Here is a 57,671-nt window from a genome sequence, read left to right on the forward strand (position 1 = left end):
ATCAAAAAGCAATTAATAAAAAACATAATAAATAAGAGAATTAATTATCTGTTGTGATTTAGTTCATTTATAAATAAAATATACCTGCACCTTTTGTGGGGATTTGATATATCCCGTTTTGTGTCGTCTGGCGTGATCAAGGCCACAAATGCCTACCTCTGTCCCTGATTTATGAGTTAAGATTCTTGCAAATTATATCTGTCGGGGTTACCCGACAGTGACCACACCTGACAGGAGTATGTAATGTCCAAGCAACAGATCGGCGTTGTCGGTATGGCTGTGATGGGGCGCAACCTGGCGCTCAACATCGAAAGCCGTGGTTATACCGTCTCCGTTTTCAACCGCTCCCGTGATAAGACTGAAGAAGTGATTGCCGAAAACCCAGGCAAGAAACTCGTTCCTTTCTATACGGTAAAAGAATTTGTTGAGTCTCTGGAAACGCCCCGTCGTATCCTGTTAATGGTCAAAGCAGGCGCGGGTACCGATGCTGCAATTGACTCCCTAAAGCCTTACCTTGAAAAAGGCGATATCATCATTGATGGCGGTAACACCTTCTTCCAGGACACCATTCGTCGTAACCGTGAGCTGTCCGCTGAAGGCTTCAACTTCATCGGTACCGGCGTTTCCGGCGGTGAAGAGGGCGCGCTGAAAGGCCCATCTATCATGCCTGGTGGCCAGAAAGAAGCGTACGAACTGGTTGCGCCTATTCTGACTAAAATCGCTGCTGTTGCGGAAGATGGCGAGCCGTGTGTGACTTATATCGGTCCGGACGGTGCGGGTCACTATGTAAAAATGGTGCACAACGGCATCGAATACGGCGATATGCAGCTGATCGCAGAAGCATACTCCCTGCTGAAAGGCGGCCTGAATCTCTCTAATGAAGAGCTGGCTGAAACCTTTACCGAGTGGAACAAAGGCGAGCTGAACAGCTACCTGATCGACATCACCAAAGATATCTTCACGAAGAAAGATGAAGAAGGTAAATACCTGGTTGATGTGATTCTGGATGAAGCAGCGAACAAAGGTACCGGTAAATGGACCAGCCAGAGCTCTCTGGATCTGGGCGAGCCGCTGTCTCTGATCACCGAATCCGTCTTTGCGCGTTATATCTCTTCTCTGAAAGAGCAGCGCGTTGCGGCTTCTAAAGTGCTGTCAGGCCCACAGGCTAAACCAGCAGGTGACAAAGCTGAATTCGTCGAGAAAGTTCGTCGCGCCCTGTACTTGGGTAAAATCGTCTCCTACGCGCAGGGCTTCTCACAGCTGCGTGCGGCGTCTGACGAGAATAACTGGGACCTGAACTACGGCGAGATCGCGAAGATCTTCCGCGCGGGTTGCATCATTCGTGCGCAGTTCCTGCAGAAAATCACCGATGCCTATGCTGAAAATGCAGGTATCGCTAACCTTCTGCTGGCACCGTACTTTAAGAAGATTGCAGACGAGTACCAGCAGGCGCTGCGTGACGTGGTTGCCTACGCTGTACAGAACGGTATCCCGGTTCCAACCTTCTCTGCTGCGGTGGCATACTACGACAGCTATCGTGCTGCTGTTCTGCCTGCCAACCTGATCCAGGCACAGCGTGACTATTTCGGCGCGCATACTTACAAGCGCACGGATAAAGAAGGTGTGTTCCATACCGAATGGATGGAGTGAGTTAAAACCTTCGCAATAACACCAACCCGGAGCATGTCTCCGGGTTTTTTTTATGCAAAAAATGCCGCGCATTATTCGAAGTAGTCTGAATCTCATCCCCCTCGTAATGATTACTCCTGGTTTGCCTTGACAGTGCTGTTTGCCAGGAGGTACAAAGCCCAACAGTTATGTTTATCGCGATGGTCTGCCGGCCATCAATACAGTTAACTAAAAGAAGTCATTAGCGAATGAAAATAACAATTTCCGGAACAGGGTATGTCGGTCTTTCTAACGGCATTCTGATTGCTCAGAACCATGAAGTGGTTGCGCTGGATATCGTGCAGGCCAAAGTGGATATGCTCAATCAGAAGAAATCGCCGATTGTCGACAAAGAAATCCAGGACTATCTCAGCAACAAACCGCTGAATTTCCGCGCCACGACAGATAAAGAAGATGCATACCGCGATGCGGATTACGTCATCATTGCGACGCCTACTGACTACGATCCAAAAACCAATTACTTCAACACCTCAACCGTAGAAGCGGTTATCAAAGATGTTATTGCGATTAATCCTGATGCGGTGATGGTTATTAAATCGACCATTCCTGTCGGCTTTACCAAATCCATCAAAGAAAAGTTTGGTATTGATAATATCTTCTTCTCGCCAGAGTTCCTGCGTGAGGGGAGAGCGCTTTACGATAACCTGCATCCTTCCCGTATCGTTATTGGCGAACGTTCTGAGCGCGCTGAACGCTTTGCCGCACTGCTGCAGGAAGGCGCAGTGAAGAAAGATATTCCGGTGCTGTTTACGGACTCCACCGAAGCGGAGGCGATTAAGCTTTTCGCAAACACCTATCTGGCAATGCGAGTCGCGTACTTCAATGAGCTCGACAGCTACGCAGAAAGTCTTGGGCTGAACACCCGCCAGATTATTGAAGGGGTTTGCCTCGACCCGCGTATTGGCAACCACTATAACAACCCGTCATTTGGCTACGGTGGCTATTGCCTGCCAAAAGATACCAAGCAGCTGCTGGCAAACTACCAGGCTGTGCCGAATAACCTGATATCGGCGATTGTTGACGCTAACCGGACGCGTAAAGATTTCATCTCCGATTCTATTCTTGCGCGCCAGCCGAAAGTGGTCGGCGTGTACCGTCTGATCATGAAGAGCGGTTCCGATAACTTCCGCGCTTCTTCCATTCAGGGGATCATGAAGCGTATTAAGGCGAAGGGCGTGCAGGTCATTATTTATGAACCGGCCATGCAGGAAGACGAGTTCTTCCATTCGCGTGTGATCCGCGATCTGGATGCATTCAAAAAAGAAGCGGACGTAATTATCTCCAACCGTATGGCGGAAGAGCTGGCGGACGTTAAAGATAAAGTCTATACCCGCGATTTGTTCGGCAGCGACTGATTAATATCGTGATATAAAAAAACCCGGCGCTCTGCCGGGTTTTTTGTTTTTAAACGTTATAGAAGTTGCGGTACCAGTCGACGAAGTTTTTCACGCCTTCTTTGACTGAGGTTTGTGGTTTAAACCCAATAACGTCATACAGCGCTTTGGTGTCCGCACTGGTCTCCAGCACGTCACCCGGCTGGATCGGCATCATATTTTTTACCGCTTCCTTGCCCAGCGCCTCTTCAAGCGCGTTGATGTAATCCATCAGTTCGACAGGTGAACTGTTGCCGATGTTATACACGCGATACGGGGCAGAGCTGGTTGCTGGCGAACCGGTTTCGACTGTCCAGTCGGCATCGGCCTGAGGAATAACGTCCTGTAGGCGAATAATCGCCTCCGCAATATCATCGATATAGGTGAAGTCGCGCTTCATCTTGCCGTAGTTGTATACGTCGATGCTGTTGCCTTCAATCATGGCTTTGGTGAATTTAAACAGCGCCATGTCCGGGCGTCCCCACGGGCCATAGACGGTAAAGAAGCGCAGGCCAGTGGTCGGTAGGTTATACAGATGCGAATAGGTATGCGACATCAACTCATTGGCTTTTTTGGTTGCCGCATACAGGGATACCGGATGGTCTACGGTGTCGTCAGTTGAAAACGGCATCTTACGGTTGAGGCCGTAAACAGAACTGGATGACGCATACAGAAGATGCTGAACCTTATTGTGGCGACAGCCTTCCAGCACGTTCAGGTGACCTACCAAGTTAGCATCTGCATAGGCATGCGGGTTTTCCAGCGAGTAACGCACGCCCGCTTGTGCGGCAAGATGGATCACGCGGTCAAATTTTTCATTGGCGAAGAGCGCAGTCATGCCCTCGCGGTCCGCTAAGTCCAGCTTGTGGAAGGTAAAACTCTCGGATTTGAGCAGTTCGAGGCGAGCGAGCTTGAGGTTAGGGTCATAGTAATCATTCAGATTATCAATCCCAACAACTTCATGCCCTGCATCAAGCAGGCGCTTGCTGACATGAGAACCGATAAAGCCCGCCGCGCCCGTTACCAGAAATTTCATAGCTTCCCTCATTCACAGTGTTCTTGTTGATGTCCCAGGACATCAGATTCCGACTATGATAGCGCGTTGCTCTTCACATACATAACCCATCTTTCCGATATAACTCATCGTATTCTTATAGAATTTTCTACAACAAGAGATACACTATGGAAACAAGATTATTTTTGCCCTTTTTCATCTGTTAGGGATTGTATGACGCAGAACAACGATAGCCTGGTCAATCGCAGCAATGACCCGGAGCAAATTGATTTACTGGATTTAGTAGTACAACTATGGCGCGGTAAGTGGGTAATTGGAGCGTTTATTGCTGCTTTTATTGTTCTCGCTGTTGCATACATTACCGTTGCTAAAGAAAAATGGACTTCATCCGCCATCATTTCCCAGCCTGATGCGGCGCAAATTGCCACCTATGCAAACGCGTTGAACATCCTTTATGGCGGTGCCGCACCTTCTATGCTGGACATTCAGAATCGCGCCATTGGCCGTTTCAACTCTTCCTTCTCCGCATTAGCGCAGGCGCTTGATAATCAGGAAGATCCGGAGAAACTTACTATCGAACCGACCGTGAAAGGCCAGGCATTACCCTTAACCGTTAGCTATCAGGGTGAATCGGCTGAGGCAGCACAGAAGCAGCTGGCGCAGTATATTCAGCAGATCGATGAGCAAACGGCTAAAGAACTGGCGCTTGACCTCAGAGACAACCTCAAGCATCAGATTATTACATTGAACGATTCCCTCAAAAATGAGGAGAAAGTCGTACAGGAGCAAAAAGATCTGCGTATCAAGCAGATTTCAGAGGCGCTTAAAAACGCAGAAGCCGCAAAAATTAGCACACCGCAGCTTCAGCAAACTCAGGATGTGACCCAGGAAACGATGTTTCTGTTAGGTACTGTTGCCCTCAAATCAATGGTTGATAACGAAGCATCTCGCCCGCTGGTGTTCTCGGGCTCTTACTATCAGACCAAAAAGAATTTACTGGATATTCAGAACCTCAACGTTAATCCTGATACCATTCATGTCTATCGTTACGTTATGAAACCGGACCTTCCTTTCCGCCGTGATAGTCCTAAAAAGGCCGTAACCCTCATCCTCGCGATACTGCTTGGTGGTGTTATCGGTTCTGCTGTCGTCCTTGGCCGCAACGCGCTGAGAAACTACAAACCAAGAGCCTGATTTACAAAAAAAAGACCGGGTCGTCCCTAATACCGATCATTTAAGGATCGGTTGACCGATCCAGTGGCTGGTGTAAAAAGGGTTCATGTCTCTTCATGGACCCTTTTTAAATGGAACTTTCTCAGGCTCCCGGCATTATTCATCTCAGCGCACCGGAACATGCCTGTTCCCTTTCCGAACTCATCCACGCAGAACTTATCCGGTAAGCCTTCAGGCTGACCGATACCGTGACGCTCCGTAAACGTAAACCACCCTTGAATCAATGACATGGCTTATTGTCGGCATATCTGTTTTCTGTGACAGGCCGATGACCAATATTGTTAATCTCATGGATATCACTGACCGTTCGGGCGCGCCATTCACCGCACGAAGCGCCATTATCCAGCGCGGCAAAAAGCTCGGCGAGGGGGCTGTCCGGGAGCTTTTTGATATCACAGCAATACTGGAAGCAGCAGGCGTCACACCCGCAATGGCACGGACTGAACCTGTTTGCGGTGGATGGTGTGGTCTGGAGAACGCCTGATATGCGGGAGAACAGCGAAGCGTTCAGCAAACACGGCAACCAGCACAGCGAAGGCAACTATCCGCAGGTGCGCATGGTCTGTCTGATGGAGCTCAGCAGCCATCTGATTAACGCCAGCGCTTTCGACAGTGAGAGCGTCAGCGAAATGCGTCTGGCGGCACAGTTAACGGACCGGGTACCGGACAACAGTATCCCCCTGTTCGACAAGGGATATTACTCCCCGGGGCTGCTGCATCACTGGCAGCACGCCGAATAGAACCGGCACTGGCTGCTGCCCCTGATAAAGAATACGGAGTATAAGGTCGTGTGCCGTCTGGGGCGGGGTGACGAGCGGGTGAAGCTAAAAACGAGCCCGCAGGCCCGGAAACAATGGCCTGGACTGCCGGAAGAGGTCGCTGCCAGACTTCTGAGCCGGAAAGTGGACGGAAAGGAGAGGAAAGTCCTCACGTCTCTGGAAGACCCCTGTCGTTATCCGGCGGGTGCGGTGAGCGAGCTGTACCGTCACCGTACGAACAGGCGAGATGGCTGGTATTACCGGGAAGACGGGAGCGAAGTTACCCGAGAGAGCTCAGGGTGAAGGGCAAGAAATACCCGGATAAAAAAACTGCTGGTCATCTTAAGTGACCAGCATTAGGGTCTCCCCGGTCTTTTTTTATTTATGCCGTTTCCGCAAATTCTCAATCACCGTCGTTAAATCCAGCTCCTGATCCTGAAGCAGCACCAGCAGGTGATACATCAAATCCGACGCTTCGTTCGTCAGCTCCTCACGGTCATGCACGGTGGCCGCCAGCGCCGTTTCAACGCCTTCCTCACCCACTTTCTGCGCAATACGCTTGGTGCCGCTGGCATACAGTTTCGCCGTGTACGAGCTCTTGGGATCCGCTGATTTACGCTCTGCCAGCAGCTGTTCCAGCTGATAGAGGAACAGCCACTGGTGGCTCGCCTCGCCGAAGCAGCTGCTGGTGCCTTTGTGACAGGTCGGCCCAATCGGGTTGACCAGCACCAGCAGGGTGTCGTTGTCGCAGTCTGGCGTAATGCTGACCACATTCAGGAAGTGACCCGAGGTTTCCCCTTTCGTCCACAGGCGCTGTTTGGTGCGCGAGAAAAACGTCACCTTGCCGCTGTCGAGAGTTTTTGCCAGTGCCTCTTGGTTCATGTATCCCAGCATCAGCACTTCGCCTGAAACGGCATGCTGTACAACCACCGGCAGTAATCCGTCAGTTTTTTCCCAGTCCAGCTGCGCCTGTTGTTGCTCTGTTAACATACCCTGATCTCCACGCCCTGGTCGGCCAGGTACGTTTTTAACTCACCAATATTGATAATCTGTTTGTGGAACACGGAAGCGGCCAGCGCGCCGTCTACGTTCGCATCGCGGAAGGCTTCAAGGAAGTGTTCCATGGTGCCTGCGCCGCCGGAGGCAATCAGCGGAACCTGGCACACCGCGCGCACTTTTTTCAGCTGCTCGAGGTCGTAACCGTTGCGTACGCCGTCCTGGTTCATCATGTTCAGCACGATTTCACCTGCACCGCGTTTTTGTACTTCCTGCACCCAGTCCAGCGTCTCCCATTGGGTGACGCGCGTGCGGCTTTCATCGCCGGTGTACTGGTTAACGTGATATTTGCCCGTCGCGGTATCAAACCAGGTGTCGATCCCCACCACAATGCACTGCACGCCAAAGCGGTCCGCCAGACGCGTAATCAGCTCCGGATCTGCGAGTGCAGGGGAGTTAATCGAAATTTTGTCCGCACCGAAAGAGAGAATTTTCGCCGCATCGTCAGCAGATTTAATCCCGCCCGCCACGCAGAAGGGAATATCAATCACCTCTGCCACGCGCGCCACCCAGCTTTTGTCCACCACGCGGCCATCGCTGGAGGCGGTGATATCGTAAAATACCAGTTCGTCTGCGCCTTCTTCGGCATAGCGTTTAGCCAGGGGAACGATGTCGCCAATGATCTCGTGGTTGCGGAACTGCACGCCTTTTACAACCTGACCATCACGCACGTCCAGGCAGGGAATTATCCGTTTTGCCAGCATTGAATCGCCTCCTTCACCGTAAATTTGCCTTCAAGCAGCGCGCGACCCACGATCACGCCGCGTACACCGGTTCCGCGCAGAGCGGCGATATCCGCCAGGTCGCCGATACCGCCAGAGGACTGAAACGCCACCTGCGGATAACGCGCGCAAACCTCTTCATACAGCGAGACGTTAGAGCCTGCGAGCGTACCATCGCGTGAAATATCCGTGCACAGCACATGCTTCAGCCCTACGGGGAGATACATCCCGACCAGCTCTTCCAGCGTTACGCCGGAGTTTTCCTGCCAGCCGCTGACCGCGACCTGCTTGTTACCTTGCGCGTCAATGCGCACATCCAGCGCCAGCACCAGCGCATCCGCACCGAAGCGGCGGAACCAGCCCTTGACACTCTCAGGATCTTTCACAGCGGTCGAACCGACTACCACGCGCGCCACGCCCGCGTCCAGTAAGGCGGCAACATCGGCTTCCGTACGCACGCCGCCGCCCACCTGCACCGGGACGTCCACGCCAGCCACCAGTGTTTTAAGCAGCGGGATCTGGCGTTTGGCCGGATCTTTCGCGCCGGTCAGATCGACCAGATGCAACACCTCAGCGCCCTCGGCGGCGTAAGCCTGTAACCGCGGCAGCGGGTCGTTGCCGTAGTCGCGCTGCTGTCCGTAATCGCCCTGGTGGAGACGAACAACCGTGCCGTCAATTAAATCTAAAGCGGGAATTATCATCACATCTCCAGGAAATTTTTCAGCAGTTGCGCACCGGCGGCGCCGGAGCGTTCCGGGTGAAACTGCACGCCGTAAAAGTTATCTTTCTGCACGGCGGCGGTGAACGCCTCGCCGTAATTGCACTGGGCGATGGTGTAGGCATTCACGGGCATGGCGTAGCTGTGGACGAAATAGAAGTACGCGCCGTCTTCAATACCCTGGAACAGCCTGTTGCCCGCCTTCGGATAAACGCGGTTCCAGCCCATGTGCGGCAGCGGCAGGCCGTGGTCGGTCATTTTCGGCACGTCTTCTTCAATAATGCCCAGCAGATCAACGCCGTTGCTCTCTTCGCTGCGGCGGCCAAGCAGCTGCATGCCGAGGCAAATGCCCAGCACCGGCTGAGTACAGGCTTTGATGAGATCTACCAGCTCGCGCTCATGGATCTGATCCATCGCCGCCTGGGCGGTGCCAACGCCCGGCAGAAAGAGTTTATCCGCACGCAGCACCACGTCCGGGTCGCGGCTCACTACCGGCTCGTAGCCGTGGCGCATAATCGCCGACTGTACGGAGTTCAGGTTGGCGCATCCGGTGTCCAGAATCACCACGTTCATTACAGCACTCCTTTCGACGAGGGCAGGGCGTCACCTTCCACGCGGATCGCCTGGCGCAGGGTACGGCCAAAGGCTTTGAACAGGCTCTCGACGCGGTGGTGATCGTTTTTGCCTTTGGTTTTCAGGTGCAGCGTCAGGCCCATGGTGTAAGAAAGCGAGCGGAAGAAGTGTTCCACCATCTCGGTGCTGAGATCGCCCACGCGCTGGTAGGTAAAGTCGGCTTTGTATTCCAGGTGCGGACGCCCGGAGATATCCATCGCGCAGCGCGCCAGGCACTCGTCCATAGGCAGAACAAAGCCGAAGCGGTTGATGCCGCGCTTGTCGCCGAGCGCCAGCTTCAGGGCTTCGCCCAGCGCCAGGCCGGTATCTTCCACGGTGTGGTGATCGTCGATATACAGGTCGCCCTTAACGGTGATCTCCATGCGGAAGCCGCCGTGCGTGGCGATTTGATCCAGCATGTGGTCAAAGAAACCGACACCGGTGTGGATCTTGCTGCCGCCTTCGCGGTCGAGCCAGACCTTCACGTCGATCTGCGTCTCTTTGGTGTTGCGTTCAACGTGGGAATAGCGGTCGCGTCGGGTGAGCTGCTCGCCAATCATCTCCCAGTTTAGCGTGTCGCGGTTATAGCGCAGGCCCGCAATGCCCATGTTGTCCGCCAACGTGATATCCGTGACGCGATCGCCGATCACATAGCTGTTGGCTTTATCCAGCGCCTCTTCCGCCAGATAACGTTCAACAAGCTTCACTTTTGGCTTGCGGCAGTCGCACTCGTCGGCAGGCATATGCGGGCAGATCAGCACTTCGTCGAAGGCGATGCCCTGCGAGGTCAGCACCTGCATCATCAGGTTGTGCGGGCCGTCAAAGTCTACCTGCGGGAAGCTGTCGGTGCCCAGACCGTCCTGGTTGGTGATCATCACCAGCTTATAGCCTGCTTTCTGAAGCTTCAGCAGCACCGGGACCACGTCGGGTTCAAACGCCAGCTTGTCGAAACGATCGACCTGAAAATCGCTGGGTGGCTCCGAGATGATGGTGCCGTCACGATCGATAAAGAGATACTTCTGACTCATACTTTCTCCGCTTTCAGGGCGTCAATCACGCGCTGGCTCTCTGCACGGGTGCCGACGGTAATACGCAGGCAGCCGCTCAGGGTAGGTTGTTTATTCTGGTCTCGTAAGATAATGCCCTGATCCCACAACGATTTAAATATCGCGCTTGAGGCGGTGAAGCGCACCAGGATGTAGTTGGTTTCCGAGTCGAACACCTGCTCCACGCACGGAATCGTTTTAAGGGCATCAACAAGATACTGACGCTCTTCCAGGATCTGCGCCACACGCTCGCGCATCGCGCTGATGCCCTGCGGGGCCAGCGCCTGTGCCGCAATATCGGCAACCGGCGTTGAGAGCGGATACGGGGCAATCACTTTCAGCAGCAGGTCGATAACCGCTTTATTCGCCAGCGTAAATCCACAGCGAAGGCCAGCGAGGGCGAAGGCTTTGGAAAGGGTACGCAGCACAACGAGATGCGGATACTCCTCAAGCCAGCCTGTCAGCGTCGCCTGCGGGCAGAACTCAATGTAGGCTTCATCAGCGACGACCAGCGCCTTGCCGCGCGTCATCTCCAGCAGGGTGCGGATATCCTGCGGATGAATAATCTGCCCGGTGGGGTTATTCGGGCTACAGACAAACACCACCTTCACGCCGTCTAGGTTATCGGCGATGCCCTGCAAATCCAGCTGCCAGTTGTCGAGCGCCTGCACGTTGCGGCAGGCCACGCCAAAGGTTTCGGCGCTCACGCTGTACATCCCGTAGGTGGGCTGGCAGTACATCACCGCGTCTTTACCCGGTTCGCAGAACGCGCGGATCAGCAGCTCAATCCCTTCATCCGCCCCACGGCTGACCAGCACCTGCTCAGGCTTCACGCCTGCATACTGGGCATAGTTCTCGATCACCGCTTTCGGCTGACACTCCGGGTAGCGGTTCAGCGTCTGCTGCAAAAGCTCAAAGGCCACCGCCGTGGGATATTCGTTGGCATTCAGCCAGACGTCGCCGTTCCCGCCCAGACGACGCGCAGACTGATAGGGCGTCAGGCGACGGACATTTTCGCGGGCTAATTCTTCGATGTTCATGCTTGCTCCTTCAGGGCGGCAACGCGCAGCGTCACGGCATTTTTGTGGGCAGTCAGGCGCTCGGCGGCGGCAAGGGTTTCAATGGTCGACGCCAGCGAGGCAAATCCCTCGCGGGAGAGTTCCTGCACGGTCATGCGCTTCTGGAAATCCGCCAGCCCCAGGCTGGAGCAGGTTGAGGTATAGCCATACGTCGGCAGCACGTGGTTGGTGCCGGAGGCGTAATCCCCGGCGGATTCCGGTGACCAGTCGCCGAGGAACACCGAACCTGCGTTGGTTATGCTGTCGACCAGATCGCGCGCATTGCGGGTCTGAATAATCAGGTGCTCAGGACCGTACTGGTTGGAGATGGCGATGCACTGGTCAAGATCGCGGGCCACAATCAGGCGGCTGGCGGATAGCGCCTGACGCGCCGTTTCCGCACGCGGCAGGTCAGCCAGCTGACGCTCAACGGCGTCGCCCACGCGTTTTGCCATGTCGGCATCTGGCGTCAGTAAAATCACCTGCGAATCAGGGCCGTGTTCGGCCTGCGATAGCAGGTCAGAGGCCACGAAATCCGGGGTAGCGCCGCTGTCGGCAATCACCAGCACTTCAGACGGACCGGCAGGCATATCAATCGCCGCGCCGTCCAGACGCTGGCTGACCTGGCGTTTCGCCTCGGTCACGTAGGCATTGCCCGGGCCAAAGATTTTGTCGACCTTCGGAATGGATCCCGTCCCGAACGCCAGGGCAGAAATCGCCTGCGCACCGCCCACTTTATAGATCGCCTGCACGCCGCACAGCTTCGCCGCATACAGGATCTCGTCGGCGATCGGTGGCGGAGAGCAGAGCACCACCTTCTGACAACCGGCAATACGCGCCGGGGTGGCCAGCATCAGGACGGTCGAAAACAGCGGGGCAGAGCCGCCAGGAATATAGAGGCCGACGGACGCCACCGGGCGCGTCACCTGCTGGCAGCGTACGCCGGGCAGGGTTTCCACATCCACCGCCTGCAATTTCTGCGCGGTGTGGAAGGTATCAATATTCTTCACCGCGACGGCCATCGCCTGTTTGATGTCATCACCCAGACGATTGCTGGCATCAATAATTTCCTGCCCGGTAACCTGTAAAGCGCCGACTTCCGTCTTGTCAAACTTCGCGCTGTACTCGCGCAGCGCGTCGTCCCCGCGGGCTTTGACGTTATCGAGGATCTCCGCCACGGTGCGGGTGATGCTCTCCGAGGCGGAAATTGCCGGGCGCATCAGCAGCTCACGCTGTTGCGCGTCGCTACAGGTATTCCAGTCGATGATTGTGTTAAAGCTCATGGTCGTTACTCCATCATCTTCTCAATTGGCAGCACCAGAATGGAGCTTGCGCCCAGCGCCTTCAGTTTTTCCATCGTTTCCCAGAACAGGGTTTCGCTGCTGACCATGTGCATCGCCACGCGCTGCTGGTCGCCCGCCAGCGGCAGAATGGTTGGGCGCTCAGCGCCCGGCAGCAGGGCAATCACTTCGTCCAGACGCTCGGTTGGCGCATGCATCATGATGTATTTGGATTCACGCGCCTGAATCACGCCCTGAATGCGGGTCAGCAGTTTGTCTATGAGCTGCTGTTTGGCGTCGGCCATCTCGCCGTCGCGCTGGATAAGGCACGCTTTGGAGCGGTAGATCACCTCCACTTCGCGCAGGCCGTTCGCTTCCAGCGTGGCGCCGGTGGAGACGAGGTCACAGATGGCATCGGCCAGGCCCGCACGCGGCGCCACTTCAACAGAGCCATTCAGCAGACAGGATTTAAACTGCACGCCTTTTTGATCGAGGTAACGCTTCAGCAGGTGAGGGTAAGAGGTGGCGATACGTTTGCCGTTCAGCGCGGCCGGGCCGTCCCAGGCTTCATCGACCGGCGTGGCCAGCGACAGGCGGCAGCCGCCGAAGTCCAGACGACGCAGGGTAAAGTAGCGCGGATCTTCGCCCTGCGCGCGGCGGGTTAACAACTCTTCTTCCAGTACGTTTTCGCCGATGATGCCAAGGTCAACGACGCCATCCATCACCAGGCCCGGGATATCGTCATCACGTACGCGCAGAATGTCGATCGGCATATTTTCAGCCAGGGCGATCAGGCGTTGGGTGTGCAGGTTGATTTTAATCCCGCAGCGGGCCAGCAGTTCGCGTGAATCGTCGCTTAAACGCCCTGATTTTTGAATAGCTATGCGTAAACGTGAGTTATCTAACATTCTGTGTTCCTCGTTAACCTGTTTTAACCTGTCTGAATGCGGTCCAAAAAAAAGCCCCCGGAAGAAGATCTTCCGGGGGCTTTTTCATGCGTTCATGCACCACTGGAAGATCCAAACGTCTTCCAGCACACATCGCCTGAAAGACTAGTCAGGATGATGGTGATGATGGTGGTTTTTAAAAGGAACGCGGGTCATATAAATTCTCGTTGAATGCTTATGCATTTGATGTCTTTTAACCTAAACCAGTTGTACGCCATAAAGCAAGGGCTTTTTTTGATCATTAATTCATTTCATATTGATGGTATGAATTGTGCGTTCCACCAGGCTGGCGTAGCCTTATAACAAGCGTCGTTAAGCGGAGAATGTCATGAAAAAGGTCGCGATTGTCGGGTTAGGGTGGTTAGGAATGCCACTGGCGATGTCATTAGCCGCGAAAGGCTGGCAGGTGACAGGGAGTAAGACCACCCGGGATGGGGTTGAAGCGGCACGCATGTGCGGCATTGATGGTGTCGAGCTGCGTCTCGAACCCGAGCTTATCTGCGATACCGACGAGCTGGATGAACTGATGAATGTGGACGCGCTGGTCATTACCTTACCGGCGCGGCGCAGCGGCCCGGGTGAGTCTTTTTACTTGCAGGCGGTGCAGGAGATCGTCGACAGCGCCCTGGCGCACCATATCCCGCGTATCATTTTCACCAGCTCCACCTCCGTCTATGGCGATATCGACGGTACGGCGAAAGAAAACACCGAGCGCCGTCCGGTGACCGCCAGCGGCCGGGTGCTGAAAGAGCTGGAAGACTGGCTGCACAATCTGCCTGGTACGCAGGTGGATATCTTACGTCTGGCCGGGCTGGTGGGGCCGGGCCGTCATCCGGGGCGCTTCTTTGCCGGTAAATCCGCGCCGGATGGCCAGCACGGGGTTAATCTTGTGCATCTTGAGGATGTTATCGGCGCCATAGAACTGCTTTTGCAGGCTCCGAAAGGGGGGCACATCTATAATATATGTGCGCCTTCGCATCCGCCGCGCAGTACCTTTTATCCGCTGATGGCGCGCCAGCTGGGTCTGGCGCCGCCGGTATTCAGTGAGGCGCAGGGGGAACGCAAAGGCAAAATTATTGATGGCAATCGTATTTGCCATGAACTGGGATTTGAATATCAGTATCCCGATCCGCTGGTTATGCCCATGGAATAATTGCGCCGGCGGAGACAATCGCACACCGCAAGGGGGCGAAGATGAAACCGCTGCTGGATGTTCTTGTTATTCTGGATGCGCTGGAAAAAGAGGGGAGCTTTGCCGCCGCCTCGGCGAAGCTCTATAAAACCCCTTCGGCTCTGAGCTACACCGTGCAAAAGCTCGAGAGCGATCTTAATATCCAAATCCTTGACCGCACCGGGCATCGCGCGCGTTTCACCCGCACAGGGCAGATGCTGCTGGAAAAAGGGCGTGACGTGCTGCATACGGTTCGCGAGCTGGAAAAACAGGCCGTCAAACTTCACCAGGGCTGGGAAAATGAGCTGGTGATTGGGGTTGATGATACTTTCCCTTTCTCCCTGCTTACTCCGCTTATTGAGGCGTTCTATCAGCGCCATAGCGTCACGCGGCTGGTTTTTATTAATGGCGTGCTGGGCGGTTCCTGGGAGGCCCTGACGCAGGGCAGGGCGGATATCATCGTTGGGGCGCTGCATGAGCCTCCCCAGTTAAGTGAATTTGGTTTTGCGCGGCTGGGCGTTCTGGAGCAGGTTTTTGCCGTTGCGCCTCATCACCCGCTGGCGAATGAACCGGAGCCTGTTACCCGACGCGTCATTAAAAACTATCGTGCCATTGTGGTTGGAGACAGTTCTCGCCCCGAATGCGGCATTTCATCGCAGCTGCTGGATGAGCAGGAGGCCATCACCGTTTTTGATTTTAAAACCAAGCTGGAGCTGCAAATAAGCGGCCTGGGGTGCGGTTACCTTCCCCGTTATTTAGCGCAGCGGTTTATTGACAGCGGAGCGCTGGTGGAAAAACAGGTTTTAGCGCAGAGCAGTAACGAATCGGTATGGGTGGGCTGGAATGAACAGACCGCCGGGCTTGCCAGCGCCTGGTGGCGAGACGAAATTTTAGCAAATAGTGCTATCGCTACAGTTTACACTCAGGCAGGTGATGGGAAATCAATCAGTTAGTAAAATTAATTTATGGGCAGGTTTCTCAATGTATTGCCTTTTGTATCTGGAATAGGGCAAAATGCCGCCGCTGCAAACAAATGAATAATCGACGATATAAAAGGCGTCGGTTATTTTTTTTTGCATGTACGAAACGAAACTAAAAACCAAGAGGCCGGGCTTCGTACCGGATAGATATTTACTAAAATCCGACAGTTGTTGTCGCTGAGGAAGAAAGAAATGGGGCAATTTTTCGCTTACGTGGCGGTTATTACCGTAAAGGAGAATAACTATGTCGCATAACGCAACTCCAAACACCTCTCGCGTGGAATTACGTAAAACGCTTACGTTGATTCCGGTTGTTATGATGGGCCTTGCCTATATGCAACCGATGACGCTGTTCGATACATTCGGTATCGTATCAGGCCTTACTGACGGTCACGTTGCAACGGCGTACGCCTTTGCGCTGGTCGCCATCCTCTTTACAGCGCTGAGCTACGGTAAACTGGTTCGCCGTTTCCCGTCCGCAGGCTCTGCGTATACCTATGCTCAGAAATCCATTAGCCCGGCGGTTGGCTTTATGGTGGGCTGGTCATCACTGCTGGACTACCTGTTCATGCCGATGATCAACATTCTGCTGGCAAAAATTTACTTCGAAGCGCTGGTACCTTCCGTGCCGTCGTGGATCTTCGTTGTGGCGCTGGTGGCCTTTATGACCATCTCTAACCTGCGCAGCATCAAGACCGTGGCTAACTTCAACACCCTGATTGTGATCCTTCAGATGGGGATTGTTGCGGTTATCGTTGGCCTGATCATCTACGGCGTTTCCCACGGTGAAGGCGCAGGTACGCTGACCAGCACCCGTCCGTTCTGGTCTGAAGGCGCGCACGTAGTGCCGATGATCACCGGTGCGACTATCCTTTGCTTCTCGTTCCTGGGCTTCGACGGTATCTCTTCTCTGTCTGAAGAGACCAAAGACGCTGAGCGCGTGATCCCGAAAGCGATTTTCCTGACCGCGCTGATTGGCGGCCTGATCTTCATCGGTGCGTCTTACTTCTTACAGCTGTACTTCCCGGATATCTCTCGCTTTAAAGATCCGGATGCATCACAGCCTGAAATTATGCTGTACGTGGCGGGTAAAACCTTCCAGTGGGGCGTGCTGATCTTCTCCAGCGTCACCGTACTGGCTTCCGGTATGGCAGCGCACGCGGGCGTTTCTCGTCTGATGTACGTGATGGGCCGTGACGGTGTGTTCCCAACCCGCTTCTTCGGTTACGTGCATCCTAAATGGCGTACCCCGGCGTGGAACGTGCTGCTGGTGGGTGCTATTGCCCTGCTGGCGATTAAATTCGACCTGGTAACGGCCACTGCGCTGATTAACTTTGGTGCGCTGGTGGCGTTCACCTTCGTTAACCTCTCCGTGATTTCGCAGTTCTGGATCCGTGAGAAGCGCAACAAGACGCTGAAGGACCACATCAACTATCTGGTGCTGCCAGTGTGTGGTGCCCTGACGGTGGGCGCCCTGTGGATCAACCTGGAAGAGAGCTCAATGGTTCTGGGTCTGATCTGGGGTGCAATCGGCCTGATTTACCTGGCTTGCGTGACCAGAAGCTTCCGCAACCCGGTTCCTCAGTACGAAGACGTCGCGTAAGACTGTGTCGGGTGGCGGCTATGCTCAACCCGACCAACAGTTTCGTAGGCCGGGTAAGCGTTAGCGCCACCCGGCAAAAAAAGCCGGAGACATCGCCTCCGGCTTTTTTGTACCCGCTATTCAGACAATCTCTTGCGCATACTGGAACAGCGCTTTCAGCAGCGCCTGCTTCTCAGCATTCCCTTCATACTGACCGTAAAGCATCTCCAGCTCCTGGGCGTAGCTATTAAGAAACTCCGGCGTAAACACGTTGCGCCGATGCTGTAACCAGCGTTCCTGCTCTGCTTCATCCAGCGTGCCGGGATAGTTGCGCGCGCGATAATTAAACATCAACTTCTCAATGCGCTTATCTGCGAAGGTGATATCCAGCGCGGGCAGGTTACGCGGGTCGGTTTGCAGCACGATGTTCATCGCCGCGCGATCGGCGTCGCTGAAGAAGCCGTTATAAAGCTGCGCATCCACATTCTCAGACGGCACGAACGGCTCTGCTTCGGCAAAAATGGCGACGACTTTCTCGCGCACCTGCGGGTTGTCGCGCAGCACTTTCAGGTTGTCGAGGCAGTGCTGACGGTTTATCCCCAGCCGGTCGGCGTCTTCCGGGCGCAGCGTGTTGGCCTGCGCCAGCACCGGGCACTTATTGATATGCACCAGTTTTACCGGTACGGCTGGCAGGTCACCCAGCGCCTCTTTCGGGGTATAGAGCCGTTCACGTAAGGTGTCGCTGTCAAGCTCAAGCAGCGGCGAGATATCCCCGGCGAGATCCACCATGATGACGGCGTTACGGTTGTCCGGATGCCAGGCAAGCGGCGCCACCCAGCTTGTGTTCCCGCGCCACGCGCCGAACATCCCTGAAATATGCACCAGCGGTTTCATCTGCGGCACGTCAATCAGCGTCATCAGCTTTTGCTTGCTGCGATGGCTCAACAGATACTCAAACAGGCGCGGCTGCGCGGTTTTTACAAGTTTCGCCATTGCGATGGTTGCGTAAACGTCTGCCATCGCGTCGTGGGCGTTGCTGTGCTCGATGCCGTTGGCCCGCGTCAGGTGCTCGAGCCTGAAGCTCGGCATGCCGTCGTCGTTCTCCGGCCAGTTAATCCCCTCCGGGCGCAGCGCATAGCAGGCGCGCATGATATCCAGCAAATCCCAGCGTGAATTACGGTTCTGCCAGCTCCATGCATACGGATCGTAGAAGTTGCGGTAGAAGATATTGCGCGTCACTTCATCGTCAAAACGGATGTTGTTGTAACCCACCACGCAGGTATTGGGCACCGTGAACAGGTCGTGGATGCGACGGGCAAATTCTGCCTCGCTAACGCCTTTATCCCGCGCTTCCTGAGGCGTGATGCCCGTCACCATTACCGCGCCCGGCTGCGGCAGATAGTCATCGGCGGGTTTACAGTAAAACACCTCGGGTTCACCGATGACGTTAAATTCGTCATCGGTTCGGATAGCCGCAAACTGCGCCGGTCGGTCCAGCGCCGGATGGGTGCCAAAGGTTTCGTAATCGTGGAACAAAAAAGTCGGGCGCGCGGCAGAGTCAGACACCAGTAATCTCATCCTGTTAAAAATTGACGTCTCTATGGTAAACGATTGGGGTGAGCAGTCCGAATAAAAAGCACCGTCAGGCAAGAAATTTGCGAGATTTGTTCCGAAAAAATCTGCGCGTTGTCACATTTTTTTGCAATTAAGGCAGGTAACGACATCAGAACTCCCGTAAAAAGGTCATCGATTTTTACTGACCTGAGGATATACCGTTGAAACGCCGTCTGTTTATTGCTGTTTCTTTACTCGCTTCGAGTATTTCATCCGCGCTGGCTGCCGAGCCGCTGGATTTTTCACCTCAGCCGCCTGCCATCCAGGCTGGCTCCTGGGTATTGATGGATTACACCACGGGTCAAATCTTAACGGCGGGCAACGAACATCAGCAGCGCAATCCGGCGAGCCTGACCAAACTGATGACGGGGTACGTTGTCGATCGCGCCATTGATAGCCACCGCATCAGCCCCGATGACATTGTGACGGTCGGACGTGACGCCTGGGCAAAAGGCAATCCGGTCTTTGACGGTTCGTCGCTGATGTTTCTGAAGGAGGGCGATCGGGTTTCCGTGCGCGATCTCAGCCGCGGCCTGATTGTTGATTCCGGCAATGACGCCTGCGTGGCGCTGGCGGATCACGTGGCGGGCGGTCAGCCGCAGTTCGTCAGGATGATGAATGACTACGTTGAAAAGCTGAACCTGCGCGATACCCACTTCGAAACCGTACACGGGCTGGATGCACCGGGTCAGCACAGCTCCGCTTACGATCTCGCCGTACTTTCCCGAGCCATCATTCACGGCGAGCCTGAGTTCTACCACATGTACAGCGAAAAGAGCCTGACCTGGAACGGCATCACCCAGCAGAACCGCAACGGCCTGCTGTGGGATAAGACCATGAACGTGGATGGCCTGAAAACGGGACACACCTCGGGCGCGGGCTTTAACCTGATTGCCTCTGCGGTGGACGGTCAGCGTCGACTGATTGCGGTGGTGATGGGGGCAGACAGCCCGAAAGGACGTGAAGATCAGGCGCGCAAGCTGCTGCACTGGGGACAGCAAAATTTTGATACGGTGCAGATCCTGCATAACGGTAAAAAAGTGGGAACCGAGCGCATCTGGTACGGCGATAAAGAGCAGATCGCGCTGGGCACGGATCAGGACTTCTGGCTGGCATTACCCAAATCGGAAGTGCCGAACATCAAGGCGAAATACGTGATGGATAAAAAAGAGCTGGAAGCGCCGATCGCCGCGCATCAGCGGGTAGGGGAGATCCAGCTGTACGATCGTGACAAGGTGGTCGCGCACTGGCCATTGGTTACGCTGGAAAGCGTTGAAAAGGGCGGCCTTTTCTCCCGCCTCGGCGATTATCTGCATCATAAGCTCTGACCTTTTTGGGCAGACTGGCAGTGTTGCGAGTCTGCTCACATAATAAACACTCCTGGTTTGCCGATAATCTCGATTCTGCTTTATAGTGTATATATATACAGTAATGAACGGAGGCAGCATGGACTACAGCATCAGGCAGCAACAGAAACGTACGATCGCTGGCTTTCATCTCGTGGGGCCGTGGGAAAAGACGGTCAAGCAGGGATTCGAACAGCTGGTCATGTGGGTAGACGGGCGTCATATTCAGCCGCAGGAGTGGGTGGCCGTTTATTATGACAATCCGGATGACGTTCCGGCAGAAAAGCTCCGCTGCGTTACCGCCGTAACGGTAGCGGACGATTTCACTATCCCTGAGAACAGTGAAGGGGTGATGATAACCGAAATTGCTGCCGGAGAGTACGCTATTGCCGCCGCGCGCGTTGAAAATCATGATTTCGCCACTCCGTGGTATCAGTTCTTCAACTCCCTGCTGGAAGACAGCAAATTCCAGATCGCGGCAAAACCCTGCTTCGAACGCTATCTGAACGATGGCAATGCTGACGGCTACTGGGATATTGAGATGTTTGTACCGGTAGAGCACAAAGTGAGATAATCCTGCGGAATGCAGGGTTTTTCAGCCGGGCGCGATCCACCCGGCTGAAAACACAGTACAATTGTGGTTTGCCGTAGAGCTGGAGACGGGTGTGCGCCCCGACAAGTCATTAACCCCTTTTGAAATTCGGTTATACAAACATTATCGCGTGGTGCACGGTTGCCGCATTGCGCTGGCGTTTGTGTTGACCTTCGTACTGGTTCGTCTGCTGGATATCCCGGAAGGGACGTGGCCGCTGATCACGCTGGTGGTGGTGATGGGGCCGATCTCATTCTGGGGGAACGTGGTCCCGCGCGCTTTCGAACGCATAGGCGGCACCGTTTTAGGCTCAGCGCTTGGGCTTATCGCCCTGAAGCTGGAGCTGATCTCGTTTCCGGTCATGTTGCTGTGGTGCGCGGTGGCGATGTTTCTTTGCGGGTGGCTGGCCCTCGGCAAGAAACCGTATCAGGCGCTGCTGATTGGCATTACGCTCGCGGTTGTGGTCGGCGCACCGGCGGGCGATATGACCACCGCATTGTGGCGAAGCGGGGACGTGATCCTCGGCTCGTTGCTCGCCATGCTGTTTACCGGCATCTGGCCGCAGCGTGCCTTCCTGCACTGGCGCATTCAGATGGCAAACTACGTCACGGCATTTAATCGGGTCTACCAGGCCGGGTTTTCGCCGAATCTGATTGAGCGCCCGCGGCTGGAAAAGCACCTGCAAAAAATCCTCAATGATGTGGTCAAAATGCGTGGGTTAATTACGCCAGCAAGCAAAGAAACCCATATCCAGAAAGCCATTTTTGAAGCTATTCAGACGGTCAGCCGTAATCTGGTCTGTATGCTTGAACTGCAAATCAATGCCCACTGGGCCTCACGTCCCAGCCATCTTCTGATGCTCAACGCGCATACGCTGAAAGAGACGCAGCAGATGACGCAACAGACCCTGCTGACCATCGCTCATGCGCTCTATGAAGGTAACCCGCAGCCGATACGGGCGAACAGCGAGCGGCTGAACGAAATCGTCGCCGAGCTCAAACAGCTGATGAATGAGCGCCAGGGCGACAATGTGGCGGAAACGCCCATCCACGGTTATGTCTGGCTGAGTATGGAGCTGGCGCGACAGCTGGAGTTGTTATCGCAGCTGATTTGCCGGGCACTGCGCAAATAAAAAGCGTATGTGATGCCTGCTGCTTCGATTCAGCAACAATTAGGGTTATGATGGTTTTAAACGATATACTCATTGTCATTCGCAGCCGCTGTCTGTTAAAACGGTTGCTTTAACGAATCCGAATCTCACATTATCAGGGGTGTAAAAATGGAAACTACCAAGCCTTCGTTCCAGGATGTTCTGGAGTTCGTCCGCCTGTTCCGCCGCAAAAACAAGCTACAGCGCGAAATCCAGGACGTAGAGAAGAAGATCCGTGACAACCAGAAACGTGTCCTGCTGCTGGACAACCTGAGCGACTACATCAAGCCTGGCATGAGCGTTGAAGCTATTCAGGGCATCATCGCCAGCATGAAGAGCGATTATGAAGATCGCGTTGATGACTACATCATCAAAAACGCTGAGCTGTCCAAAGAGCGTCGCGACATCTCCAAGAAGCTGAAAGTGATGGGCGAAATCAAAAACGTCGACGCTAAAGGCGAGTAATCGCACACTCTGTTGCCCGGTGGCGCTGCGCTTACCGGGTCTACAGGACTGTTATCACGTAGGTCGGGTAAGGCGAAGCCGCCACCCGACAATTTTACCGAACGCAGAAAAGCAAAAAGCCTGCTCTAAAAGCAGGCTTTTTAAATTTGGCTCCTCTGACTGGACTCGAACCAGTGACATACGGATTAACAGTCCGCCGTTCTACCGACTGAACTACAGAGGAATCATTGTGGAGGCTTATCTTAGCGGCGAAAAAACTTTTGTCAAACCTGATCTCAGGCAAAAGCGTTTGTTTGATGATTCTGTCGTCATTTTGTTGTAAATCCAAACATAATTTTATGGAAAATACTTTGCAGGATACGCATTTCTGCCCCATCATTTGAAATGGAGTTTCAACTTTCTCGCTAAGGTCCATTTTGAACGTCACCGCACCCCTACGCCAGGCGATTATGCGCACGCCCTGGTATGCAAAACGTAAGAGTTATCGAGTTCTCTTCTGGCGTGAAATCACCCCCCTTGCCGTGCCTATTTTCCTGGAGAATACCTGTGTCCTGTTGATGGGCGTGCTGAGCACCTTTCTGGTGAGCTGGCTCGGTAAAGAAGCCATGGCCGGGGTAGGGCTGGCGGACAGTTTCAATATGGTGGTGATGTCCTTCTTTGCCGCTATCGATCTCGGTACGACGGTGGTGGTGGCGTTTAGCCTGGGCAAGCTCGATCCGAAGCGTGCCCGCGAAGCGGCCAGACAGTCGCTGATGATCATGACCCTCTTTTCGATCATCCTTGCGGCGGTTATCCATTATTACGGCAAAGAAATTATCGATTTTGTCGCGGGAGAAGCGACCAGTGAAGTGAAGGATCTGGCTCTCACCTACCTGGAAATGACGGTGCTGAGTTATCCGGCGGCTGCCATCGCGCTGATTGGTAGCGGTGCGCTTCGTGGTGCAGGGAATACCAAAATCCCGCTGCTGATCAACGGCGGCATGAACATCCTGAACATCATTATCAGCAGCGTTTTGATTTACGGCGTCTTTTCCTGGGAGGGGCTGGGCTTTGTCGGCGCGGGTTTAGGGCTGACCATTTCCCGCTATATTGGTGCGGCGGCGATAATCGGCGTACTGATGGCGGGAATTACGCCATCGCTGCGCCTGACGCTGAAAAGCTATTTCCGTCCGCTTAACTTCGCCATTATCTGGGAAGTGATGGGGATTGGGATCCCGGCCAGCATCGAATCCGTGTTGTTTAACGGTGGGAAACTGCTGACGCAGATGTTTGTTGCCGGGATGGGAACAGACGTCATCGCCGGCAACTTTATTGCCTTCTCCATCGCCTCACTCATTAACCTGCCGGGAAACGCGCTGGGGTCGGCGTCGACGATCATCACCGGCAGACGTCTCGGAAAGGGGCAGATAGGGCAGGCGGAACGGCAGCTTCGGCATGTCTTCTGGCTTTCAACCATTGGGCTGACGGCGATTGCGTGGGGAACTGCGCCTTTTGCCGGGCTGATGGCCTCGTTTTATACGCATGAAAATGACGTGAAAGAGGTCGTGAAGGTGCTCATTTGGCTCAACGCGGCGTTTATGCCAATTTGGGCCGCGTCCTGGGTACTTCCTGCCGGATTGAAAGGGGCGCGCGATGCCCGGTTTGCGATGTGGGTCTCCATGCTCGGCATGTGGGGCTGTCGCGTCGTGGCGGGCTACACGCTGGGGGTAATGTTAGGTATGGGCGTTGTCGGCGTCTGGCTGGGGATGTTCCTTGACTGGGCCGTGCGCGGGGCGCTGTTCTACTGGCGCATGGTGAGCGGGCGCTGGCTGTGGAAATATCCGCGGAAAAAACCGGAGCAGGAGGTTTCGGAAACGGCAAGTGCCTGACAAATGTGCGAAGTGGAGAATAAATCGGCAAACGATTGAAAATCTGCATTCACCCTTTGACATCCTCAGGGCGCATCGATAATATGCGCCCCGTTCACACGATTCCTCTGTAGTTCAGTCGGTAGAACGGCGGACTGTTAATCCGTATGTCACTGGTTCGAGTCCAGTCAGAGGAGCCAAATTTAAAAAGCCTGCTTTTAAAGCAGGCTTTTTGCTTTTCTGCGTTCGTGAAATTGTCGGGTGGCGCTCCGCTTACCCGACCTACGGAATCCCAGGCCGGGTGAGTGGTGTGCGTGATGTGTCCTTGTTATCAGCGGAACGGTGGCTCATTAAAGGTGCGCAGCTTGCGGGAATGCAGTTTGTCGCCCTCTGCACGCAGTAAATCGATGGCGCGAATACCAATCTGAAGATGCTCTGAGATCGCCCCTTCGTAAAAACGGTTCGCCTGGCCCGGCAGTTTGATCTCGCCGTGCAGCGGTTTATCGGACACGCACAGCAGCGTGCCGTAAGGGACGCGGAAGCGGTAGCCCTGGGCGGCAATGGTGGCGCTTTCCATATCGATTGCGACCGCACGGCTGAGATTGAAACGCAGGGCGGAGGCGGAATAGCGCAGCTCCCAGTTACGATCGTCGGTGGTGACGACCGTACCGGTACGCAGGCGCTGCTTCACCTCTTCACCCGGCATGCCGCTCACCTCTTTAGTGGCGTCGTACAGAGCGCGCTGCACTTCCGCGATACTCGGGATAGGAATATCCGGCGGCAGAACCGCGTCAAGGACATGGTCGTCACGCAGATAAGCGTGGGCGAGGACGTAATCGCCAATCAGCTGGCTTTCACGAAGGCCGCCGCAGTGGCCGATCATCAGCCAGACGTCCGGGCGCAGTACCGCCAGATGGTCGCAGATGGTTTTCGCATTCGACGGGCCAACGCCGATGTTAATCAGCGTAATGCCCTGACCGTCGGCGGTGATCAGGTGCCAGGCTGGCATCTGGTGCTTTTTCCACGCCAGGTCGGAGATGGCTTCTTCCGGTGCTTCGGTTTCGGCGGTGATCCAGATCCCGCCCGCGCAGGAGAGGGCGATGTAAGGGCTGTCCGGATCGAGGATCTGGCTACAGCCCCAGCGGACAAATTCGTCTACGTAGCGGGTGTAATTGGTAAACAGCACGAACGGCTGGAAATGTTCGGCAGGGGTGCCGGTGTAGTGACGCAGGCGTGCCAGCGAGAAATCGACACGGCGGGCATCAAAGTGCGACAGCGGTGAAAACTCTGCCGGGTGATAGATCCCGTCCGCCGTCTCATCGCCAATCTGCGACAGCTCAGTGGTCGGGAAATGGCGGGTCAGTCCCGCGCTCATGGAGCGATCCAGCGTCAGCGCCGAGCCGTCTATCACGTACGGATAAGGGATCTCATGCAGGGACGGCTCAACGCTGATATGCGCGCCGTAATCCTGATACAGCAGGGTAAGCTGCTCTTCCAGATAGGGGCGGAACAGCGCAGGTCGCGTGATGGTCGTGCTGTAACAGCCGGAGTGGGTGAAACGCGCATAGGCGCGGGTTTTTGGATTGCTGCTGGCGCTGCCGTCCCAGGTGACAGAGAGCGATGGATAAACAAAAAGGCCCTGGGTTCTGGCCTTTTCATCGGGAAGTTTCCCTGTTTCGATATAGTCACTGATGGCGCTGCGCAGTGCATTGACGGACTGTTCATACAGCGCGTCGAGTTTTTCCAGCGCCTGAGCCGGGGTCAGGCTGGAGCCCTTATTATTCATGTCTGTCTCCTTGTTCCACAGGTGTGCGGCTATACCCGATAGTATGTCACACGCCTGTGAAACAAAAGTGAGGAGATCAGCTGTGCGCGGTTTCCTTCATCAACAGGGCGGTGGCGGCAGAAAGCAGGCAACCCGCCAGCAGATAAATCGCCACGCTGTGCCAGTTACCGCCCGAGAACGTCACCAGCGCGGCGGCGATAAACGGCGTAAACCCGCCGCCGACCACGCTCGCCACCTGATATCCCACGCCCGCGCCGCTGTAGCGGTAGCTTGCGCCAAACAGCTCGGTGAACATTGGCTGCTGCACGCAGACCACCATATCGTGAGCGATGTTCGCAAGCATGATCGCGAAGAAGACAATCCAGAAGACCGACTGTGCCTCCAGCGCCATAAAGAACGGCCAGGCGCTGAGTGTGCCGATGAGCGCCCCGGTGATATACACCCGTCGACGGCCAAAGCGATCCGCCAGCCAGGCGAAGCAGGGGATGGTCAGGCAGCTGATCCCGCCCACTACCAGGCCAATATTCAGGAACAATTCCCGCGGCAGGCCGAGGTTTTGCGTGGAATAGTTCAGGGCAAAGGCGGTGACGATATACATCGTCAGCAGTTCGCACAGGCGCAGGGCGATGATTTTCAGAAAAGCGCCAGGGTGCTGCACCAGCGCTTCCATCACCGGCAGCCGTTTTTTCGCGACCGGTTTTTCGCGCTGCTGTCGTTCAAACTCAGCTGACTCTTCCATGCCGTTACGGATCCACTGGGCCACCACGACCAGCACAATGCTGAAGATAAACGGAATACGCCAGCCCCAGCTCAGGAACTGCTCGTCTGTCGTGAGCTGGCTTATTAGCGACACCAGGCCCGTGGAGAGCAGCAGACCCACGCCATAACCCACCTGCACGCCGCTGCTGTAAAACGCTTTCTTGTTCTTCGGCGCGCTTTCCACGGACAGCAATGCCGCACCGCCCCATTCACCGCCGACGGCAAAGCCCTGAATGGCGCGCAGCGTCACCAGCAACACCGGAGCCCACCAGCCAATCGAGGCAAAGGAGGGCAAAATACCGATCAGCGCGGTGGCAATGCCCATCATCCAGACGGTGAGCATCAGCATACGTTTCCGGCCAAGGCGGTCACCGAAGTGGCCGAAAATTACCCCACCCAGCGGACGAAACAGAAAACCGACGCCGAAGGTGGCAAACGCAGCAAGCGTGCCCATGGCGGGGCTGATCTGTGGAAAGAATTCACGGTTAAAGACCAGCGCAGCGGTTATACCGTAGAGCAGAAAGTCATACCAGTCGACGACGGCGCCTGCGAAGCTACCTAAAGCGGCGCGGCGGGCGCGGTTAAGCGAAGGTGTCTCCTCGTTGCGGCGAGCGGAGATAAGGGTGGAGTCCATAGTTGTCCTGTCTGTACTGATTTTTAATTATTGGTATAAGAAAAGGTCACTCACATCGCGGCCGTCATATTGACGGAATGTATGAGACTACCGCGACAGGCGGCCTGAGAAAACGTTTTTATCTTTCCTGAAAGCGCTAAATAAATATATTTCATCTTACCCCGCCCCAACATAAATCAGCCTGTTTGGCTCCGGTTAGGTCTGGATGGTTTACAGTAATAACGATCGCAACGTGACGTAAGCTGAGGGAATAACCATGCAACGCCTCTTTCCTGCACTCTGGGTCGTTCTGTTTTTAGTGGTTTCGCCGCTGCATGCGGAGCCTAAAGTTTATGGCGAGCAGCGCATTCACCGCTGGTGGGACGCGCTGACGGACGATATTTCTCAGACCTGGGAGCAGCCGGAGCGTTACGATCTCTATCTGCCGTTTCTGAGCTGGCACGCTCGCTTTATGTACGATAAAGAAAAAACGGACAATTACAACGAAATGCCGTGGGGCGGGGGGCTGGGCATATCTCGCTACAGCGACGAGGGCAACTGGAGCGCGCTCTTTGCCATGATGTTTAAAGATTCCCACAACGAGTGGCAGCCCGCGATGGGCTACGGCTGGGAAAAAGGGTGGTATCTCGATAACGCGAAAGATTTCCGCCTGGGGCTGGGCGCCGCGGCGGGCATCACGGCCCGCGACGACTTTGCTAACTATGTTCCGCTTCCGTTTATCTTTCCCCTGTTCTCCGCCGGGTACAAGCGCGTTACCGTTCAGTTCACCTATATTCCCGGAACCTACAACAACGGCAACGTGCTGTTTGCCTGGCTGCGGCTGGGCTTTTAAAGGGTGATCACTTTTTTAGCCACCGCGTTGGAGAGGATCAGCAGAGAAAACAGGACCGACGTTATAAAGGTGAGCACGATCAGGGCAAGCTTGATGCTCAGCGAGGTCACCGGAATAAGGGCCGTCAGCAGGTGAAACACCGAGTAGTGCATAATATATACCCCGGTCATCGTTTTGCTGATGGCGGCCAGCACGGACTCCTTAAACTCCGCATTGCGGCGAAAGCGTACGCCATTTGCCGCAATCACCAGCGCGATAATCAGAATGTAGATTTGCGATCCGGTGAGAATAAAGGCGTTTCTGTCTGCTTTAAATAGCGCAAAAAAGAAGTGCCGCTCGTAAAACCACGTGAAGAGATAAATAAACGGTATGGCAATCACCGCGGTCCTGACCACATTTTTGCGGCCGATCCACGCCGCGATCTGCGGATCGCAAAAGAGCTGCCCCGTCAGATAAAACAGCAGCCACGTCCACAGGCGATACTGCGGCGACAATGAAAGGACGTGGGCATCAGGATAGAGGGCTGACAGCAAATCGTACCCGTATGAGAAAAGCAGCAGGGCGGCAATAACCCCGCAAAAGAGCGTTCGTCGCTGGCTGAGCCACTCCACCACCGGGTGAAACGTGTAAATCACGATAAACGCGAACACGAACCAGGGCTGGATCAGATATCCGCGCTGATAGGGCTCCCACAGGTAGTAAATCGTTACCCAGAACAGAAAGACGATCACCAGGCTTTTGATCTTATCCAGCTGCCAGCGCGTGCCGTGTCGGGATTGCCCGTCCAGATACCCTGCAACCACAAAAAATAACGGCGTGGCGATGGTCGAAATGAAGGTTAAAAAACCGAGGATCCAGTGATAGTCATAATCGTAATGATCCCAGGTGTTGTAGATGGTGAAAAAGGTGACCGCCGTCATACAGCCCAGCGTCTTGATGATATTCAGCCCTGTCGCATTCATTGTTGTTCAGCTTTGTCCTTACGATGGAAACACGCGTAAATTACGGGGAGTACCAGCAGCGTCAGGATTGTAGCAAACCCAAGCCCAAACATAATCACAACGGCCATGCTCTGGAAGAACACATCCAGCAGCAGAGGGGCGAGGCCGAGTACGGTCGTAAAGGCGGTGAGCAGGATGGGACGCAGGCGCGACGTGGCGGCGTACACGATAGCACTGTGCTGATCCTGCTGCGCTTTCTGCTGTTCTATCTCTTCCACCAACACAATGCCGTTGCGGATCAGCATCCCGCTCAGGCTCAACAGGCCAATCAACGCCATAAAGCCAAAGGGGATGCCGGTAATTAAAAACCCCGGCGTCACGCCGATCAGCGCCAGCGGCACGGTCAGCCAGATAGCGACGGCGTTTTTCACCGAACTGAACATCAGCACCGTGATCACAAACATCACCAGATACCCGAGCGGCAGCGTGGTAAATAGCCCCTGCTGCGCTTCGCTGGAGTTCTCCGCGTCCCCGCCCCACTCAATGCTGTAGCCGTGAGGCAGGGGCAGGGCATCTATTTGCGGCTTCACGCGGGCGAGAATATCGCCGGAGGTTTGCTGGCTCAACGGGTCAGGGTCGGTCTGCACGGTCAGCACGCGCGAGCGGTCACGGCGCAGGATCAGCGGATCTTCCCACTCCAGCGCGAAGCCGCTGACGACGTTGCTCAGCGGAATATACTGCTGCCGGGTCTGGCTCCAGACCAGGACGTTGTTCAGGTGGTTGGCGTCCAGCCGCTCGCTTTCCGGCGGGCGCACTACCACGGGCAGCAGATCGCTTCCTTCACGGTACAGTCCTGCCCGGCTGCCGGAGAAATTCATCTCCAGTGCGTTATCGACGTCCTGCTTATCCACGCCAAGCTCACGTCCGAGCGCGGTGACGTACTGCGGGCGGATCACTTTGCTGCGGTTTTGCCAGTCGTTCCTGACGCTGTCCGTCGCCGGATCGCGCGTAAGAATGTTGTCTACCTGGCTGGCGATCAGACGCAGCCTGTCGGGATCGGGGCCTTTAATACGTATTTCAATGGCGCTGTCGCCGGAGGGGCCAAACATCACCCGTTTCGTGCTGGCGTTAACCTGCGGATAGTTTCGTGCGATGTACTCATCAACGTGGCGGGTCAGGGCGGGGATGTTACGCTGGTCGTCCATTCTCACCATGATTTGCGCATAGTTGCTGTACTGCCGTTGTCCGCTGTAGGTCAAAATAAATCGCATACTTCCCTGACCAATCGTCGAGACCGTGGTTTCCACGCCAGGCTGGCCGTTAATGGTTTTCTCGATATCATCGGTCATCTTCTCGGTCCAGTTAATGTCGGTACCGTAAGGAAGCCAGAGGTCGACAAAGAAAATTGGCGTACTGGAGGAGGGGAAGAAGTTCTGCCGCACCGAGCCAAAGCCCCAGATGGCGGCGGCCAGCAGTGCGGCCATCACTACCAGCGTTGGCGCTTTACGCCGTAACAGCGCGTTGAGTACCCCCTGATAGATCCGATAGATGCGTTTGTCATAGGGATCCGTTTCGTCGGCCTTCGACGGTGCAGCGTCTTGTTTAAACAGCCACCACTTAATCAGCACTGGCGTAATGGTGAGGGCTGAGAACCAGCTCAACATGAGCGAAATCAGCAGAACCTGAAACAGCGACTTACAGTATTCGCCAGTGGAATCCTGCGACAGCCCGACGGGCGCAAAGGCCAAGATGGCGATGACCGTTGCACCCAGCAGCGGCAGCGCAGAACGGCGAATAATGTCGCTAATGGCGTTCATCAGGGACGAGCCCTGCTGTCGGGCTATCAGTACCCCTTCGACAATAACAATGGCATTGTCGACCAGCATGCTGAGGGCGATGATCAGCGCGCCCAGTGAAATGCGCTGTAGTTCAATACCCCAGAGATACATGATCAGCAGCGTGCCCAGCACGTTGAGGGCGAGGGAAAAGGCGATAATGATCCCGCTGCGTAAGCCCATAAAGATCAACAACACGCCGATGACAATCGCCAGCGCCATCAGGAAGTTAATGATAAATCCGTTAACGGAATGCCCAACCTCCGCCGCCTGATCGTAAAACAGGTCGATGTGGATACCTGCCGGTTTCTCGGCTGACATCTGCTCTAGCTTCGCCTCCAGGGCATGTCCCACGTCGATCACGTTAACGCCGGGGATAAAGGAGACGCCCATGGTGACGGCTTTTCTGCCGTTGGCATGGTAGATGCTGGCAGGGGAGGCATCCAGCCCGCGTGACAGGGTGGCAATATCCCGTAAGCGGGTAGCCGCCCCAACGCCCGGCGGGGTCACGATGAGATCGGCCAGCTCGTCAATACTCTCGAATTCACCGGTAGGATGCAGGCGAATTGACTCAGTACCGGAGGGGATCTCTCCCGCGCTGGAGACCACGTTCAGCCTGCTGAGCTGGGCAGAAAGCTGGTTCAGCGTTATCCCGCGCGCGGCCATTTTGCTCAGAGAAATGTCCACGTTAATCTGCTGAGTGAGGGCTCCGCCTATGGCCACTTTGCCCACGCCTGGCACGAGGACCAACTCCCGGCGCAACTGCTCGGCATAGCGAACCAGTTCCGGATTGCTGAATTCATCTCCGGAAATGGCAAAGAAAAAGCCGAACACATCGCCAAAATCGTCATTCACAAACGGGGTCACTACGCCGGGTGGAAACTGTCTGGCGGCATCTCCCACCCGGCGACGCAGTTCATCCCAGATTTGCGGCAGTGCATTTGAGTGGTAGCGCGAGGCTATGTTGACGGTGATCTGCGACAGGCCGTTGGAGGAGATGGAGCTGACGTTATCCAGGTAAGGTAACTGCTGAAGCGCGTTTTCCAGCGGCAGGGTGACCTCTTCCTCAACCTGCTGTGCCGACGCGCCCGGATAATGGGTGATCACTACCGCCGTTTTGATGGTAAACGCCGGATCTTCCAGTCTGCCGATGTTCAACAGGGCAATAATGCCGCCTACGCCCAGCAGCAAAATCGTCAGCCAGACGCGAACCGGGTTGCTGATAAACTGACGAGAGATATCCATTACAGTCCCCGTTCACGCGTCCAGATACGTACCGGCTGGTTGGGATGTAGCTCCCCAACGCCTGCGGCCACCACGCGTTCACCCGCCTTAAGCCCACCGACGATGACGACGCCCTCAGCGCTGACTTGCCCCACGCTGACCTTACGATCTTCAAGGTGCAACGTATCGCCTTCGCCCGTCACCACCCAGACGTGTGGCTCATTACGCGGGCGGTTATCCGGGTTAAAGACCGCTTCAACCGGCACCACCAGCACCTCACTGCCCACGCCCGCCGGAAGGTTGGTTAAATTGATGGTGACCGTTCCGCTGACGCCGCCCACGACGGGAAAATCATCCGGGCGGGGCATGGTTAAAATCACCTGCCAGGTCAATGTGTTGCTGTCGCTACTGCCTGAGTGCTCTTTGTACACAGCGGTAAACTCGCGACCGGGCAGGGCGTTGATCCTCACTACCGGTTTGTACTGCGCATTGCGGATATCGAAGGTGTTAAACAGATTCTCTGGAAGACTGAACACCACGTCCAGCAGATCGGTACGGGTCAATGTGACGACGGGCTGGCCGGCGGAGACGACCTGATGATTTCGCACATGGACACTGGCCGCTGTCCCGCTAAAGGGGGCGACGAGCGTCATCTGGCTTAATTCTTCGCGCGCAATCTGTAGCGCGGCGTTTGCAGAATCGCGGTTTGCGCGCTGGACATCCATCTCGGCTTTCGACACGGCCTGGCGTCCCGCCAGCGTCTGGAAGCGGTCGAATTGCCTCTGCGCCAGGGTCGCCGCCGTTTGCCTGTCGTTCAGACGCTGCCGGGCTTCGCGATCGTTAAGACTGGCGAGCCGTTGCCCCTGTTTGACAACGGCACCCTGGCGAATGTCCAGGGTCTCAATCTGCCCGGCTCGTTTGAACGCGAGATTCGTGGCATCGCCGGATTCAATACGGGCGGGAAACACGCGCTGCTGCGCGTTGCCAGCCTTCACCACCTCTGCGACTTTTACCATTTTCGGCAGGGGCGTGGCGCGGTCGGGTTTCGGATCGCACGCCGTCAGCAGCAATAAAACAGCAGGCAGAAGAGAGAGGTAGCGCTTCACAGTATTCCCCTGATAATAATTGTTTTATTTATTTCGTCATCAATGCTGGGGTGGCGCTATTCTGCCAGGGCCGAGACGACCACATAGGTAAATAAACCGATTGCTGTGCTGGCGATAATGGCGAGCGCAATAAACAAACCAAGGCGAATCAGGCTTAAACCGTACATGCATTCCTCCATGAGGTTGAAGGTGGCGCGGGATAAAGAGAATGAACGTGTTGCATGCCTGACTATGAGCATAGTCGGTGAATAAATAAATGTTAAATAACCATTATTAGTGGCGTGACATACTCAGGCGAAACAAGCGTTACGATAGCGTATCTCCTTTGAATAACATCCTGATATTCCTGTGCTACGTTTAATAGCATCCATTCCTTTTTTTCCGTAAAAGGCATTCACGCCTGTACCCATGGGGTTGATGCGATCTCTCCTGATTCACTCACTGTTGTGTTGGTTATAAAAAGGATGCTTGATATGTATAAAACGATTCTGGTGCCGGTGGATGTATACGAAACAGCGTTGTCTGATAAAGCCCTACAGCATGCCCAATTCCTGGCGCAAAGCGCATCGGGTGATGTCCATCTGCTGTACGTTATGCCAAAGTTCTCGGCAGAACTGACCCGCGGTTTTATTGCAGACGCGAGAAAGATGGATGAATATATGATTAATAATGCTAAAGAAAAACTGGCTGCGCTGGTAAAAAAAATCAACCTGCCGGAAGCAAATGTCCATCTACATGTTCGCAGCGGGAATATACGTGATGAGGTAATCAAACTGGCGGATGAACTTAACGTCGGTGCGATTATTGTGGGATCGCGTAATCCCAATATTCAAACTCATTTATTAGGGTCAGAGGCGGCGAGTATCGTTCGTTACGCGCATGTTCCTGTTTTCGTTATTCGTTAATGACATGAAAGCAAGGTGATTTCTGAAAAGAACCCGAGGAAGGAACGATGATAACAGAAAAGCCTCACCGCCCGTATTATCAACAGACCGTTGATGAAACCCTGACAAATATCCAATCCAGCCTCGACGGACTCAGCAGTACAGAAGCGACCGCCAGGCTGGAAAAATACGGCGAAAATGCCTTACCGCAAAAACCGGGTAAACCTGGCTGGCTGCGCTTTCTGGCCCATTTCAACGATGTCCTTATTTACGTTCTTCTGGCGGCGGCGCTGCTGAAGCTGATAATGGGACACTGGGTGGATATGTTTGTCATTCTTGGGGTAGCCATCATTAACGCCCTGATTGGCCATATTCAGGAGAGCAATGCGGAGAAATCGCTGCAAAGCATTCGCAATATGCTCTCCAGCGAGGCTGTGGTCATCCGGCAGGGCAACCATGAAACTATCCCGACGACAGCGCTGGTGCCCGGAGATATCGTCGTGATACGCGCCGGGGATCGCATTCCTGCCGATCTTCGTGTGACAGAGGCGCACAACCTGCGGGTGGAAGAAGCTATTCTCACCGGCGAATCCACGGTAGTGGAGAAAAGCAGCGATGCGCTCCATGGGGAGTTGCCGTTAGGCGACCGTTACAACCTGCTTTATTCTGGCACCACCGTCAGCTCCGGCGGGGGAAAAGGGTTGGTGGTGGCGACCGGTGGGGAGACTGAACTCGGCCATATCAACCAGATGATGTCAGACATTGAAAAACACCGTACCCCGTTGATGGTGCAAATGGACAAGCTCGGCAAGACCATTTTTATCACCATTCTGGTAATGATGCTGGCGCTGTTCGTTTTCAGTCTTATCTTCCGTGATATGCCCGTATCAGAGCTGGTGCTCTCCTTGATTAGCCTTGCGGTAGCGGCGGTGCCGGAAGGATTACCGGCCATTATCTCGATCATCCTCTCGCTGGGCGTGCAGGCGATGGCGCGTCGCAAGGCGATTATTCGCAAGCTGCCTACCGTGGAAACGCTGGGGGCGATGACGGTTATCTGCTCGGATAAAACCGGCACCCTGACCATGAATGAGATGACGGTAAAAGCGGTGATTACCGCGGACACCACCTACCGCGTGGAGGGAGACAGCTATGAGCCGGTGGGCGCGATTCACCCTGTTGACGATACGACACCGGTCACCGTGACCCAGGGATCTGTGCTGGAGCGCTATCTGCGCACCGTCGATCTCTGTAATGACAGCCAGCTGATCAAAGATGAGCAGGGGCTGTGGAAAATCACCGGTGGGCCAACTGAAGGCGCGCTGAAGGTGCTGGCCGCCAAAATCCCGCTTCCGGCAATTGACGCCGAACTGCGCAGTAAAATCCCATTCGATTCGCAATATAAATACATGTCCACCCTCTATCGCCTGGGCGACGAAGAGGTGATGTTAATCACCGGTGCGCCGGACGTCCTTTTCCGTCTTTGCCAGCACCAGCAGACCCAAAACGGGCTGGAGCCGTTCAACCTGCACTACTGGGAAGAGAAGATTGAAGAGTATGCGCGCGAAGGATTGCGCATGGTGGCTGCGGCCTGGAAACCGGCCGCCAGCGGGCAGCGCGAGCTGACGCATGCGGATCTGCAAGAGGGGGTCATCCTGCTCGGCATTGCGGGCATGATGGATCCCCCGCGCCCGGAAGCCATTTCGGCCATTGCCGACTGCTTGCAGGCGGGCATTCGCGTGAAAATGATTACCGGGGATCATCCACAAACGGCGATGAGCATTGGACAGATGCTGGGTATTGGCAACGCGGCGAGCGCCATTACCGGGCGCGAGCTGGAGGCGATGGACGACCATCAGCTGAGCGAGGCGGCGCAAAAATACGATATCTTTGCCCGAACCAGCCCGGAAGATAAATTCCGCCTGGTGCAGGCGCTGCAAAGTAAGCAGGAAGTGGTCGGGATGACCGGGGACGGGGTGAACGATGCGCCGGCGCTGAAGCGGGCGGATGTCGGCATCGCGATGGGGATCAAAGGTACTGAAGTCACCAAAGAAGCCGCCGATATGGTGTTAACGGATGATAACTTTGCCACCATTGCCCGGGCGGTCCATGAAGGGCGTCGGGTCTACGACAACCTGAAAAAGACCATTTTGTTCGTTATCCCGAGCAACATCGCCCAGGCCTTGCTGATCATAATTGCCCTGCTGGCGGGAAACCTGATCCCATTAACACCGGTACTGATCCTGTGGATGAACATGGCAACCTCGGCAACGCTGTCGTTTGGCCTGGCGTTTGAAGCGGGTGAGAAGGACATCATGAACCGGCCGCCGCGTAAGTCTAACCTGCATGTGATGGACGGTTATGCCATCTGGCGAGTAGTGTTTGTCGGCCTGATGATTGCCATCAGCGCCTTTGTGCTGGAGGCCTGGCTGCAACCTCGCGGCTACTCTCCGGAGTTCATCCGCACCGTGTTGCTGCAAACGCTGGTCACCGCCCAGTGGTTTTACATGCTCAACTGCCGCGTCACCGACGGCTTCTCCCTGAGTAAAGGTCTGCTGGCTAACAAGGGGATATGGATCGTGAGCGGCGTACTGCTGGCCCTTCAGCTTCTGATCATCTATGCGCCGTTCATGCAAATGCTGTTCGGTACCGAAGCGCTACCGTTCCGCTACTGGATCATTACCTTCCTGATTGGGTTTGCGATGTTCATGATTGTTGAAGCAGAAAAAGTCCTTACCCGGAGATGGCGCACGACGAAAAGATGACTGAATGAGCAGGCTAAGTCTGCCCACCGGCAGGCTTTCTCTTTGACTGAGTACAGAACACTATGATTCGATTTGCCTCGTTCGTTTTTACGCTTGGTATTCTGGTTCCCGCTGCATCTGCTGTAACCTACCCCCTCCCTCCCGAGGGCAGCCGTCTGGTGGGGGCGCCAGTCACCATCACCGTGCCTGAGGGCAATACCCTGCCGCTCGAAGCGTTTGCAGCGCAGCACGGGCAGGGGTTGAGCAATATGCTGGAAGCCAACCCGGGGGTGGATCCGTTTTTACCGCGAGCCGGAACACAGCTGGTGGTGCCGCAGCAGCTTATTCTGCCGCCAACGGTGCGCGAGGGGATTGTGGTGAACGTCGCGGAAATGCGACTTTACTATTATCCACCCGGCAGCAACACGGTTGAGGTGCTGCCTATTGGCATCGGTCAGGCCGGGCGCGAAACGCCGCGTAACTGGGTAACCGCCGTTGAGCGCAAACAGGAAGGCCCGACCTGGTCACCCACGCCAAATACGCGACGTGCTTACGCGAAAGAGGGTAAAACGTTGCCCGCGTTCGTTCCCGCCGGGCCGGATAACCCGATGGGGCTGTATGCCCTCTATATCGGCAGGCTGTACGCGATCCACGGCACCAACTCAAATTTCGGCATTGGTCTGCGCGTCAGTCAGGGCTGCATTCGCCTGCGTAATAACGATATCAAATACCTGTTCGATAACGTTTCGGTGGGGACGCGGGTACAGCTTATCGATCAGCCCGTAAAAGTGACCACCGAGCCGGACGGTAGCCGCTGGGTAGAGATTCATGAGCCGCTTTCACGCAATCGCGCGGAATTTGAATCGACAAATAAGGTGCCGCTGCCCATTTCAGCCACACAAAGGACGCAGCTGATAAGTGAAGGGGCGGGCGCTGAACTGGAACGGCGGTCGGGGATGCCGGTGAAACTTGCTATGTCTGGTAGTGCCTCGCTTACCGGGCCTTGAGTACCGTAGGTCGGGTAAGCGCAGCGCCACCCGACAAACTGACCGAACGCAGAAAAGCAAAAAGCCTGCTTTAAAAGCAGGCTTTTCAAATTTGGCTCCTCTGACTGGACTCGAACCAGTGACATACGGATTAACAGTCCGCCGTTCTACCGACTGAACTACAGAGGAATCGTGTGAACGGGGCGCATATTATCGACCTGCGTACGCCTTGTCAAAGGATGGATCGCCGACTTTGCACTGTTTGCTGACAAAACCAGCAAAGTGACGTTTTTGCCAACGGAATGCACCATAATTGTGCAGATATACCCCGAATGGGGCAGATCGGAAACCGTTGTCCCCGTCTCAAAACAGGCACCAGTGATTGGCTTTCCTTATTTTCAGCCGCTTAGCAGAGACATACACCCGCTGCAAAAAACTGGCATCCATATTGCAAAACCTGTTTAACAACACAGCCGTTACCGGCACGCTATTTTCGAACAGGGGGCAACATGAACTTAAGACGACTGAAATACTTCGTAAAAATCGTCGATATCGGCAGCCTGACCCAGGCGGCTGAAGTGCTGCATATCGCGCAGCCTGCGCTGAGCCAGCAGGTCGCGACTCTGGAAGGCGAAATGGACCAGCAACTGTTGATCCGCACCAAGCGCGGCGTAACGCCTACCGAAGCGGGAAAAATTTTATATACCCATGCCCGCACGATCCTGCGTCAGTGTGAACAGGCGCAGCTGGCCGTGCACAATGTGGGGCAGACCCTGAGTGGCCATGTCTCCATCGGCCTGGCGCCGGGAACGGCTGCATCGTCGGTAACCATGCCGCTGCTACAGGCGGTGCGCGCGGAGCTACCGGAAGTGCTGGTTTATCTGCATGAGAACAGTGGTTCCGTACTCAATGACAAACTGCTCAACGGTCAGCTGGATATGGCGGTGCTGTACGATCGCTCCCCGGTTGCCGGGATCACCAGCCAGCCGCTGCTGAAGGAAGATCTTTACCTGGTCGGTACCCGTGATTGCCCCGGCCAGAGCATTGATTTAACCGCTGTGGCAGAGATGAACCTGTTCCTGCCGCGTGACTACAGTGCCGTGCGCGTGCGCGTTGACGAAGCGTTCTCGCTGCGCCGTCTGACGGCCAAGATTATCGGTGAGATTGATTCTATTTCCACGCTGACTGCCGCCATTGCCAGCGGCATGGGGGTAACGGTTCTGCCCGAGTCTGCCGCACGTTCACTGTGCAGCGCGGCGAATGGCTGGATGGCCCGCATCACCACGCCATCCATGAGCTTACCGCTGTCGTTGAATATGTCTGCGCGCGGCTCCCTGTCACCGCAGGCGCAGGCGGTGAAAGAGATCCTGATGTCTCTGGTCAGTAAGCCGTCGCTGGAAAATCGCGAGCTGCAACTCGTCAGCTGATATTCCAAATAAGCATAAGATGCTGGTTTTTATTATTTGTTCTCCAGCCCGGCTGACTCTAACAATAGTCTTATGTCAGATGCGCCGGAGTGAATTGTGAATTTCCAGCAACTTAAAATTATTCGTGAGGCGGCCAGGCGGGATTACAACCTGACCGAAGTCGCCAATATGCTTTACACCTCTCAGTCGGGCGTCAGCCGACATATCCGCGAGCTGGAGGAGGAGTTAGGCATTGAGATTTTTATCCGTCGCGGCAAGCGCCTGCTGGGTATGACCGAGCCAGGCAAGGCATTGCTGACCATCGCTGAGCGCATTCTCAACGAGGCCAGCAACGTTCGTCGGCTGGCGGATCTCTTTACCAACGACGCTTCGGGTGTGCTGACTATCGCCACCACCCATACGCAGGCGCGTTACAGCCTTCCGACGGTTATCAAAGCATTTCGTGAGATCTTCCCGGACGTACGTCTCGAACTGATCCAGGGCACGCCTCAGGAAATTGAAGTGCTGCTGCATAACGGCGGGGCCGATATCGGTATCGCCAGTGAACGGCTGAGCAACGACCCGCTGCTGGTGGCGTTCCCGTGGTTCCGCTGGCACCACAGCCTGCTGTTACCCGCCGATCACCCGCTGAATCAGGTTTCGCCGTTGACGCTGGAAGAGATCGTCAAATGGCCGCTTATCACCTACCGGCAGGGCATTACCGGACGCTCGCGCATCGATGAAGCATTCAAGCGTAAAGGGCTCACCCCGGACGTGGTGCTGAGTGCGCAGGACTCCGACGTGATCAAAACCTACGTCGAGTTAGGGCTGGGGATTGGCCTGGTGGCCGAGCAGTCTGGCGGCGAATATGAAGCCGGAAATCTGGTGCGTCTGGATACGCGTCACCTGTTCGATGCGAATACCGTCTGGCTAGGGCTAAAGCGCGGGCAGCTTCAGCGTAACTACGTGTGGCGTTTTATTGAGCTATGCAACGCGGGGCTTTCCGTGGATGAGATCAAACGCCAGGTGATGGAGCCGGAAGAAGTGGCGATTGATTATCAGATTTAGTCGTTAATCATTAGGCCGGGTAAGGCGCAGTCGCCACCCGGCAAATTTACCGAACCTACAAAAGCAAAAAGCCTGCTTTAAAAGCAGGCTTTTCAAATTTGGCTCCTCTGACTGGACTCGAACCAGTGACATACGGATTAACAGTCCGCCGTTCTACCGACTGAACTACAGAGGAATCGTGTGAACGAGGCGCATATTATCGACCTGCGTGCGCCTTGTCAAAGGGGAAAACACCGTTTTTGTTCGTTTGCCGACAATTTCAGCAAACCGATGATTTAATAGCAAATTTGCTTTCAAATTGCACAGCAAAATGCGCCGCCCGCAGGCAGGCGGCGTGCAGGATCAGAACAGTACGGAGTAGTTCAGACCAAACGTACGTCCACGGCCTTTATACGTATAAAGACCCGGTGCGCCGTAGGTTGGGCTATACAGCCCCGGTGCGCGCTGGCCCCAGGCGGTGGTGTAGTCTTTGTCCAGCAGGTTTTCCACGCTGAAGCTGACTTTGCCCACCGGCAGGGCGTAGCTGCCCAGGAAATCAACGGTGTTATAGCCATCGATCTTCTTACCATCGGCGTCAGACACGTCAAAGGTTTGTGTGCTCTGCACGCGCAGCGTCCAGTCGCCTGGCGCCCAGTTAACCCATGCGCTGGCTTTCGACGGGCTGGCGCTGTCGACCGTCAGCTTCTCCCATTTCCCGTTTTCACGCGTTTCGGACTTGATGGCGTTAAAGTTCGCCCCGGTGCTCCAGTCGCTGTCGGTGAAGAAATAGTCCACCTGGCCTTCAACCCCATAGATACGACGTTTGTCGTCCTCCAGGTTGATGGTCATGTCGCTCTTGTTGATGGTGATGGTTTTATCCGAGAGCGAGTAGTAGGCCGCCACCTGGGTACGCAGGTTATCGCCGGTGAAGCGCCAGCCCAGCTCGTAAGCATTGACCTTAATACCGTCCAGCGTTGAGTCGTTCACGTTGACGCTGTTTTGCAGGCGATAGTGACCATCGACCAGCTGATAGGTGCCGGAGCCGTAGTACTTCGCCAGATCCGGAATTTCGAAGCCCTGGGAGAAGTTAAACCACAGCTGCTGCTGTTCGGTCAGACGTCCAAGGATCCCGGCGTTAAACAGGAAGTTGTTGTAGTCGGTTTTCCCGCCCGGCACCGCGTCAGCGGAGGTCGCTTTGCCCGTGGCGATTGCCTGCTGCTGGGCGTAGCCGACAAAATCGTCCACCTTGTTTTCGGTGTACTGGTAACGCACGCCGCCGCTCAGGGTGATGGCGTCAATGTCATAGCTGGCTTGCAGGAACGGCGCGAGGTTGGTAATGCTGTAACCCGGATAACGGCCCACGTTGTAGGCATTGTCCAGCTCCATGCCGCCGCTCGCCGCCGCTTTGCTTAAGTCGAAGAACTGCTGGTTGGCATCGAACGTTTCATGGTCGGCGTCTACACCCCAGGTGAGGGTCAGGTCGTCCATCGGCTTGCTGTTCAGCGTCAGCTTGCCGCCGTAAAAATCGGTTTTCTGCTGGGATGCGCCAATGCTGGTCACCGCGCCTTTGCTCAGCGTCGGGAACGGGTAGTAGGTCAGGCTCTCGTCACGGTAGTAAATCTGCGCAACCAGATCCTGACCCCAGAAGTCGGTGTTCGAGTATTGCAGGTTAATCAGGTGACGCTCTGTGCCCGGGATACGGTCAGAGTTCAGGTTATCTTTGTTGTAGGCTTTGGCATCGCCCGTGACCGCAGCGAAATTCTCCCCAAGGAACAGGCCGTGCTTGCCGTCGGATTCGCTCTTGTAGTACTGCGTGGTTAACTGGAGCTGCTGATGATCGTCGATGTTAATGGTGCCTGTCCCCATCACGTCGATACGGTCGGAATACTGCAAGCCGGTCTGGGTGTTATCGATAATCACCTCGTCGCCGTTGCCGTCATACCAGCCGCCGTAGCGCTGATAGGAGACCGACAGACGACCAGAGGCGTTGTCATTGCCGCCGCTGACCGCTGCCGATACGTTCTCATCATGGTCGTTATGGCTGTTAAACCCGCTTTTTGCCCCGGTCTGGAACTCCACTTCGGTCTCCGGCTGGCCTTTTTTGGTGACGATGTTCACCAGACCGCCGGTACTGCCGCCGCCGTACAGCGAGGTGGCGCCGGAAATGACTTCGATACGGTCAATGTTGAACGGATCGATAGAGTCGAGCTGGCGGCTGTCGCTGCGGGACGAGTTCAGACGTACGCCGTCCACCATCACCATCATGGAGCGGCCGCGCAGGTTCATGCCGTAGTTGGTACGTCCCTGGCTGCTGACGTCCATGCCGGGGATCAGCTGGGCCAGCACGTCTTTAATCTCTTTCCCGCCCTGAACCTGCTGCTCAATTTCCGCCCGCTCAATAACCCAGGTGGTTTGCGCCATCTCTGCCACGCTGCGATGTGCCCGGCTGGCGGAGACCACAATATCTTCTTCCTTTTGTTCTTCCGCCCACGCAGAGGTAGAAAGCATGGCAAGCAAGCACGGATTTAAAACCCAAAGATGAGAACGTTTCATTGTTATGTTGATCCTGAATGTGTGTGTCAGTACTCGGTGGTCTTTATTAATGATTTAAAAACCTGGCTGCTCTCCGGGCTGGTGGTGCTCCGCCAGTGGATCACGCCGGGGGTGGTTGCCAGCTCAAACGGCTCGTCATCGTGAGCGCGATTCAAAATTCGCGCCGCGCGCCAGGCCATCAGGCTGAGCTGGGGTTCGGCAATACCGAGACGGTGCATCCCGGCATTGACGGCAAACAGGCGGTTGCTCTGCGGGCCGTCCCATTCAAGGGTAAAATCGTTGTTGATGCAGAAGGCTTCATCCTCATCCAGACGCAGTCGGGAAGAGAGCGGGGCGAGAAACGCGGGCTGTACGGCGCGGTAGCCGGTGGCGAAAATCACCACGTCGCTTTCCAGCTGTTCGCGCCCGCCGTCCAGGTGATGCTGGATGCTGAGGCGATGTCCGGTTTCCTGGCGCGTCAGCGCCGTCACCGAGCGGGACGGCATCAGGTGCGCCCAGGGTTTTTCGCGCAGCACTTCGAAGCGGTGATAGATGGCGCGATAGATGGCCAGCAGCGACTCCGTGGTGATCCCGTCGGAGGTCATCTTCTGCTCCTGCAACATCTGACGTCGGGCGTCGTCACCGAGGGTCGAGAAGCTGTCCACATACTCCGGCGTGAAATACTCATTAGCAAACGCGGCTTCATCCAGCGCGTTGTAGTTGTTGCGGCGCGACACCCAGTTGAGGCTCAGCGGCTGGCCCCATTCCCCACGGAAGATATTTAAAAACAGATCCGCACCGCTCTGGCCGCCGCCGACGACGGTGACGCGCTTGCCCGCTAAATCCGGCGTGCGCAGCATCATTTCGCTGGCGTGGAAGCAGGTATCGTCCTGCACGGTGACGCAGTCTGGGAGATTGATCTGCTTCCCAATCCCCACGCAGACGTGGCGCGCCAGGAAGCGATCCCGCTGGGTCACGACTTCAAACAGACCGTTTTGCTCATCAAAGCGGACCTGCTGTACCTGCTGGCTGAAGGCCAGGTTCGTGAGGTTATCCGCCGCCCAGCACAGGTAGTCGGCAAACTCCTCGCGCGAGACGGTGCGCTGCTCGGTGGTGAGGAAACGGTAGAACTTTTTGCGCTGTACCAGGTAGTTCAGGAAGCTGTGGCGGTTGGTAGGCTCCACGGCGCTGACCAGATCCTTCAGGAAGCTGGTCTGCATATGGCAGTCCGGCACCATCATCCCCGGGTGCCAGGAGAAGTGCGGCTTGCGTTCAAGAAACAGCGAGCTAAAACCATCCAGCCCCTCTGCCAGCGCGGCAATACTGAGGTTGAACGGACCGATACCAATGCCGATGAAATCATAGGTTTTCATTGCGCTGACTCCTGGGAGACCACAAAAAGAGGGTTATCAAGATCGCAGACGTAGTTCGGCAGCATGCGGCTACCGCCGTCGTGTTCAGAGAAGGTCAGTTTGACCGGGTTGAGGATCACGCGAATAATCTGCGGCTTAAACAGGTCGAATTTAGCGAAGCGCGCCGCAAGATCCGGATGGGCGGCCATATAGCGACGTAATACCAGCGCCAGGATCTGATAGAAGCGGGTTTCGCTCACGCCGCATTGCAGGGTGAGGCGGGATATAAAGCGCAGCACCGTGACAAAGTTGCCGGTTTGCAGGTCGTGGATGATGTAATCCGCGCTGAGGCGCGCCGTCACCGCTTTTACCTGCTCCGGCAGGCTCTGCGCCTGCGGGAAATCTTCATCCACCAGGCGCATGTCGCCCTGGAAATCCTTCAGCAAAATGCGCTGCGGAACGTAATCTTTCATCACCAGCGTGACGTTCTGGCCGTGGGCGATGAGCGCCACCCCGTAGCGACAGAGCAGGTGATAGAAGGGGATCACCGTCGCCTCAAACAGCTTTTCCAGCCATGCGTCAGCGGTTAACCCCGAGCGTTTGATCCACGCGTCAATCAGCGGGCGCCCCTGGTTATCGGTTTCCATCAGCGCCGCCATCAGCACCGCCTGTTCGCCATCCTGTAAATAGCAGGATGGGTTCTCGCGCCAAATCACCCCCAGCATCTCCTGATAGCGGTACGGCGCCTCAGGCAATGCGGCATAACCCGGATGCGACAGATATCCGGCTGCGGGTTCGCCAAGCACCTGCGCCCCGGAGTGAATCAGCGTGGCATCGCTGGCGAACTGCTGCTGTAGCCAGCGCGAGGCCAGCGGACCGGCGGCGATATACTTGCCCGGAATACCGCGATAGCAGGAGGTGTTGTAGATGGTCAGCGGCAGCTTGATGTCATACGGCGCGCGACGGCTGGCGTTGGTCAGCGTGCGCAGGGACTGCTGCGCCAGATACTCATCGCCGAACTCACCCAGCTCTACCATCTCACCGCGCGCGAGTTGCGCCAGGAAATGAATGGCAATTTTTTGCTGCCACTGCCACGGGTGCAGCGGCACCGGCAGCCAGCTGTCGTTCAGACCCAGCTCCTGCCAACGGGCGTCGAACCGCTCGCGCTCGGCATCGTCCATGGCGCTGGAGAGCAGGGCGTTAATATCGCAATCGGCGTCGCTGCTCCAGACCAGACGCTCGCGCTGCACGGCGACCCAGTGCAGGCGGAAACGCCCGCGATATTCCGGCGCGTACAGGCGCAGGGCATCCAGCCCCCAGCCGCGGCGTCCCTTGTTGAAAATAAACTTCGGGTGACCGCGCATCAGGCACTGTAGTTCGTCCGGGTCGAGGTGGATCAGCGCATCGGCATCCAGCGTTTCACGCGCCTGCAACAGCTGCATGTCACCCCGCAGCGTGGCGTAGAGATCTTCCATGTGCTCCGCCGTTTGCGCGTCGCTCATCTCCAGCACGGTGGCCAGTTGCAGCAGCGCGTTTTCCGCTTCGACCGCCGCGCCGCTGGTGGTGGTCAGGGTATCAGGGTCAATATGCAGCCAGCCCCATATCCCACGCGTGGCGCGAAACTGCCAGCACGCGTTGCCCATACTGATGCGCCAGTTGTCCGCCGAAACCGGCTCGGCGCGCAGGGTGCGTTCATATTCCAGTTCGGCGAGGATCTTCGCCACCATCTCGCGGTTCACTTTCTGCCAGAGTGCGTTCACAGTTCCACCTCGTGGAAGAAGCGATGACGCTCGCTCATGATCAGACGGGAGCGTTTGTGCGGGAAGTCGAACTCTTTCACCGTGTCGAAACCAGCGGACGCCAGATGGCGGAACAGACGCTGGTTGTCGAAACGCGGTTCCGCCACAATGCGCGCCGTGCGCGGTTCATCGAGATACAGATAGTGGCTGAGGCCGCGCAGCCAGCTGCGGATATACTGCGCCCCGCGCCAGTTCTCTTCGCCCACCAGCATGTGCAGCCCACGGTCAAACGGCTGCCAGCGATAGTGGCGGCCAATGCGGTCTTCTGCCGCCCAGTAGAGTTCAAAATAGCCGAACGGCTGATCGTCAAAGCAGCCGATCACCGGATAGCAATAAGTCGAGTCGAGCTGGCGACGCAGGTAGTTCTCCTGCTCGGCCTGCGGACCGGCCATCTCCCAGAAGGCATTCACGCGTGGGTTGTTCATCCAGCGGGTAAAACGCTCGCCGTCCAGCGCCACGTCCGCCACGCGGAAGCTCAGGGTGCGCTTAATCTGTGGATCGTAACGGCGATACACCTCGCCCTGCGGGCGGCGAGGGCGCAGCGGGAAGTACAGCTGACGGCTTTCGTCAAACTGCATTCCGCCGCTCGCCTGCGGACGTTCGCCTTTCAGCCACAGCGGCAGCTGCCAGAAAATTTCACGCGCCAGATAATCCCCGTGAACGAGGCTAAACAGCGCCTGCGCCTGAGGTTCATCCTGCCAGGCGGCCCACGGCAGGGTAATGCCGGTCAGGGCGGGCGCGGCAACAAACAGCTGGTCGAGGGCGTCCACCAGCCAGCCGTCCGGGAGCCCGGTCAGCCGCTCCAGCACCGCGCTGCCGTCGAGACCCAGCGTCAGCGGCAGGTTTTGTTCCGTGGCGGTGCAGCGAAAGCCGTAGCCGGAATGGACGATATTCGCGTTTGCCATCACGCCTTCTCCTTATAAAACGGGTTGCTAAAGTCGAAATAGATCACCGCCGGATCGACGATGGTGTTTTCGTTGCGATCGTGCAGGTAGCAGAAGAAGTTGCCTTTGCAGTTCCAGGTCGGGCTGTCGAGCACGTAATCAAGGCAGCGGGTCTGCTTCGCCGTCGTGCGCAGTTCGGCCAGCGCGTCACGCACGCGGGACATCAGGTTCTCTTCGCTGTCGAAACCGGCAGCGGCGAGCGCGGCGGTGACGGCAAGGGTAGAGTTCAGCAGCAGGTAATAAGGGAAGTAGCGCAGCAGCTGGCTCTCACCGAAGCGGTTTTCCACCTCGGTTTCACCTGCCTCTTTCAGCCACGCGTCGGCCCCTTCGGTCCAGGCGCTGCCCTGGCAGTCGCGGTAGATCAGCCCGACGGGGAAATCCTGCTGCATCTCAACGAGGATATTTTGCTGGTGCGCCAGCAGGACCAGACCGTAGTCCGCCTCGGCGCTGAACAGCGGCAGCAAGACGCGGTCGCAGTAGGCGTCCAGCCAGCAGCGGGCGGCCTGGGCGAGCGGGAGATCCAGACGCTGGCTCAGACGGCGGACCGCCGCGGCGAGCAGGCTGTCGCCGCCGTCCGGTGCGGCCTGGGTCAGGCTCACCAGCACGTTGGTTTGCGTATCAGGGGTATCGAACAGCAGGTTGACGCGCAGGGCCATCAGGCTTTCTTCCTGAACGACGCCGTGCTCATCGCGCAGCCCCGCCCAGCCGTCCTCCTGCATCACGCGCATGGTCGGGTAGCGCGCCTGAAGTTCCTGCCAGCGTGCCGTTTTCGCCAGGCGTGCCAGGCGCATGCCGCGCTTAACCTCTTTCACCGACAGCGTGCGCACGGAGTTGGTCAGCCGCACGCTCAGGGAAAACTTAATCATGTCGCTGTTGGTTTCGCTGTACAGCGAGCGGGAAGAGCTGGTGGGCAGCCATTGTGCACCGGCTTCGCCCAGATCGCGCAGGGCGCCTTTTTCTACCAGACGCTGGCACCAGTCCTGCTCCAGCAGATAGTCGGCCTGCCACGGGTGCATCGGCAGCAGCCAGCAGGTGTCGGTGAAGTGACCGAGAAGGGCCGGAGCGCTCTGCGCTGCAAAGCGCAGCAGACGTTCCCGCAGGGAGACATTCAGGCTGTCGCCGGTAATCAGCTCATGCTCAACCGCAAACCAGCGCAGCGGGAAGCGGGAGGCGAAATCCGGCAGATAGCGACGTGCCTCGGCCTCGTTAAACGGCTCGTGCGACTTTGGGGCAGGATGAAAAGCATGGCCGACCAGCAGCGCCTGTTCCGCTTCGGCAAAGGTCAGCGGCTTATCGCGCAGGTTTGCCCAGTTGTGGCGTAAATCAATGGCCTGCCAGGTGTGCGTATGGCTTTCCAGGACGCGCTGCTTAAAGCGAGCCAGCGTATCGGGATCCAGCGCGCCTTTTACCGTCTCTTTTTCAAGAATAAAATCAATCAGTTGATGGAATGTGACCGTGTCACCGCCGTCGCTGTCGGCCTGAATCAGCGTTGCCGGAAAACGATACTGGTGATGCTGCGTGGGGGAGAAATAGCGTACCGGAACCCGAATGGCCTGGGTTGGGGAGAGTGGGATATGAATCTGCGATAACTCATCCGCACGGGTTGCGGGAAGATAGTGCCAGTCCTTCGTTTCGCGCAGCAGCGCGTTCAAAAAACACTGGGCCGCAACATCTGTACCGGCGGAGCGGGGCAGAGTACGCATAGTTGTACCTCATTCCATGACTGATAATAATTCTCGTTATGATATTCATTCTGTTTACAGTGGCAACTATTTTTGCAATATTTGTTTTCATAAACTTCATAATTTCCACACATTTATTGACATTATCTTCACAATTTTATGCGCACCCGTACCGAGAATCTCACTGACGTTGTGGCCCCCAAAGCTAACTGGCCCCTGGCACTGGGCGCCGGTTTATTAGGTATTGGGCAAAACGGTTTGCTGGTCATGCTGCCGCAGCTGGTCTCCCTGACCGGACTGTCGCTCTCCGTCTGGGCCGGGCTGCTGATGTTCGGCTCGATGCTCTTTTTACCCGCCTCGCCCTGGTGGGGACGCCAGAGCGAGCGGCACGGCTGTAAGATCGTTATGCTGGCCTCGCTGGGCGGCTATCTGGCGAGCTTCGTCGTGATGGCGCTGGTGGTCTGGGCGATGGCGAACGGCGCGCTGAATGCCCTCTGGGGAATGGTGGGCCTGGTGCTGTCGCGCATGCTGTACGGCCTGACGGTATCAGGGCTGGTGCCTGCGGCCCAGACGTGGGCCATTCAACGCGCGGGGCTGGATAAAAGAATGGCGGCGCTGGCGACGATAAGCTCTGGCCTGAGCTGCGGGCGTCTGCTGGGACCGCCTCTGGCCGCGCTGATGCTCAGCGTCAGCCCGGTCGCCCCGCTCTGGCTGATGGCGCTGGCGCCGTTGATCGCGCTGCTGCTGGTGCTGCGCGAAGCCGCCGATCCCCCGCTGCCGCCGGTGGCGCACCAGTCGACGCGGTTACAGGCCTCCATGCTGCCTTTCCTGGTGCTGGCACTGCTGCTGGCGGCGCTGGTCAGCCTGATGCAGCTTGGTTTATCGCCGCATCTTCATCCGTTATTTAATGGCGATGCCGTGCAAATCAGCCATCATGTCGCGCTGCTGCTGAGCCTGGCCGCGCTGGCGACCCTGGCGGCGCAGTTTCTGGTGGTACGCCCGCAGCATTTTACCCCGAGAGTTTTACTCTTACTTGCCGCGGTCTTGATGGTGGCGGGTCTTGGGCTGATGTGTCTCGCCAGTTTAGCCCTGTTCTACGTGGGCATTGTCATCACTTCGCTGGGGGCCGCCATGGCAACGCCGGGATACCAGCTTTTGCTCAACGATCGGCTGACGACGGGCAAAGGCGCAGGGGTGATCGCCACCAGCCATACGCTGGGGTACGGGGCCAGCGCGCTGCTGGTACCCGTGGTGACGCGCGTTTACGGTGAGCAGTTTTTGATTACTGCCGCATGGGGAATGGCGCTGCTGTTTCTCGCGGTGAGCGTGTGGGTACGATCGACCGATCGTACCCCTTAAACATTAGTGGAACGGATGAGGGGAGGTGCTGGCTGCGTCCTCACTTTGCCGCAGACGCTGGAGCGGATCCTGCTGATAAAACTGGCAAAAACGCTGCCACAGCGCCGGGAAGCGCGGAGCGAAAAGCTCAGGTGCGCTAAAGAAATACTCGGACAGCACCGCAAAGCACTCGGCGGGATCGGTCGCGGCATAGGCATCAATGCTGGCCGCGCTTTCACCCACCAGGTCTATCTCATCCTGAATGTTTTCCATCGCCGCGTGCAGGTCGTGCTCCCATCCCGCGACTTCACGCAGCGGGATCAGCGGCACGCCGCTGGCGCGATCGCCGTTGCGGGTATCCAGCTTATGCGCCACTTCGTGAATGATCAGGTTGAAGCCCGAGGCATCGAACGAGTCCTGAATATCCAGCCAGTTGAGGATGATTGGCCCTTGCTGCCAGCTCTGCCCGGACTGCACCATACGCTGGTTGTGCACCAGCCCGATGTCATCCTCCCACTCATCATCGACGATAAACGGCGCCGGGTAGATCAGCACTTCGTGGAAGCCATCCAGCCATTCGATACCCAGCTCCAGCACCGGCAAGCAGAAGAGCAGGGCGATGCGGGAATTTTTAAGCGGATCCAGTTCGAAGCCCTGTAGCGGCACCAGCCGTTTTTGCTGTAAAAAACGCTCGGCCAGCTGAATCAGCTTTGATTGCTCTTCAGGCAAGAGATTCGCCAGCACGGGGATCGCCAGAGCCTCATCCCAGGGCAGCGCCATATTTCGACCAGCGTCGTTCGTTTTCCAGGGCCACTTAATCATCGCTTTGCTCGTTACTCGCACGTGAACAAAATGGAAAGGTCAGGGGCTGTTAGCATGCCAACATACTCTGTTAAGCAGTATGACACTCCTCTTCGGCTGCATGTAGAGTGGCAGCCTGTTTAAGAGGGATCCAGCCCGCATAAACTATCACTATGTGCCGTCAGGTTGATAGCGCTTTAGGGGTATCCCCTTCATTTTGTGAAGTATGTCGTGCGCGGCTATGATAAATCTCTTCTTACCCTACCGTGCTTAAGGATCCCGTCAGTATGCCCGTCAATTTTGACCTCAACGATCTCTATGCTTTCCGCGCTTTACTGGAATACGGCAATTTCCGTCTTGCGGCGGAGTCTATCTGCCTTTCCCAGTCGGCGTTGAGTCGCAGGATTGAAAAGCTGGAGGCGGCACTGGGGACAAAACTGTTCGACAGAACCACCCGTCGCGTCACGCTGACCCTGTATGGACAGACCTTTGCCGACCGGTGCGGGCAACTGCTTGCTGATGTGGAGTCCATGCTTTCGGATATCGATAAGGCCAGCGAGGAGCGCACGGGGCTAATCACCGTGGCGACGGTGCCGTCCGCCGCCTGTTACTTTATGCCGGATGTGATCCGCCGCTTTCAGTCCCGTTACCCCCGCGTGCGCATAAAACTGATCGACAGCAGCGCCGGAAATGTTATCGAGGCCGTCACCCGCGGACAGGCGGATTTTGGTATCTGCTTTGCCCGGAGCTTGCAGCCCGACATCGAGTTTGTCCCGCTGGTGGAGGATGTCTACGTGGCCGCCTGCCGACGCGACAGCCCGCTTGCAAAAAGAAAAAGCCTGACGTGGCAGGCTTTTTATCAGCAGGATTATATCGGTCTGGATAAGACCTCCGGCAACCGCAATCTTCTCGACCAGCGGGTCGGGCATATTCGGCCTGAGCGCCCCAGCATCTGCGAAACGCGGCACGTGACGACCATGCTGGGGATGGTTGAAGCCGGGATCGGTATTGCGGCCGTTCCCGCCATGTCAATGCCCCGCGCCGAGCATTCGCTGCTGACGTCGGTGCCTTTAACCGAGCCTGAAGTCAGGCGAACCGTGGGGCTGATCCGCCGCCGCGGGCGGATCCAGTCCTATATTGCTGCCGAACTCGAAACGCTGATCACCGAGCAGTATCGCGAGGTGCGCTGACGGGCGTTAAGCCCGTTGACGTAATGACGCTGGCGGCCTGTGGCGAAGAGAGAAAAGTCAGCAGCGCTTTTCCCTGTTCGGGATGGTCAGCCTTCTGCGTTACGGCGCCGGCGAAACGGGTAATGTACTGCATGTCGTCAGGCAACTTACCGACAAACGTCACCCCCGGGACCGGCAGAAGCTCGCTCACCTGCTGAAAGCCGAGATCGTATTTCCCTTTTGCCACTTCGGATGCCACCGGGATGCGCTCAACCCGGTGCGCTTTATCGTGAACCTGGCCGTCGATGCCCAGCTTACGGAACAGCTGGCTCTCAACATACCGGCCGCTGGCGCTGTCGGAATAAGCCATGGAGTGCGCCTTCAGCAGCGTTTGCCGCAGGGCAGGCACCGTACTGATATCCGGCACCGGCGCGCCCGCTTTGACGACCATCCCGACGGGCGAATCCGCCAGCTCCACGCGGGAGCCTGGCGCGGTCCTGCGATCCTGTTCCAGTTTCGCCAGCGCATCGCCCACCATAATCACCACGTCCGCTTTTTCGCCCCGGGCGAGCCGGGCCGGAATGGCCTGCGGCGTTTTGCCCATTGACGGGCCGGAGATCACAATGAGCCTGTCGCCGCTTTGCGCTTCGTACTGCGGCGTCAGCTTCTCCAGCGCCGCTTTGAAGCCGCCAGAAATCATCACCGTCACATCCTGCGCAAGCGCGCCCGCGCTGAGGGTGACGAAGGTCAGGGCGGCAATCACCGTTCTGAATGTAAGCATGAGGGATCACTCCTTAACGGCGGTTTGCAGGATTAACGTGCGACGACGATAGAGATAAAGCGTTGCCAGCAGGGCGCAAACGGCGGCAAAGCTCATCCAGTAGCCCGGGGAGGCTTTGTCGCCGGTGTACTCAATTAAGGCGGTCGAAATCACCGGCGTGAAACCGCCAAAGACCGCCGTTGCCAGGCTGTAAGCCAGTGAGAAGCCCGCCACGCGCACCTCTGCTGGCATGATCTCCGTCAGGGCCGGGATCATCGCGCCGTTATACAGGCCGTAGAGGAAAGAGAGCCACAGCAGCACGGTCAGCATCATGGAGAAGCTCGGGGCTGCGGCCAGCATCGTCAGCGCCGGATAGCTGGTCGCCAGCGCCAGCAGCGTCATGGCGATCAGCACCGGTTTACGCCCGAAGCGATCCGACAGCGCGCCGCCCACCGGCAGCCAGATAAAGTTGGACACCGCCACCAGCAGCGTGACCAGAAGACTGTCCGACGCGCTGAGCATCAGGACTTTTTTACCGAAGGTCGGGGCGTAAACGGTGATCAGGTAAAACGCGGTGGTGGTCATCGCCACCATCAGCATGCCCGCGACGACTACCGGCCAGTTGGCGAGCAGCGTTGTGAAGACCTGACGCATCGCCAGATGGTGGCGACGGGCGCTGAATTCCTCGGTCTCTTCGAGCTTGCGGCGCAGGAAAAAGATAAACGGCACGATCAGACAGCCAAACAGGAACGGAATACGCCACCCCCATTCGCGAATGGCACTCTCTTCCAGCACCACATTCAGCGCAAAGCCCATCGCCGCCGCGATCATAATGGCGACCTGCTGGCTACCCGACTGCCAGCTGGTGTAGAAACCCTTGCGGCCCGGCGTGGCGATCTCCGCCAGATAAACCGAAACCCCGCCCAGCTCGGCGCCTGCCGAAAAACCCTGCAACAGGCGGCCGGTCAGCACCAGCAGCGGCGCCCACAGGCCAATGCTCTGATAAGAAGGGATCAGCACAATCAGAAAGGTTCCGGCGGCCATAATCGACAGGGTGACGATCAGCCCTTTACGGCGACCCACTTTATCAATGTAAGCCCCCAGCACAATGGCCCCGATCGGACGCATCAGAAAGCCCGCGCCAAAGACGGCGAAGGTCATCATCAGGGACGCAAATTCACTGCTTGCCGGGAAAAAAGTATGGGCGATGTAGGTGGCATAAAAGCCGAACAGAAAGAAGTCGAATTGCTCAAGAAAGTTGCCCGACGTGACGCGGAAAATCGCGCCCGCTTTGGCACGAACCGTTGCAGGTGAGGTTGAGGAAACCATGATTATCTCCAGTTTTATAGTGACGTTATGCTCGTCTGTTTCTGAAAACTGGATCAGGAAGTGGAAATTAATAAGCGCAAATAGTGCATGAACCGATGCGTGTGGTGCATTAATGACAATGCATTGACCAGTATTTACATACTCAACAATAACTTAACATTTCGATGATCTTTTATTTACTCGATTTCGCTAAGTTGCTGATATATCAGTTTTGTGACATCGCGCAGGTGAGAAGCCAAGCGGGGCCTGGCTTGGGAATATCAGCGCAGCGCGTTCGCAATCGCGCTAAACATCAGCGACGCTTCCAGCGGCTGGGCGCTGAATGACGGCTCTGCCTGCGGCCAGGTGGACCACTGGACGATAACCAGATTTTCTTTCTGATTAACCATGATCATCTGACCAAAAATACCCAGCGCCCACAGGGAATCTTTCAGCGAATTTTCGACTTTCGGCTCCACGTGTGTGGCGGTGACTGGCACTTCGTTGTTCCACCACTGGTAGCCGTACAACCCCTTCGGATGCGCCTCGGACACCGATCCTTTGGCCTGTGTCCAGGCTGAGGACTGTTTCACCCAGCCCTCGGGGAGGATCTGCTTCCCGTCCGGCAGCGTACCGTTATGCAGGATAAACTCCCCGAAACGCCCCCAGTCTTCCAGCGTGGCGTTAAACCCATGCGCACCCACGTCGTGCTGGCCTTTGCTGTAGGCATGCCACACGCCGTCGCTCGCCATGCCGTACGGCTGCCAGATGCTTTTCTCCAGATACGCCGCGAGCGTCATGCCGGTGGCGCGCTCAAGCACATCGCCTAACAGCCAGGCGCCACCCGAGGAATACGACCAGTTTTCGCCCGCCGGGTGTTCACGGTGTAACCCCTTGACCAGGGTGCGCACGCAGTCGTAGGTGCCCGGCTTCGCTTCGCATTCGGTAAGCCGGGCGAAGTCAGATTGCGGGTTGGTGTAATCTTCGTTCCACGCCACGCCAGAGGTGTGGGTGATGAGCTGTTTCAGCGTTACGCCCTCCCAGGCGGTGCCTTTTAAATCCGGTTCGTATTGGGTGACAAGGTCGTCCAGGGAGTGGATTTTCCCTTCTTTAATTGCAACACCCACCAGCGCGGAGACCACCGATTTGCCCACGGAGCGCGACGTCCAGAACGTGGAGTCGGTATTGCCTTCTCCCAGGTATTTATAGGCCACTTTGCCGTTTTTCAGCACCAGCATGCCGCTGACGTTCTGGCGTTTCAGGTAATCCTGAAGAGTGTAACTCTTACCCTTCACCTGATAGCGGGCATCGGTGAGCGGTTTTTCTGCGGGCAGCAGCGGCGTAGCGTTGCCGTGGCGGAACACGTCCCCCGCGTAGTTGCGGTAGTCATTGCGAAAGCCCACCACGCGATCGGCCTGGCTCCAGGTGAGCATGGTATGGGCGTCCGGGAGTCTGGCGTCGAAAGGCGCCGGACAGGTGGTGAGGTCGGTACCCTTGCAGGCCGCCATGACGGCGGGCGAGAGCAGGCTGCTGACAACCAGCGCCGCGAGCAGTGTGCGGTTTGTTTTGATTTTCATATTTATCTCGTTTGGCTCAGGAAGGACTTCAGTTTAAGAACCTGCGGCCTATAATAAAAAACGCGTAATGGGGGAAAATCCCCCGGAAAAATCGCGTGGAGAATGACGTGGCATCACTGATCTATTCCTTTGCCCAGCTTGAAGCGTTCACTGCCGTCGCTGAACACGGCAGCCTGATGAAGGCGGCGAGTAAACTCGGCAAAGATCGTACTACCCTGCGGGATCTGATCGATTTCCTTGAGGATGGGCTGGGCTACGCTCTGTTCCTGCGGGAGGGGCGCAGCCTGCGCCTGACGCCGGAGGGGGAGCAGCTTCAGCGGCAGGCGCACCTGCTGATGCGGCAGGTCAAAGCGTTTGAGGCGTTTGCCAGATCGGTACCGTACAGCGCGACGCAGGACATTGCCCTCGTTTACGATCCGTTCACCCCCAGAGCTTTTTTACAGGCGCTGATTATCACACTGGCGGCGAAAAAGATCCGCCTGAGCCTGACCAGCGCGTCACGCGATGAGGCGGAAGCCATGCTGGCGAGCGGTCAGGCCGATCTGGGCATCTGCCAGGCGCGCAACCGCAGCGTGGGCAATGAGATGGAGTGGCGGGCGCTGGGGGCGATCGAAATGGATTTTTACGCCGCAACGGCGCTTTTTGCGGAGGTGGCATCGCCGGTGTCGCTGCTCGATCTCTCTCTGGTGCCACAGGTGATTATGCATGCCGCATCAGACGAGCCGGTCGCCCGTCGCCTGCAAATTTCAGGGCACACCCTTTTCACTAACGAACTGGAGATGCTGCGCGGCCTGCTGGAGCAGGGCTGCGGCTGGGGGTTTTTGCCGACCCATCTTCAGGCAACGCAGTGGAAAAATGTAAAAAGGCTGCCCACCGAAGTGGGCAGCCTGGGGATAAGCCAGACGATGGTCACTATCTGGAAGCCGGGCAGCGACAAGCGCGGGTTGATCAACGATACGCTGTCGCTGCTTCCGGCGTTATGGAAACGCTCAGCGCTGTGAGCACCCTTTGCACTGTTTATTCTGGATCTGCTGGAAGAAGTCGTTGCCTTTGTCATCCACCAGGATAAACGCCGGGAAGTTCTCCACTTCAATTTTCCAGATCGCTTCCATTCCCAGTTCAGGATACGCCACGCACTCCAGGCTCTTGATGCTGTTTTGCGCCAGCACCGCCGCCGGGCCGCCGATGCTGCCGAGGTAGAAGCCGCCGTGCTTATGGCAGGCGTCGGTGACCTGCTGGCTACGGTTACCTTTGGCCAGCATGATCATGCTCGCACCGTGGGATTGCAGTAAGTCCACGTAGGAGTCCATACGCCCGGCGGTGGTTGGGCCTAAGGAGCCAGACGCGTAGCCTTCTGGCGTTTTCGCCGGGCCTGCGTAGTAAATCGGGTGATCTTTAACGTACTGCGGCAGTTCTTCCCCGTTATCGAGCAGCTCTTTCAGCTTCGCGTGGGCGATATCGCGCGCCACGATGATGGTGCCGCTCAGCGACAGGCGGGTGGATACCGGGTGCGCGGAAAGCTGCGCCAGAATGTCGGGCATCGGCTTGTTCAGATCAATGCTTACCACGTCGCCTTCTCCCTGCTGGCGCAGGGATTCAGGAATATACTGGCCCGGATTGTGCTCCAGCTTCTCAATCCAGATCCCCTCGCGGTTAATCTTCGCCTTGATGTTGCGGTCAGCGGAGCAGGAGACGCCCATGCCGATCGGGCAGGAGGCGCCGTGGCGCGGCAGACGGATCACGCGAATATCGTGCGCGAAGTATTTCCCGCCAAACTGCGCGCCAAGGCCGAGGTTTTGCGCTTCCTGAAGCAGTTCCTGCTCAAGCTGGACGTCGCGGAACGCCTGGCCGTGCGCGTTGCCTTCGGTTGGCAGGCCATCGTAATAGCGCGCAGAGGCGAGCTTGACGGTTTTCAGCGTGGCTTCCGCTGAGGTGCCGCCGATAACGAAGGCGATATGGTAAGGCGGGCAGGCC

47 protein-coding genes, 4 tRNA genes, 1 pseudogene and 1 other annotated feature (1 of these 53 running past the window's edge) are annotated in these 57,671 nt (G+C 56.4%); of the genes and pseudogenes, 23 read left to right on the top strand and 29 right to left on the bottom strand.

Annotated features, from left to right (window positions below):
- Nucleotides 1–243 precede the first annotated feature (243 nt).
- Nucleotides 244–1,650, top strand: a complete 1,407-nt coding sequence (gndA, locus tag ACNQ0W_RS16720; protein WP_028013772.1) for an NADP-dependent phosphogluconate dehydrogenase — start codon at nt 244–246, stop codon at nt 1,648–1,650.
- Nucleotides 1,651–1,877: 227 nt separating this feature from the next.
- Nucleotides 1,878–3,044: a UDP-glucose 6-dehydrogenase gene (ugd, locus tag ACNQ0W_RS16725; protein WP_062932824.1), complete on the top strand. Its 1,167-nt coding sequence runs from the start codon at nt 1,878–1,880 to the stop codon at nt 3,042–3,044.
- A gap of 49 nt (nt 3,045–3,093) precedes the next feature.
- Here ugd and ACNQ0W_RS16730 read toward each other — a convergent pair whose 3' ends face one another.
- The gene (locus tag ACNQ0W_RS16730) at nt 3,094–4,098 is read right to left on the bottom strand and encodes an NAD-dependent epimerase (protein ID WP_062932825.1); all 1,005 of its coding nucleotides are present in this window, start codon (nt 4,096–4,098) and stop codon (nt 3,094–3,096) included.
- A gap of 192 nt (nt 4,099–4,290) precedes the next feature.
- Here ACNQ0W_RS16730 and wzzB point away from each other — a divergent pair, with 192 nt between their 5' ends.
- The gene (gene wzzB / locus ACNQ0W_RS16735; RefSeq protein ID WP_417933217.1) at nt 4,291–5,271 is read left to right on the top strand and encodes an LPS O-antigen chain length determinant protein WzzB; all 981 of its coding nucleotides are present in this window, start codon (nt 4,291–4,293) and stop codon (nt 5,269–5,271) included.
- 110 nt (nt 5,272–5,381) lie between these two features.
- A pseudogene (locus ACNQ0W_RS16740) lies at nt 5,382–6,335 on the top strand (IS4 family transposase); the annotation flags it as partial.
- A 111-nt stretch (nt 6,336–6,446) separates the two neighbouring features.
- Here the strand turns inward: ACNQ0W_RS16740 and hisIE are convergent.
- The 9 genes from hisIE to hisL form a co-directional block, all read right to left on the bottom strand.
- Nucleotides 6,447–7,058 (bottom strand): bifunctional phosphoribosyl-AMP cyclohydrolase/phosphoribosyl-ATP diphosphatase HisIE, encoded by a 612-nt coding sequence (hisIE, locus tag ACNQ0W_RS16745; RefSeq protein ID WP_062932830.1) that lies wholly within the window; start codon nt 7,056–7,058, stop codon nt 6,447–6,449.
- The gene (gene hisF / locus ACNQ0W_RS16750) at nt 7,052–7,828 is read right to left on the bottom strand and encodes an imidazole glycerol phosphate synthase subunit HisF (protein WP_003859481.1); all 777 of its coding nucleotides are present in this window, start codon (nt 7,826–7,828) and stop codon (nt 7,052–7,054) included. The genes hisIE and hisF overlap by 7 nt, the downstream gene beginning before the upstream one ends.
- Entirely contained in the window at nt 7,810–8,547 is a 738-nt protein-coding gene (gene hisA / locus ACNQ0W_RS16755; protein WP_015572395.1) for a 1-(5-phosphoribosyl)-5-[(5-phosphoribosylamino)methylideneamino]imidazole-4-carboxamide isomerase, read from the bottom strand. Before hisA ends, hisF begins: the two co-directional genes overlap by 19 nt.
- On the bottom strand, nt 8,547–9,137 hold the full coding sequence (gene hisH / locus ACNQ0W_RS16760; protein WP_015572396.1) for an imidazole glycerol phosphate synthase subunit HisH: 591 nt from the start codon (nt 9,135–9,137) through the stop codon (nt 8,547–8,549). Before hisH ends, hisA begins: the two co-directional genes overlap by 1 nt.
- Nucleotides 9,137–10,204 carry a bifunctional histidinol-phosphatase/imidazoleglycerol-phosphate dehydratase HisB gene (gene hisB / locus ACNQ0W_RS16765; protein ID WP_032669539.1) on the bottom strand — a complete coding sequence of 356 codons (1,068 nt, stop codon included), beginning with the start codon at nt 10,202–10,204 and terminating at the stop codon, nt 9,137–9,139. Before hisB ends, hisH begins: the two co-directional genes overlap by 1 nt.
- A complete protein-coding gene (gene hisC, locus ACNQ0W_RS16770) occupies nt 10,201–11,262 on the bottom strand; it encodes a histidinol-phosphate transaminase (RefSeq protein WP_062932831.1) in 1,062 nt (353 codons plus the stop codon). The genes hisB and hisC overlap by 4 nt, the downstream gene beginning before the upstream one ends.
- Nucleotides 11,259–12,563: a histidinol dehydrogenase gene (gene hisD, locus ACNQ0W_RS16775; RefSeq protein ID WP_062932832.1), complete on the bottom strand. Its 1,305-nt coding sequence runs from the start codon at nt 12,561–12,563 to the stop codon at nt 11,259–11,261. Before hisD ends, hisC begins: the two co-directional genes overlap by 4 nt.
- A gap of 5 nt (nt 12,564–12,568) precedes the next feature.
- Nucleotides 12,569–13,468: an ATP phosphoribosyltransferase gene (hisG, locus tag ACNQ0W_RS16780; RefSeq protein ID WP_000886595.1), complete on the bottom strand. Its 900-nt coding sequence runs from the start codon at nt 13,466–13,468 to the stop codon at nt 12,569–12,571.
- A 45-nt stretch (nt 13,469–13,513) separates the two neighbouring features.
- Nucleotides 13,514–13,637, bottom strand: a sequence feature (His leader region).
- Nucleotides 13,613–13,663 (bottom strand): his operon leader peptide, encoded by a 51-nt coding sequence (gene hisL, locus ACNQ0W_RS16785; RefSeq protein ID WP_099516347.1) that lies wholly within the window; start codon nt 13,661–13,663, stop codon nt 13,613–13,615. (Overlaps the previous feature by 25 nt.)
- Nucleotides 13,664–13,835: 172 nt before the next feature.
- On the opposite strand from hisL, the gene ACNQ0W_RS16790 reads away from it, so the two are divergent.
- From ACNQ0W_RS16790 to ACNQ0W_RS16805, 4 genes are all read left to right on the top strand, one after another.
- Nucleotides 13,836–14,660, top strand: a complete 825-nt coding sequence (locus ACNQ0W_RS16790; protein WP_017383300.1) for an SDR family oxidoreductase — start codon at nt 13,836–13,838, stop codon at nt 14,658–14,660.
- Nucleotides 14,661–14,701: 41 nt separating this feature from the next.
- Nucleotides 14,702–15,631 carry a LysR substrate-binding domain-containing protein gene (locus tag ACNQ0W_RS16795; protein ID WP_047728942.1) on the top strand — a complete coding sequence of 310 codons (930 nt, stop codon included), beginning with the start codon at nt 14,702–14,704 and terminating at the stop codon, nt 15,629–15,631.
- A 219-nt stretch (nt 15,632–15,850) separates the two neighbouring features.
- A complete protein-coding gene (gene yoeI, locus ACNQ0W_RS16800; protein WP_099458931.1) occupies nt 15,851–15,913 on the top strand; it encodes a membrane protein YoeI in 63 nt (20 codons plus the stop codon).
- Nucleotides 15,903–17,261: an APC family permease gene (locus ACNQ0W_RS16805; RefSeq protein ID WP_006811203.1), complete on the top strand. Its 1,359-nt coding sequence runs from the start codon at nt 15,903–15,905 to the stop codon at nt 17,259–17,261. Before yoeI ends, ACNQ0W_RS16805 begins: the two co-directional genes overlap by 11 nt.
- Before the next feature lie 120 nt (nt 17,262–17,381).
- Here the strand turns inward: ACNQ0W_RS16805 and sbcB are convergent, their stop codons facing one another.
- On the bottom strand, nt 17,382–18,818 hold the full coding sequence (gene sbcB, locus ACNQ0W_RS16810) for an exodeoxyribonuclease I (protein ID WP_371306722.1): 1,437 nt from the start codon (nt 18,816–18,818) through the stop codon (nt 17,382–17,384).
- 191 nt (nt 18,819–19,009) lie between these two features.
- On the opposite strand from sbcB, the gene dacD reads away from it, so the two are divergent.
- From dacD to ACNQ0W_RS16830, 4 genes are all read left to right on the top strand, one after another.
- Complete coding sequence (gene dacD, locus ACNQ0W_RS16815; protein ID WP_047740833.1) at nt 19,010–20,182, top strand: serine-type D-Ala-D-Ala carboxypeptidase DacD; 1,173 nt, start codon at nt 19,010–19,012, stop codon at nt 20,180–20,182.
- A 118-nt stretch (nt 20,183–20,300) separates the two neighbouring features.
- Nucleotides 20,301–20,774 carry a DNA gyrase inhibitor SbmC gene (gene sbmC / locus ACNQ0W_RS16820; protein WP_062932884.1) on the top strand — a complete coding sequence of 158 codons (474 nt, stop codon included), beginning with the start codon at nt 20,301–20,303 and terminating at the stop codon, nt 20,772–20,774.
- Nucleotides 20,775–20,865: 91 nt separating this feature from the next.
- Nucleotides 20,866–21,924, top strand: a complete 1,059-nt coding sequence (locus ACNQ0W_RS16825) for an FUSC family protein (RefSeq protein WP_017693112.1) — start codon at nt 20,866–20,868, stop codon at nt 21,922–21,924.
- Nucleotides 21,925–22,071: 147 nt separating this feature from the next.
- Nucleotides 22,072–22,407 carry a DUF496 family protein gene (locus tag ACNQ0W_RS16830; RefSeq protein ID WP_000450410.1) on the top strand — a complete coding sequence of 112 codons (336 nt, stop codon included), beginning with the start codon at nt 22,072–22,074 and terminating at the stop codon, nt 22,405–22,407.
- 147 nt (nt 22,408–22,554) lie between these two features.
- On the opposite strand, the gene ACNQ0W_RS16835 is transcribed toward ACNQ0W_RS16830, so the two are convergent.
- Nucleotides 22,555–22,630 (bottom strand) — tRNA-Asn (locus ACNQ0W_RS16835).
- 226 nt (nt 22,631–22,856) lie between these two features.
- Here ACNQ0W_RS16835 and emmdR point away from each other — a divergent pair.
- Nucleotides 22,857–24,275: a multidrug efflux MATE transporter EmmdR gene (gene emmdR / locus ACNQ0W_RS16840; RefSeq protein WP_023324934.1), complete on the top strand. Its 1,419-nt coding sequence runs from the start codon at nt 22,857–22,859 to the stop codon at nt 24,273–24,275.
- Nucleotides 24,276–24,378: 103 nt separating this feature from the next.
- A tRNA-Asn gene (locus tag ACNQ0W_RS16845) sits at nt 24,379–24,454 on the top strand.
- 131 nt (nt 24,455–24,585) lie between these two features.
- Here ACNQ0W_RS16845 and ACNQ0W_RS16850 read toward each other — a convergent pair.
- A complete protein-coding gene (locus ACNQ0W_RS16850; protein ID WP_015572404.1) occupies nt 24,586–26,040 on the bottom strand; it encodes an AMP nucleosidase in 1,455 nt (484 codons plus the stop codon).
- 76 nt (nt 26,041–26,116) lie between these two features.
- Entirely contained in the window at nt 26,117–27,433 is a 1,317-nt protein-coding gene (gene shiA / locus ACNQ0W_RS16855; RefSeq protein ID WP_062932885.1) for a shikimate transporter, read from the bottom strand.
- A 256-nt stretch (nt 27,434–27,689) separates the two neighbouring features.
- Here shiA and pagP point away from each other — a divergent pair, with 256 nt between their 5' ends.
- The gene (pagP, locus tag ACNQ0W_RS16860; RefSeq protein ID WP_062932886.1) at nt 27,690–28,265 is read left to right on the top strand and encodes a lipid IV(A) palmitoyltransferase PagP; all 576 of its coding nucleotides are present in this window, start codon (nt 27,690–27,692) and stop codon (nt 28,263–28,265) included.
- On the opposite strand, the gene ACNQ0W_RS16865 is transcribed toward pagP, so the two are convergent.
- The 3 genes from ACNQ0W_RS16865 to ACNQ0W_RS16875 are packed head-to-tail and all read right to left on the bottom strand — an operon-like array spanning nt 28,262 to nt 33,371.
- Nucleotides 28,262–29,227: an acyltransferase gene (locus ACNQ0W_RS16865; protein ID WP_062932887.1), complete on the bottom strand. Its 966-nt coding sequence runs from the start codon at nt 29,225–29,227 to the stop codon at nt 28,262–28,264. The genes pagP and ACNQ0W_RS16865 overlap by 4 nt on opposite strands.
- Nucleotides 29,224–32,286, bottom strand: coding sequence for an efflux RND transporter permease subunit (locus ACNQ0W_RS16870; protein WP_062932888.1), 3,063 nt, complete (start codon nt 32,284–32,286; stop codon nt 29,224–29,226). Before ACNQ0W_RS16870 ends, ACNQ0W_RS16865 begins: the two co-directional genes overlap by 4 nt.
- On the bottom strand, nt 32,286–33,371 hold the full coding sequence (locus ACNQ0W_RS16875; RefSeq protein WP_062932889.1) for an efflux RND transporter periplasmic adaptor subunit: 1,086 nt from the start codon (nt 33,369–33,371) through the stop codon (nt 32,286–32,288). The genes ACNQ0W_RS16870 and ACNQ0W_RS16875 overlap by 1 nt, the downstream gene beginning before the upstream one ends.
- A gap of 473 nt (nt 33,372–33,844) precedes the next feature.
- Here ACNQ0W_RS16875 and ACNQ0W_RS16880 point away from each other — a divergent pair, with 473 nt between their 5' ends.
- From ACNQ0W_RS16880 to ldtA, 3 genes are all read left to right on the top strand, one after another.
- Nucleotides 33,845–34,276, top strand: a complete 432-nt coding sequence (locus ACNQ0W_RS16880) for a universal stress protein (protein ID WP_023303952.1) — start codon at nt 33,845–33,847, stop codon at nt 34,274–34,276.
- A gap of 47 nt (nt 34,277–34,323) precedes the next feature.
- The gene (locus tag ACNQ0W_RS16885; RefSeq protein ID WP_045910846.1) at nt 34,324–37,017 is read left to right on the top strand and encodes a cation-transporting P-type ATPase; all 2,694 of its coding nucleotides are present in this window, start codon (nt 34,324–34,326) and stop codon (nt 37,015–37,017) included.
- A gap of 62 nt (nt 37,018–37,079) precedes the next feature.
- Nucleotides 37,080–38,003 (top strand): L,D-transpeptidase, encoded by a 924-nt coding sequence (gene ldtA / locus ACNQ0W_RS16890; RefSeq protein WP_062932890.1) that lies wholly within the window; start codon nt 37,080–37,082, stop codon nt 38,001–38,003.
- A 92-nt stretch (nt 38,004–38,095) separates the two neighbouring features.
- Here the strand turns inward: ldtA and ACNQ0W_RS16895 are convergent.
- Nucleotides 38,096–38,171, bottom strand: a tRNA-Asn gene (locus tag ACNQ0W_RS16895).
- 320 nt (nt 38,172–38,491) lie between these two features.
- Here ACNQ0W_RS16895 and nac point away from each other — a divergent pair.
- On the top strand, nt 38,492–39,409 hold the full coding sequence (nac, locus tag ACNQ0W_RS16900) for a nitrogen assimilation transcriptional regulator NAC (RefSeq protein ID WP_003859531.1): 918 nt from the start codon (nt 38,492–38,494) through the stop codon (nt 39,407–39,409).
- A gap of 96 nt (nt 39,410–39,505) precedes the next feature.
- Nucleotides 39,506–40,456 (top strand): HTH-type transcriptional regulator Cbl, encoded by a 951-nt coding sequence (gene cbl, locus ACNQ0W_RS16905; protein ID WP_003859532.1) that lies wholly within the window; start codon nt 39,506–39,508, stop codon nt 40,454–40,456.
- A 99-nt stretch (nt 40,457–40,555) separates the two neighbouring features.
- On the opposite strand, the gene ACNQ0W_RS16910 is transcribed toward cbl, so the two are convergent.
- The 6 genes from ACNQ0W_RS16910 to ACNQ0W_RS16935 form a co-directional block, all read right to left on the bottom strand.
- Nucleotides 40,556–40,631, bottom strand: a tRNA-Asn gene (locus ACNQ0W_RS16910).
- A gap of 167 nt (nt 40,632–40,798) precedes the next feature.
- Entirely contained in the window at nt 40,799–42,988 is a 2,190-nt protein-coding gene (locus tag ACNQ0W_RS16915; RefSeq protein ID WP_023324924.1) for a TonB-dependent siderophore receptor, read from the bottom strand.
- Between the two features lie 26 nt (nt 42,989–43,014).
- Nucleotides 43,015–44,340 (bottom strand): lysine N(6)-hydroxylase/L-ornithine N(5)-oxygenase family protein, encoded by a 1,326-nt coding sequence (locus ACNQ0W_RS16920; RefSeq protein WP_062932892.1) that lies wholly within the window; start codon nt 44,338–44,340, stop codon nt 43,015–43,017.
- Nucleotides 44,337–46,079: an IucA/IucC family protein gene (gene iucC, locus ACNQ0W_RS16925; RefSeq protein ID WP_062932893.1), complete on the bottom strand. Its 1,743-nt coding sequence runs from the start codon at nt 46,077–46,079 to the stop codon at nt 44,337–44,339. The genes ACNQ0W_RS16920 and iucC overlap by 4 nt, the downstream gene beginning before the upstream one ends.
- On the bottom strand, nt 46,076–47,023 hold the full coding sequence (locus ACNQ0W_RS16930) for a GNAT family N-acetyltransferase (protein ID WP_062932894.1): 948 nt from the start codon (nt 47,021–47,023) through the stop codon (nt 46,076–46,078). Before ACNQ0W_RS16930 ends, iucC begins: the two co-directional genes overlap by 4 nt.
- On the bottom strand, nt 47,023–48,765 hold the full coding sequence (locus ACNQ0W_RS16935) for an IucA/IucC family protein (RefSeq protein WP_062932895.1): 1,743 nt from the start codon (nt 48,763–48,765) through the stop codon (nt 47,023–47,025). Before ACNQ0W_RS16935 ends, ACNQ0W_RS16930 begins: the two co-directional genes overlap by 1 nt.
- 138 nt (nt 48,766–48,903) lie before the next feature.
- Here ACNQ0W_RS16935 and ACNQ0W_RS16940 point away from each other — a divergent pair, with 138 nt between their 5' ends.
- On the top strand, nt 48,904–50,103 hold the full coding sequence (locus ACNQ0W_RS16940) for an MFS transporter (RefSeq protein WP_062932896.1): 1,200 nt from the start codon (nt 48,904–48,906) through the stop codon (nt 50,101–50,103).
- Nucleotides 50,104–50,106: 3 nt separating this feature from the next.
- Here ACNQ0W_RS16940 and mtfA read toward each other — a convergent pair whose 3' ends face one another.
- A complete protein-coding gene (gene mtfA / locus ACNQ0W_RS16945) occupies nt 50,107–50,904 on the bottom strand; it encodes a DgsA anti-repressor MtfA (protein ID WP_017693127.1) in 798 nt (265 codons plus the stop codon).
- Between the two features lie 266 nt (nt 50,905–51,170).
- Here mtfA and ACNQ0W_RS16950 point away from each other — a divergent pair, with 266 nt between their 5' ends.
- A complete protein-coding gene (locus tag ACNQ0W_RS16950; protein WP_047053540.1) occupies nt 51,171–52,073 on the top strand; it encodes a LysR family transcriptional regulator in 903 nt (300 codons plus the stop codon).
- Here ACNQ0W_RS16950 and ACNQ0W_RS16955 read toward each other — a convergent pair.
- The 3 genes from ACNQ0W_RS16955 to ACNQ0W_RS16965 all read right to left on the bottom strand — a co-directional run bounded on the left by ACNQ0W_RS16955 (nt 52,045) and on the right by ACNQ0W_RS16965 (nt 55,697).
- Nucleotides 52,045–52,833, bottom strand: a complete 789-nt coding sequence (locus ACNQ0W_RS16955; protein WP_062932898.1) for a substrate-binding domain-containing protein — start codon at nt 52,831–52,833, stop codon at nt 52,045–52,047. The genes ACNQ0W_RS16950 and ACNQ0W_RS16955 overlap by 29 nt on opposite strands.
- Nucleotides 52,834–52,839: 6 nt before the next feature.
- A complete protein-coding gene (locus tag ACNQ0W_RS16960; RefSeq protein ID WP_003859542.1) occupies nt 52,840–54,141 on the bottom strand; it encodes an MFS transporter in 1,302 nt (433 codons plus the stop codon).
- Between the two features lie 260 nt (nt 54,142–54,401).
- Entirely contained in the window at nt 54,402–55,697 is a 1,296-nt protein-coding gene (locus ACNQ0W_RS16965) for a serine hydrolase domain-containing protein (protein WP_062932899.1), read from the bottom strand.
- A 95-nt stretch (nt 55,698–55,792) separates the two neighbouring features.
- On the opposite strand from ACNQ0W_RS16965, the gene ACNQ0W_RS16970 reads away from it, so the two are divergent.
- Nucleotides 55,793–56,698 carry a LysR family transcriptional regulator gene (locus ACNQ0W_RS16970; RefSeq protein ID WP_116329872.1) on the top strand — a complete coding sequence of 302 codons (906 nt, stop codon included), beginning with the start codon at nt 55,793–55,795 and terminating at the stop codon, nt 56,696–56,698.
- On the opposite strand, the gene fumA is transcribed toward ACNQ0W_RS16970, so the two are convergent.
- Nucleotides 56,687–57,671: the 3' portion of a class I fumarate hydratase FumA gene (gene fumA, locus ACNQ0W_RS16975; protein WP_062932901.1), read on the bottom strand. The gene runs 665 nt beyond the window's last position; the window shows 985 of its 1,650 coding nt (coding positions 666–1,650); the start codon falls outside the window, past its right edge; it ends in the stop codon at nt 56,687–56,689. The genes ACNQ0W_RS16970 and fumA overlap by 12 nt on opposite strands.

This window comes from Enterobacter cloacae complex sp. 6730903, from assembly GCF_048283985.1.
Lineage (GTDB): Bacteria > Pseudomonadota > Gammaproteobacteria > Enterobacterales > Enterobacteriaceae > Enterobacter > Enterobacter hormaechei_C.

Excerpts from the sequence above, each read along its gene's own strand:
- gndA (WP_028013772.1), top strand. The coding sequence starts at position 244 with ATGTCCAAGCAACAGATCGGCGTTGTCGGTATGGCTGTGATGGGGCGC.
- ugd (WP_062932824.1), top strand. The coding sequence starts at position 1,878 with ATGAAAATAACAATTTCCGGAACAGGGTATGTCGGTCTTTCTAACGGC.
- ACNQ0W_RS16730 (WP_062932825.1), bottom strand. The coding sequence starts at position 4,098 with ATGAAATTTCTGGTAACGGGCGCGGCGGGCTTTATCGGTTCTCATGTC.
- wzzB (WP_417933217.1), top strand. The coding sequence starts at position 4,291 with ATGACGCAGAACAACGATAGCCTGGTCAATCGCAGCAATGACCCGGAG.
- hisIE (WP_062932830.1), bottom strand. The coding sequence starts at position 7,058 with ATGTTAACAGAGCAACAACAGGCGCAGCTGGACTGGGAAAAAACTGAC.
- hisF (WP_003859481.1), bottom strand. The coding sequence starts at position 7,828 with ATGCTGGCAAAACGGATAATTCCCTGCCTGGACGTGCGTGATGGTCAG.
- hisA (WP_015572395.1), bottom strand. The coding sequence starts at position 8,547 with ATGATAATTCCCGCTTTAGATTTAATTGACGGCACGGTTGTTCGTCTC.
- hisH (WP_015572396.1), bottom strand. The coding sequence starts at position 9,137 with ATGAACGTGGTGATTCTGGACACCGGATGCGCCAACCTGAACTCCGTA.
- hisB (WP_032669539.1), bottom strand. The coding sequence starts at position 10,204 with ATGAGTCAGAAGTATCTCTTTATCGATCGTGACGGCACCATCATCTCG.
- hisC (WP_062932831.1), bottom strand. The coding sequence starts at position 11,262 with ATGAACATCGAAGAATTAGCCCGCGAAAATGTCCGTCGCCTGACGCCC.
- hisD (WP_062932832.1), bottom strand. The coding sequence starts at position 12,563 with ATGAGCTTTAACACAATCATCGACTGGAATACCTGTAGCGACGCGCAA.
- hisG (WP_000886595.1), bottom strand. The coding sequence starts at position 13,468 with ATGTTAGATAACTCACGTTTACGCATAGCTATTCAAAAATCAGGGCGT.
- ACNQ0W_RS16790 (WP_017383300.1), top strand. The coding sequence starts at position 13,836 with ATGAAAAAGGTCGCGATTGTCGGGTTAGGGTGGTTAGGAATGCCACTG.
- ACNQ0W_RS16795 (WP_047728942.1), top strand. The coding sequence starts at position 14,702 with ATGAAACCGCTGCTGGATGTTCTTGTTATTCTGGATGCGCTGGAAAAA.
- ACNQ0W_RS16805 (WP_006811203.1), top strand. The coding sequence starts at position 15,903 with ATGTCGCATAACGCAACTCCAAACACCTCTCGCGTGGAATTACGTAAA.
- sbcB (WP_371306722.1), bottom strand. The coding sequence starts at position 18,818 with ATGAGATTACTGGTGTCTGACTCTGCCGCGCGCCCGACTTTTTTGTTC.
- sbmC (WP_062932884.1), top strand. The coding sequence starts at position 20,301 with ATGGACTACAGCATCAGGCAGCAACAGAAACGTACGATCGCTGGCTTT.
- ACNQ0W_RS16830 (WP_000450410.1), top strand. The coding sequence starts at position 22,072 with ATGGAAACTACCAAGCCTTCGTTCCAGGATGTTCTGGAGTTCGTCCGC.
- emmdR (WP_023324934.1), top strand. The coding sequence starts at position 22,857 with ATGCGCACGCCCTGGTATGCAAAACGTAAGAGTTATCGAGTTCTCTTC.
- ACNQ0W_RS16850 (WP_015572404.1), bottom strand. The coding sequence starts at position 26,040 with ATGAATAATAAGGGCTCCAGCCTGACCCCGGCTCAGGCGCTGGAAAAA.
- shiA (WP_062932885.1), bottom strand. The coding sequence starts at position 27,433 with ATGGACTCCACCCTTATCTCCGCTCGCCGCAACGAGGAGACACCTTCG.
- pagP (WP_062932886.1), top strand. The coding sequence starts at position 27,690 with ATGCAACGCCTCTTTCCTGCACTCTGGGTCGTTCTGTTTTTAGTGGTT.
- ACNQ0W_RS16865 (WP_062932887.1), bottom strand. The coding sequence starts at position 29,227 with ATGAATGCGACAGGGCTGAATATCATCAAGACGCTGGGCTGTATGACG.
- ACNQ0W_RS16870 (WP_062932888.1), bottom strand. The coding sequence starts at position 32,286 with ATGGATATCTCTCGTCAGTTTATCAGCAACCCGGTTCGCGTCTGGCTG.
- ACNQ0W_RS16880 (WP_023303952.1), top strand. The coding sequence starts at position 33,845 with ATGTATAAAACGATTCTGGTGCCGGTGGATGTATACGAAACAGCGTTG.
- ACNQ0W_RS16885 (WP_045910846.1), top strand. The coding sequence starts at position 34,324 with ATGATAACAGAAAAGCCTCACCGCCCGTATTATCAACAGACCGTTGAT.
- ldtA (WP_062932890.1), top strand. The coding sequence starts at position 37,080 with ATGATTCGATTTGCCTCGTTCGTTTTTACGCTTGGTATTCTGGTTCCC.
- nac (WP_003859531.1), top strand. The coding sequence starts at position 38,492 with ATGAACTTAAGACGACTGAAATACTTCGTAAAAATCGTCGATATCGGC.
- ACNQ0W_RS16915 (WP_023324924.1), bottom strand. The coding sequence starts at position 42,988 with ATGAAACGTTCTCATCTTTGGGTTTTAAATCCGTGCTTGCTTGCCATG.
- ACNQ0W_RS16920 (WP_062932892.1), bottom strand. The coding sequence starts at position 44,340 with ATGAAAACCTATGATTTCATCGGCATTGGTATCGGTCCGTTCAACCTC.
- ACNQ0W_RS16930 (WP_062932894.1), bottom strand. The coding sequence starts at position 47,023 with ATGGCAAACGCGAATATCGTCCATTCCGGCTACGGCTTTCGCTGCACC.
- ACNQ0W_RS16935 (WP_062932895.1), bottom strand. The coding sequence starts at position 48,765 with ATGCGTACTCTGCCCCGCTCCGCCGGTACAGATGTTGCGGCCCAGTGT.
- ACNQ0W_RS16940 (WP_062932896.1), top strand. The coding sequence starts at position 48,904 with ATGCGCACCCGTACCGAGAATCTCACTGACGTTGTGGCCCCCAAAGCT.
- mtfA (WP_017693127.1), bottom strand. The coding sequence starts at position 50,904 with ATGATTAAGTGGCCCTGGAAAACGAACGACGCTGGTCGAAATATGGCG.
- ACNQ0W_RS16950 (WP_047053540.1), top strand. The coding sequence starts at position 51,171 with ATGCCCGTCAATTTTGACCTCAACGATCTCTATGCTTTCCGCGCTTTA.
- ACNQ0W_RS16955 (WP_062932898.1), bottom strand. The coding sequence starts at position 52,833 with ATGCTTACATTCAGAACGGTGATTGCCGCCCTGACCTTCGTCACCCTC.
- ACNQ0W_RS16960 (WP_003859542.1), bottom strand. The coding sequence starts at position 54,141 with ATGGTTTCCTCAACCTCACCTGCAACGGTTCGTGCCAAAGCGGGCGCG.
- ACNQ0W_RS16965 (WP_062932899.1), bottom strand. The coding sequence starts at position 55,697 with ATGAAAATCAAAACAAACCGCACACTGCTCGCGGCGCTGGTTGTCAGC.